This is a genomic window from Paenibacillus tabacirhizosphaerae (assembly GCF_040812395.1).
Classification (GTDB): Bacteria; Bacillota; Bacilli; order Paenibacillales; family NBRC-103111; genus Paenibacillus_E.
Window position 1 is genome coordinate 1 of record NZ_JBFNXH010000023.1, and the last position, 57,671, is coordinate 57,671.

General features: G+C 48.3%; 54 protein-coding genes, 2 rRNA genes, 1 pseudogene and 1 riboswitch (1 of these 58 running past the window's edge). Of the genes and pseudogenes, 54 read left to right on the plus strand and 3 right to left on the minus strand.

Annotation, left to right across the window (positions count from 1 at the left end):
* The 12 genes from ABRS97_RS25205 to rsmI all read left to right on the plus strand — a co-directional run.
* A 23S ribosomal RNA gene (locus ABRS97_RS25205) occupies positions 1–109 on the plus strand; the annotation flags it as partial.
* A 92-nt stretch (positions 110–201) separates the two neighbouring features.
* Positions 202–318, plus strand: a 5S ribosomal RNA gene (gene rrf / locus ABRS97_RS25210).
* A 795-nt stretch (positions 319–1,113) separates the two neighbouring features.
* The gene (locus ABRS97_RS25215) at positions 1,114–1,287 is read left to right on the plus strand and encodes a sigma factor G inhibitor Gin (RefSeq protein ID WP_367818664.1); all 174 of its coding nucleotides are present in this window, start codon (positions 1,114–1,116) and stop codon (positions 1,285–1,287) included.
* A gap of 92 nt (positions 1,288–1,379) precedes the next feature.
* Positions 1,380–2,885, plus strand: coding sequence for an aminotransferase class I/II-fold pyridoxal phosphate-dependent enzyme (locus tag ABRS97_RS25220; protein WP_367818568.1), 1,506 nt, complete (start codon positions 1,380–1,382; stop codon positions 2,883–2,885).
* Between the two features lie 41 nt (positions 2,886–2,926).
* Entirely contained in the window at positions 2,927–3,586 is a 660-nt protein-coding gene (gene tmk / locus ABRS97_RS25225; protein ID WP_367818570.1) for a dTMP kinase, read from the plus strand.
* A gap of 46 nt (positions 3,587–3,632) precedes the next feature.
* Positions 3,633–3,962, plus strand: coding sequence for a cyclic-di-AMP receptor (locus tag ABRS97_RS25230; protein WP_079417169.1), 330 nt, complete (start codon positions 3,633–3,635; stop codon positions 3,960–3,962).
* Positions 3,963–4,001: 39 nt separating this feature from the next.
* Positions 4,002–4,448 carry a YaaR family protein gene (locus tag ABRS97_RS25235; RefSeq protein ID WP_367818573.1) on the plus strand — a complete coding sequence of 149 codons (447 nt, stop codon included), beginning with the start codon at positions 4,002–4,004 and terminating at the stop codon, positions 4,446–4,448.
* A gap of 55 nt (positions 4,449–4,503) precedes the next feature.
* The gene (gene holB, locus ABRS97_RS25240; RefSeq protein ID WP_367818575.1) at positions 4,504–5,481 is read left to right on the plus strand and encodes a DNA polymerase III subunit delta'; all 978 of its coding nucleotides are present in this window, start codon (positions 4,504–4,506) and stop codon (positions 5,479–5,481) included.
* 1 nt (position 5,482) lies between these two features.
* Positions 5,483–6,286 (plus strand): PSP1 domain-containing protein, encoded by an 804-nt coding sequence (locus ABRS97_RS25245; RefSeq protein WP_367818577.1) that lies wholly within the window; start codon positions 5,483–5,485, stop codon positions 6,284–6,286.
* 62 nt (positions 6,287–6,348) lie between these two features.
* A complete protein-coding gene (gene yabA, locus ABRS97_RS25250) occupies positions 6,349–6,696 on the plus strand; it encodes a DNA replication initiation control protein YabA (protein WP_367818666.1) in 348 nt (115 codons plus the stop codon).
* An 81-nt stretch (positions 6,697–6,777) separates the two neighbouring features.
* On the plus strand, positions 6,778–7,533 hold the full coding sequence (locus tag ABRS97_RS25255; protein ID WP_367818579.1) for a tRNA1(Val) (adenine(37)-N6)-methyltransferase: 756 nt from the start codon (positions 6,778–6,780) through the stop codon (positions 7,531–7,533).
* A 40-nt stretch (positions 7,534–7,573) separates the two neighbouring features.
* Complete coding sequence (rsmI, locus tag ABRS97_RS25260; protein WP_367818668.1) at positions 7,574–8,461, plus strand: 16S rRNA (cytidine(1402)-2'-O)-methyltransferase; 888 nt, start codon at positions 7,574–7,576, stop codon at positions 8,459–8,461.
* A gap of 247 nt (positions 8,462–8,708) precedes the next feature.
* Here rsmI and ABRS97_RS25265 read toward each other — a convergent pair whose 3' ends face one another.
* Positions 8,709–8,963 carry an AbrB/MazE/SpoVT family DNA-binding domain-containing protein gene (locus ABRS97_RS25265; protein ID WP_163953630.1) on the minus strand — a complete coding sequence of 85 codons (255 nt, stop codon included), beginning with the start codon at positions 8,961–8,963 and terminating at the stop codon, positions 8,709–8,711.
* A gap of 372 nt (positions 8,964–9,335) precedes the next feature.
* Here ABRS97_RS25265 and ABRS97_RS25270 point away from each other — a divergent pair, with 372 nt between their 5' ends.
* Positions 9,336–10,613: an HD domain-containing protein gene (locus ABRS97_RS25270; protein WP_367818581.1), complete on the plus strand. Its 1,278-nt coding sequence runs from the start codon at positions 9,336–9,338 to the stop codon at positions 10,611–10,613.
* A gap of 22 nt (positions 10,614–10,635) precedes the next feature.
* Entirely contained in the window at positions 10,636–11,403 is a 768-nt protein-coding gene (locus tag ABRS97_RS25275; protein ID WP_367818583.1) for a TatD family hydrolase, read from the plus strand.
* Here the strand turns inward: ABRS97_RS25275 and ABRS97_RS25280 are convergent.
* Both ABRS97_RS25280 and ABRS97_RS25285 read right to left on the minus strand, forming a co-directional pair.
* Complete coding sequence (locus ABRS97_RS25280) at positions 11,389–12,621, minus strand: ABC transporter permease (protein ID WP_367818585.1); 1,233 nt, start codon at positions 12,619–12,621, stop codon at positions 11,389–11,391. The two genes, ABRS97_RS25275 and ABRS97_RS25280, sit on opposite strands and share 15 nt — an antisense overlap.
* A complete protein-coding gene (locus ABRS97_RS25285) occupies positions 12,618–13,361 on the minus strand; it encodes an ABC transporter ATP-binding protein (RefSeq protein ID WP_367818586.1) in 744 nt (247 codons plus the stop codon). Before ABRS97_RS25285 ends, ABRS97_RS25280 begins: the two co-directional genes overlap by 4 nt.
* Positions 13,362–13,643: 282 nt before the next feature.
* Positions 13,644–13,830: riboswitch (cyclic di-AMP (ydaO/yuaA leader) on the plus strand.
* Positions 13,831–14,121: 291 nt separating this feature from the next.
* Between ABRS97_RS25285 and ABRS97_RS25290 the strand changes: the two genes are divergently transcribed.
* The 40 genes and pseudogenes from ABRS97_RS25290 to ABRS97_RS25485 all read left to right on the plus strand — a co-directional run.
* A complete protein-coding gene (locus ABRS97_RS25290) occupies positions 14,122–15,261 on the plus strand; it encodes a resuscitation-promoting factor (protein ID WP_367818588.1) in 1,140 nt (379 codons plus the stop codon).
* A 183-nt stretch (positions 15,262–15,444) separates the two neighbouring features.
* Positions 15,445–15,999, plus strand: a complete 555-nt coding sequence (gene rnmV / locus ABRS97_RS25295; RefSeq protein WP_367818590.1) for a ribonuclease M5 — start codon at positions 15,445–15,447, stop codon at positions 15,997–15,999.
* Position 16,000: 1 nt separating this feature from the next.
* A complete protein-coding gene (gene rsmA / locus ABRS97_RS25300; RefSeq protein ID WP_367818591.1) occupies positions 16,001–16,900 on the plus strand; it encodes a 16S rRNA (adenine(1518)-N(6)/adenine(1519)-N(6))-dimethyltransferase RsmA in 900 nt (299 codons plus the stop codon).
* A 55-nt stretch (positions 16,901–16,955) separates the two neighbouring features.
* The gene (gene yabG / locus ABRS97_RS25305; RefSeq protein WP_367818593.1) at positions 16,956–17,837 is read left to right on the plus strand and encodes a sporulation peptidase YabG; all 882 of its coding nucleotides are present in this window, start codon (positions 16,956–16,958) and stop codon (positions 17,835–17,837) included.
* A gap of 253 nt (positions 17,838–18,090) precedes the next feature.
* Positions 18,091–18,363: a biofilm formation stimulator Veg gene (gene veg, locus ABRS97_RS25310; RefSeq protein WP_367818595.1), complete on the plus strand. Its 273-nt coding sequence runs from the start codon at positions 18,091–18,093 to the stop codon at positions 18,361–18,363.
* Between the two features lie 103 nt (positions 18,364–18,466).
* Positions 18,467–18,634, plus strand: a pseudogene (locus tag ABRS97_RS25315) (small, acid-soluble spore protein, alpha/beta type); the annotation flags it as partial.
* 432 nt (positions 18,635–19,066) lie between these two features.
* On the plus strand, positions 19,067–19,921 hold the full coding sequence (gene ispE / locus ABRS97_RS25320; protein WP_367818597.1) for a 4-(cytidine 5'-diphospho)-2-C-methyl-D-erythritol kinase: 855 nt from the start codon (positions 19,067–19,069) through the stop codon (positions 19,919–19,921).
* Positions 19,922–20,107: 186 nt separating this feature from the next.
* Complete coding sequence (purR, locus tag ABRS97_RS25325; RefSeq protein ID WP_367818599.1) at positions 20,108–20,944, plus strand: pur operon repressor; 837 nt, start codon at positions 20,108–20,110, stop codon at positions 20,942–20,944.
* A gap of 3 nt (positions 20,945–20,947) precedes the next feature.
* A complete protein-coding gene (locus tag ABRS97_RS25330; RefSeq protein ID WP_367818601.1) occupies positions 20,948–21,331 on the plus strand; it encodes a RidA family protein in 384 nt (127 codons plus the stop codon).
* A 118-nt stretch (positions 21,332–21,449) separates the two neighbouring features.
* Positions 21,450–21,734, plus strand: coding sequence for a septation regulator SpoVG (gene spoVG / locus ABRS97_RS25335; RefSeq protein ID WP_036655543.1), 285 nt, complete (start codon positions 21,450–21,452; stop codon positions 21,732–21,734).
* Positions 21,735–21,856: 122 nt separating this feature from the next.
* Complete coding sequence (glmU, locus tag ABRS97_RS25340; protein ID WP_367818604.1) at positions 21,857–23,251, plus strand: bifunctional UDP-N-acetylglucosamine diphosphorylase/glucosamine-1-phosphate N-acetyltransferase GlmU; 1,395 nt, start codon at positions 21,857–21,859, stop codon at positions 23,249–23,251.
* 139 nt (positions 23,252–23,390) lie between these two features.
* Positions 23,391–24,032, plus strand: coding sequence for a 50S ribosomal protein L25 (locus ABRS97_RS25345; protein ID WP_367818606.1), 642 nt, complete (start codon positions 23,391–23,393; stop codon positions 24,030–24,032).
* Between the two features lie 419 nt (positions 24,033–24,451).
* Entirely contained in the window at positions 24,452–25,012 is a 561-nt protein-coding gene (gene pth, locus ABRS97_RS25350; protein ID WP_367818608.1) for an aminoacyl-tRNA hydrolase, read from the plus strand.
* 106 nt (positions 25,013–25,118) lie between these two features.
* Positions 25,119–25,346, plus strand: coding sequence for an anti-sigma-F factor Fin (fin, locus tag ABRS97_RS25355; RefSeq protein ID WP_367818609.1), 228 nt, complete (start codon positions 25,119–25,121; stop codon positions 25,344–25,346).
* Positions 25,347–25,419: 73 nt separating this feature from the next.
* Entirely contained in the window at positions 25,420–28,947 is a 3,528-nt protein-coding gene (gene mfd / locus ABRS97_RS25360; protein ID WP_367818611.1) for a transcription-repair coupling factor, read from the plus strand.
* A complete protein-coding gene (locus ABRS97_RS25365; RefSeq protein WP_367818613.1) occupies positions 28,928–30,034 on the plus strand; it encodes a peptidylprolyl isomerase in 1,107 nt (368 codons plus the stop codon). Before mfd ends, ABRS97_RS25365 begins: the two co-directional genes overlap by 20 nt.
* A 244-nt stretch (positions 30,035–30,278) precedes the next feature.
* The gene (spoVT, locus tag ABRS97_RS25370; RefSeq protein ID WP_367818615.1) at positions 30,279–30,821 is read left to right on the plus strand and encodes a stage V sporulation protein T; all 543 of its coding nucleotides are present in this window, start codon (positions 30,279–30,281) and stop codon (positions 30,819–30,821) included.
* 167 nt (positions 30,822–30,988) lie between these two features.
* Positions 30,989–32,761, plus strand: a complete 1,773-nt coding sequence (locus tag ABRS97_RS25375) for a putative polysaccharide biosynthesis protein (protein WP_367818617.1) — start codon at positions 30,989–30,991, stop codon at positions 32,759–32,761.
* Positions 32,762–32,936: 175 nt separating this feature from the next.
* Entirely contained in the window at positions 32,937–34,451 is a 1,515-nt protein-coding gene (gene yabN / locus ABRS97_RS25380) for a bifunctional methyltransferase/pyrophosphohydrolase YabN (RefSeq protein ID WP_367818619.1), read from the plus strand.
* Positions 34,452–34,614: 163 nt separating this feature from the next.
* Positions 34,615–34,887, plus strand: coding sequence for an HU family DNA-binding protein (locus tag ABRS97_RS25385; protein WP_163953595.1), 273 nt, complete (start codon positions 34,615–34,617; stop codon positions 34,885–34,887).
* Positions 34,887–35,150 carry an RNA-binding S4 domain-containing protein gene (locus ABRS97_RS25390; RefSeq protein ID WP_367818620.1) on the plus strand — a complete coding sequence of 88 codons (264 nt, stop codon included), beginning with the start codon at positions 34,887–34,889 and terminating at the stop codon, positions 35,148–35,150. The genes ABRS97_RS25385 and ABRS97_RS25390 overlap by 1 nt, the downstream gene beginning before the upstream one ends.
* A gap of 802 nt (positions 35,151–35,952) precedes the next feature.
* On the plus strand, positions 35,953–36,237 hold the full coding sequence (gene yabP / locus ABRS97_RS25395; protein WP_367818622.1) for a sporulation protein YabP: 285 nt from the start codon (positions 35,953–35,955) through the stop codon (positions 36,235–36,237).
* The gene (gene yabQ / locus ABRS97_RS25400; protein ID WP_367818623.1) at positions 36,234–36,809 is read left to right on the plus strand and encodes a spore cortex biosynthesis protein YabQ; all 576 of its coding nucleotides are present in this window, start codon (positions 36,234–36,236) and stop codon (positions 36,807–36,809) included. The genes yabP and yabQ overlap by 4 nt, the downstream gene beginning before the upstream one ends.
* A 16-nt stretch (positions 36,810–36,825) precedes the next feature.
* A complete protein-coding gene (locus ABRS97_RS25405; protein ID WP_367818624.1) occupies positions 36,826–37,146 on the plus strand; it encodes an FtsB family cell division protein in 321 nt (106 codons plus the stop codon).
* 109 nt (positions 37,147–37,255) lie between these two features.
* Positions 37,256–37,837: a S1 domain-containing RNA-binding protein gene (locus tag ABRS97_RS25410; RefSeq protein ID WP_367818625.1), complete on the plus strand. Its 582-nt coding sequence runs from the start codon at positions 37,256–37,258 to the stop codon at positions 37,835–37,837.
* Between the two features lie 495 nt (positions 37,838–38,332).
* Positions 38,333–39,463 (plus strand): IS110 family RNA-guided transposase, encoded by a 1,131-nt coding sequence (locus ABRS97_RS25415; protein ID WP_367818627.1) that lies wholly within the window; start codon positions 38,333–38,335, stop codon positions 39,461–39,463.
* A gap of 1,055 nt (positions 39,464–40,518) precedes the next feature.
* A complete protein-coding gene (gene spoIIE / locus ABRS97_RS25420; protein ID WP_367818628.1) occupies positions 40,519–43,011 on the plus strand; it encodes a stage II sporulation protein E in 2,493 nt (830 codons plus the stop codon).
* Between the two features lie 248 nt (positions 43,012–43,259).
* Positions 43,260–43,979, plus strand: a complete 720-nt coding sequence (locus ABRS97_RS25425; RefSeq protein WP_367818669.1) for a vWA domain-containing protein — start codon at positions 43,260–43,262, stop codon at positions 43,977–43,979.
* Entirely contained in the window at positions 43,963–44,868 is a 906-nt protein-coding gene (locus ABRS97_RS25430) for a protein kinase domain-containing protein (RefSeq protein WP_367818630.1), read from the plus strand. The genes ABRS97_RS25425 and ABRS97_RS25430 overlap by 17 nt, the downstream gene beginning before the upstream one ends.
* Before the next feature lie 35 nt (positions 44,869–44,903).
* Entirely contained in the window at positions 44,904–46,319 is a 1,416-nt protein-coding gene (tilS, locus tag ABRS97_RS25435; protein ID WP_367818631.1) for a tRNA lysidine(34) synthetase TilS, read from the plus strand.
* Between the two features lie 69 nt (positions 46,320–46,388).
* Positions 46,389–46,928 carry a hypoxanthine phosphoribosyltransferase gene (gene hpt, locus ABRS97_RS25440; protein ID WP_367818633.1) on the plus strand — a complete coding sequence of 180 codons (540 nt, stop codon included), beginning with the start codon at positions 46,389–46,391 and terminating at the stop codon, positions 46,926–46,928.
* Between the two features lie 96 nt (positions 46,929–47,024).
* A complete protein-coding gene (gene ftsH, locus ABRS97_RS25445) occupies positions 47,025–48,989 on the plus strand; it encodes an ATP-dependent zinc metalloprotease FtsH (RefSeq protein WP_367818635.1) in 1,965 nt (654 codons plus the stop codon).
* A gap of 203 nt (positions 48,990–49,192) precedes the next feature.
* The gene (gene nadA / locus ABRS97_RS25450) at positions 49,193–50,131 is read left to right on the plus strand and encodes a quinolinate synthase NadA (protein ID WP_367818637.1); all 939 of its coding nucleotides are present in this window, start codon (positions 49,193–49,195) and stop codon (positions 50,129–50,131) included.
* 109 nt (positions 50,132–50,240) lie between these two features.
* Positions 50,241–51,878 (plus strand): L-aspartate oxidase, encoded by a 1,638-nt coding sequence (gene nadB, locus ABRS97_RS25455; RefSeq protein ID WP_367818638.1) that lies wholly within the window; start codon positions 50,241–50,243, stop codon positions 51,876–51,878.
* On the plus strand, positions 51,847–52,716 hold the full coding sequence (gene nadC / locus ABRS97_RS25460; RefSeq protein ID WP_367818639.1) for a carboxylating nicotinate-nucleotide diphosphorylase: 870 nt from the start codon (positions 51,847–51,849) through the stop codon (positions 52,714–52,716). The genes nadB and nadC overlap by 32 nt, the downstream gene beginning before the upstream one ends.
* The gene (locus tag ABRS97_RS25465; RefSeq protein WP_367818640.1) at positions 52,713–53,477 is read left to right on the plus strand and encodes a type III pantothenate kinase; all 765 of its coding nucleotides are present in this window, start codon (positions 52,713–52,715) and stop codon (positions 53,475–53,477) included. The genes nadC and ABRS97_RS25465 overlap by 4 nt, the downstream gene beginning before the upstream one ends.
* Positions 53,478–53,501: 24 nt before the next feature.
* Positions 53,502–54,368: an Hsp33 family molecular chaperone HslO gene (gene hslO / locus ABRS97_RS25470; protein ID WP_367818642.1), complete on the plus strand. Its 867-nt coding sequence runs from the start codon at positions 53,502–53,504 to the stop codon at positions 54,366–54,368.
* A 36-nt stretch (positions 54,369–54,404) separates the two neighbouring features.
* Complete coding sequence (locus tag ABRS97_RS25475) at positions 54,405–55,355, plus strand: peptidylprolyl isomerase (RefSeq protein ID WP_367818644.1); 951 nt, start codon at positions 54,405–54,407, stop codon at positions 55,353–55,355.
* Positions 55,356–55,469: 114 nt separating this feature from the next.
* Complete coding sequence (gene cysK / locus ABRS97_RS25480) at positions 55,470–56,411, plus strand: cysteine synthase A (RefSeq protein WP_367818646.1); 942 nt, start codon at positions 55,470–55,472, stop codon at positions 56,409–56,411.
* A 124-nt stretch (positions 56,412–56,535) separates the two neighbouring features.
* Positions 56,536–57,671: the 5' portion of an anthranilate synthase component I family protein gene (locus ABRS97_RS25485; protein ID WP_367818648.1), read on the plus strand. Its footprint extends 448 nt past the window's final position; the window shows 1,136 of its 1,584 coding nt (coding positions 1–1,136); it begins with the start codon at positions 56,536–56,538; its stop codon lies off the right edge, out of view.

The window sequence follows — 57,671 nt, forward strand, 5'->3', positions numbered from 1 at the left end:
ATTTCCCAGTATGTAAGACCCCTTGTAGACGACGAGGTTGATAGGTTCGAGGTGGAAGTGCAGCAATGCATGCAGCTGACGAATACTAATCGGTCGAGGGCTTAACCAAAACAATCCACTTTACGCAAGTTTCGTATCTAGTTTTCAGGGGGCAAGCCAGCCTGAATTGTAATTCTGATGTTTCTTGGCGGAAGCATCCCGTTTGGTGATGATGGCGGAGGGGACCCACGCGTTCCCATCTCGAACACGACCGTTAAGCCCTCCAGCGTCGATGGTACTTGAACCGCAGGGTTCTGGGAGAGTAGAACGTTGCCAAGCACTATGAAAAGCCTTTTTGAGAGCAATCTCAGGAAGGCTTTTTTGTTGCATAAAAAAATCTCCATACATGGCATAATGCCTGCGTTGGAGAGTGATGGAATTTATCGTGTTTTACTGGATATAACAGGATGTATCCTGGCTTGTTATTTTGATTAATCCATTTTTACGATGGGAACGAAATCGGAAGAGCAGCCATATTCGCGGCAGTAATATCCACAAGTGAAAGATGATTAAATGAATGAACCAGGCCTTAGGGATCCAGGGATAGAGAAGTGCGATGCAAGCAAAACCTATCCAGAACAAGTGAAATTGAACTTTACTTATAAGTCGTATGGAGGCGTGGCCATCCGGGAGAAAGCCGCTCCAGAAAACACCCCACTTGAAGGACCAACCTTTCATCGTGCCGCCAGTTGTAAATTGAAAATATATCCGCACTAGTAAAGCATGTGCGATGAGAAGAAGAGGATAGCTGATTAAAAGTGGGAGCCAGTTCATGGGGTTAAATTGATAGAAGAGAATTGCGATCAGCAGTATGATGTAAACGATAATTTTGTACATACTATGATGAGATCGCTTCATAAGAGTATAGCTATAGATTGTGGAGTTTTTGGAGAGAGCTGGATCTTGTTGCTTCATGATAACCTCCGCAAGGTATTCAACTTAAATATAAGTCTATATCGGCAGATGCATACCAAAATATGAGCGTTTAGCTAGTTTAGGAGGAAGGCGCATCGGTTATACTAGGAATAAAAGAGTCGAGGTGATCCTGTGGAGGAGAATCGAATTGGATTATGTATGATATGTGAGCAGCAGCGGAGCGGAGGAATTCATATCATAACTGCCTTTATTTGCGATGAGTGCAGCAGCGAAATGGTGAGAACGGATGTGAAGGATCAAAAGTATCCTTTTTTCGTCAGTCAGATGAAGAAAGCAATTTATATGGGCGGTATGAAATCATACATGAATTAAAGGAAAGCTTCTATAATGAAGCTTTTCTTTGTTTTTTTGGCGTCGATCCTCTACTATAGGGTTATAAAAGTGCGTTGAAGGAGTAGAATCCTATGGATTGGCATAAAAATAACAAATCAAGAGCACCATTGTTTGAGGCTATGGTTGCACATTATCATAAAAAGTCTTCCAGTTTTCATGTGCCTGGTCATAAATCCGGACAGGGTATCGATGATGAGAGCAGACGATTCTTGCACGCCGTCATGTCGATAGATTACACCGAGATTTCAGGGCTGGATGATCTGCATCATGCAGAGGGGGTCATCTTGGAAGCGGAGAAGCTCGCTGCAGATTGTTTTGGAGCGGAAGAAACGTACTTTCTGGTCGGAGGCAGCACGGTAGGTAATTTAGCAATGATTACGGCTGTATGTGAACAGAACGACTTGATACTGGTACAGAGAAATGTACATAAATCGGTTATCCATGGGTTAATGCTGGCAGGGGCTCGGGCTGTATTTATATCGCCGGCGTGGGATACAGAAACAGGTATTGCGGTAGGTCTGCGTATTGAGGATGTGAAGCAAGCGCTGAATCGGTATCCAGAGGCGAAGGCGCTTTTGCTGACGAATCCCAACTATTACGGAATGGGCGTTGATCTCGAACCTTTCGCTCAGCTCATGCATGAGCATGGGAAAATGCTGCTTGTAGACGAGGCGCATGGCGCTCATTTCGGCTTTCATGAGCAGGTGCCGGCTTCTGCGTTATCGAGCGGTGCTGATGCTGTTGTGCAATCAACGCATAAAATGCTTACCGCGATGACGATGGGAGCTATGCTGCATGTGCAGGGGCCCCGGATCGATAGAATGTCGATCAAGCAGCGGTTAGCAATGCTGCAGAGTTCCTCTCCCTCTTATCCGATATTAGCAACATTAGATCTCGCTAGAAAGAAGATGCACACAGAAGGAAGGGCTTGGATGGAGCAAGGGCTGGTGGTCGTTGAACAGTTCAGAGCGTGGCTTAACGAGCTTCAAATCATAGGCTATTATATGAAGGAATACCCCAAGGCACAGGGTAAAGGTTACACGACTGCTGACCCGTTCAAGGTGAGTATTTATGATAAAACAGGCACTTTATCCGGCTCAGAACTTCGGGATCGTCTTGAGGCTCAGGGTTGTTTCGTAGAGATGGCTGATGCCCGCTATGTGCTGCTCGTATTCACCCCGAGCTCCAGTAAGGAAGACGCACTTCGTGTGTACGAAGCTTTATGTAACATTTGTTTGGAGGGGCAGTTGCAAAAGAAGGAACTTCAAGCGCCTATCTCGAATATAAGTATATTACCCCTCGATACACAAGTTTCATCGCCAGTCATTTTTGATTTGCGCGATTTTAGGAAAACAGGGTCTAAAGAATCTATCGTCAGCATGGTATCGCTCCAAGAAGCGGTTGGTAAGCGATCAGCCGACATGGTCATTCCTTATCCGCCGGGAATACCGTATTTGTACCCGGGAGAAATAATTTCGGCGTCTATCGCCTTCGCATTGCAGCAGCTAGCGGTGAATGGAATAAGGTTTCAAGGTACCGCTTTTGGACAGACACAACAGTTAAACATATACACATAAAATATTACAGCATCTGGTATTGCAGGATTCAGGAGGATAGTGTGAACGGAATATTTATTACGTTTGAAGGGCCGGACGGCGCCGGGAAAACAACGCAATTGCGTAGATTGGCTGAGGCATTTAGGCAAAATGGACATGATGTTGTAGTTACGAGGGAGCCTGGCGGGACCACGATCAGCGACAAGATTCGCAGCATTATACTAGACCCTGTTCATCAAGAGATGGTCGACCAGGCAGAGGTTTTACTGTATGCAGCTTCCAGAGCGCAGCATGTTCATGAACTCATTTTGCCGGCGCTGAAGGCGAACCGGATTGTGTTGTGCGACCGATTCATTGACGCCAGTATTGCCTATCAAGCTTATGGCTTGGGCGCAGATGTGGAAACGGTGAGAGCCATCAATCGATTCGCCAGTTCAGGACTTCAAGCTACGCGAACGTATATTTTAGATGTGCCGGTAGAAGTAAGCTTGGCTCGCCTTCATCAAAGGGCTTCCAGCACGAACGCAGCTGCGGATCAATTGGACCGTATTGAGCAAAAGAATAGGGAATATCACAGTCGGGTTCGGGCTGGTTTCCATCAAATTGCAGCCGAACATCCGGATCGTGTGCGCGTCATTGACGCAAACCGCAGCGAGGATCAGATTGCTGGAGATATTTTAACGGATTGTAATCGGTTGCTGGAGGAACATCTTTCCGGCTGAAGCAGTATTCTTATTAATAGTTTATAATGAAGAGGAGGAATCACCCATGAAATTAGTCGTTGCCGTTGTTCAAGACAAGGATAGCAACCGTCTCTCCAACGCATTAATCAAAGAAGGTTTTCGGGCGACGAAGCTGGCAAGTACAGGCGGCTTTTTGCGAGCTGGGAATACGACTTTCATGATCGGCACGGAAGACGAGAGGGTACAAGAGGTCATGCAAGTCATACGTGCCAATTGTAAAATCAGGGAGCAGCTTGTCACACCGGTTTCGCCAATGGGAGGAACGACGGATTCCTACATTCCTTTTCCTGTTGAAGTTCAAGTCGGTGGCGCTGCAGTATTCGTGCTGCCGGTAGAGCGTTTTGAGCATTATTAATGATTAAGTCCAATCTGTTGCATATAAGGGTGATTTGTTTTGAAAATTAATCCGGGGTGGCAGCCCATCGGTAAAAACGTCAAAGTAAGCGATAACGTTCCAACGCCACAGATGGCGCCCCGGAATTTCTCGGACATTATGCAGCAGCAGGATGAGAAATTTACGCAGGAGCAGCTGACGAAAATGATGCAGCAGATTGCGCTGCAGGGTGATCGTCTGGCAAGGTCGATGACGGTGCGCGAGCTAAGGCAGTATAAACTGTTAGTAAAGCAGTTTCTGGAGGAGACTGCGCGTCGCGGTGTTCATTTAAGAGATACGAAAGGCTGGGATCGTCGCGGCCGTTCGAAACGATATAAGCTGTTGGAAGAAATCGATCAAGAGCTCTTGGCTTTGGCGGATGAATTGCTGGAGTCCGAGGAGGGGCGAATCGATATTTTGCAAAGAATCGGCGAAATTCGAGGTATGTTGATTAACATGTTATTTTAGACGAACAGCTCAGGACGCGTGATGTCGTGTAGTTAAGAAATGGAGCGAACAACCTATGTCCTTTCAAGCAATTCCTGGACAGGCTGCAGCCAAAAGACTTTTGCAGAATGGGCTGAGGCAGGACAAGCTGTCGCATGCTTATATTTTCAGCGGGCCTGTTGGGACAGGACGTTCGGAAATGGCGCTGGCGCTTGCAAAAGCGATATATTGCAAGCATTCGATTGATGATTCGTGCGGCGAATGTCTCGAGTGCCGCAAAGTTGAGCATCGTAATCATCCGGACCTGCATGTCATAGAGCCGGATGGCGCTTCGATTAAGATAGAGCAAATTCGTGAACTGCAAAAAGAATTCGCTTACCGGGCTACTGCCTCGGGCACGAAGATCTATGTGCTGCACCATGCTGAGAAGATGACTGTGCAAGCGGCCAATAGTTTGCTGAAATTTCTGGAAGAGCCGACTTCGCGTGTGGTGGCGATTCTTATTACTGAGAACGGTAATGCGCTGCTGCCGACGATTCAATCGCGTGCGCAGTGGCTTAGTTTCACGCCGATGGCTCGCGATGAAATGGTGCTTGCTTTGCTGCGCGAAGGGCATCCAGCTGCGCTTGTTCAGCCTGCGGCTCATCTGACAGCCGGCTTGCAAGCGGCTAGAGAGCTGATTGCAGCGAATTGGTTTGCAGAAATGAGAAGCGTAGTGTTACAATTAGCGAAGGAGACGCTTACGCGTTTCCCTTCTTCTATGATTACCGTGCAGCAAAAGATTGTAAAGACAGAGCTGGCGGATCACATGTCGAGTCTGTTCGATCTGATGATTCTCTGGTTTAAAGATATGGTGCAGCTGCGCCTGGAACGTAGGGACAAGCTTGTTTATAACGACCAGCTGGATTGGATGGGTTCTCTTGCATTCAGCCGGGACGTCTCCGATTGGGTGCGTATGATGGAACAAGCCGTAGATTTGCAAAAACGTCTACGTTTTAACGCCAATTCACAGCTGGTTATCGAGAAAATGCTCGTGGAGATGCAGGGGGTGTAGCATGTATTCGGTAGTTGGCGTCCGCTTTAAGAAAGCGGGTAAAATATATTATTTCGACCCGATTGATTTGCCTATAGAGAAAGAAAGCGCCGTTATCGTGGAAACTGCACGCGGCGTAGAGTACGGCAAGGTCGTCGTCGGTAAGAAAAGCGTCAGGGAGAATGATGTGGTTCTCCCGCTCAAAAAAGTGATCCGTTTGGCAGACCCTTCGGACGCTGATTTGGTGGAAGAGAACAAAAAAGCGGCTAAGGATGCTTTTCAAACATGTCAAGAAAAGATCAAAGACCACAATCTTAAGATGAAGCTCGTAGACGTAGAGTATACGTTTGACCGTAATAAAATTATTTTCTATTTTACGGCAGAAGGCCGCGTCGATTTCCGTGAACTCGTAAAGGATTTGGCAAGTATTTTCCGCACTCGTATTGAACTGCGCCAAATTGGTGTTCGTGACGAAGCCAAGATGCTTGGCGGTATTGGTCCTTGCGGGCGAATTCTTTGCTGCTCTTCCTTTTTGGGCGATTTCGAACCGGTATCGATTAAGATGGCGAAGGATCAGAATTTGTCGCTCAATCCGACGAAAATTTCGGGTCTGTGCGGCCGTTTAATGTGTTGTCTCAAATATGAACATGATAACTATGAAAGTGCCAAAGATTCGCTGCCAACCGTAGGCAGACATGTTATTACATCCTTTGGTAACGGTAAGGTATTAGCTTTAAATATAAATGAACGTACTGCGAAGGTTCAGTTGTTTGACCTTGGGAAAGCATTGGATTTACCTTTCGATGATGTAGTAGAGCAAGAGTAGAGGCTAAAACCCCGTAGAACAAGCGGTGTGGAGTAAGCATGGATGGCACTAGAGGTGAAAAGGTGGATAAACAGGATATTTTCGGACAGATCGATGGCATCGAAGAACGAATGGGCGCCACGTATGAAGAGCTCGGTGCGCTTAAGAAGAGAATTATTACACTCATCGAAGAGAACAAGCGACTAAGCATTGAAAACGGGCAGCTTCGAAAACTGATACGGCAAGAGGAGACGGCAGCCCCGCCACCGGAAGGAATGGAGATAGAGCCGCCTCCCGCGATTGGCGCAGGTGCCGGTTATGATAACTTAACCCGGTTATATAATGAAGGTTTTCATATCTGCAACGTGTACTACGGACACCTTCGAACTGAAGGAGATTGTTTGTTTTGCTTATCCTTTTTAAATAAATAAGTGCGTTGACCGTAGGGGTGTATGCCTTACGGTTTTTTTCCATCATAGGGAAGTTCGAGAAAGGAAATGAAATAGAACGTTATGAAGCAAGTACCTTTACTGCCAACGGAACGAATCGATGATTTATTGACTCATGATTTGAAAATTATACAAAGCGACCAGGTGTTTAGCTTTTCGTTAGATGCTATTTTGCTTGCGCGTTTTTGCAGTGTGACGCCAAAAGGACGTATGATTGATTTATGCACGGGCAATGGCGTTGTCCCTTTACTGTTAACCACACGTACACGTACGGAAATATGGGGGGTTGAGATCCAAGAAAGATTGGCGGACATGGCGGTTCGCAACATGTTGCTCAATGGTTTGGAAGAGCGGCTGCATATGGTCCAAGGCGATCTGCGAACGATTGTTCAGACCTTGGGACATGGCCAGTTTGATATCGTTACCGTGAATCCTCCCTATTTACCTGTGCCGAATGGAGAACAGAATGTCAATGAACACATTGCTGCAGCGCGGCATGAAATTCATTGCACACTGGAGGATGTTATTGCTGCAAGCGCTAAGCTGGTAAAGGCAGGAGGCAAGGTGGCCATGGTCCATCGCGCTACGCGTCTCATTGATATTGTTTGCCTGATGAGGCAATATCGGCTTGAACCAAAGCGGATTCGCTATGTGCATGCGCGCGCCGGGGAAGAAGCCATGATGGTTCTAATAGAAGGACTGAAAGATGGAAAACCGGAAGTGCGAACGCTGGCGCCTTTAATTGTTTATGACGAGAATCAGGAGTATTGCCAGGAATTGAAAGAGATTTACTACGGAGGCAGGACATCGCTGCAGTAGTGTTCATAGTGAGTAAACTAAAGTAAAGAGGGTAGTTACGCTGAGTTTGAATGTGCAAAAGAGTTATCGAGAGGGCGAAAATGGTGTTGGCACGCTCTATCTCGTCGCGACACCGATCGGCAATCTCGAAGATATGACATTCCGCGCAATTCGCACGTTGAAAGAGGTGAGTCTGATTGCCGCGGAGGACACGCGGCAAACGCGCAAGCTGCTGACGCACTTCGAGGTCGCTACGCGACTCGTCAGCTATCATGAACACAACAAGCAAGCAAGCGGACCGGAGCTCGTCCGCTTGCTGCTTGAAGGGCAGAGCATCGCGCTAGTCAGCGATGCGGGACTGCCGGCCATCTCCGATCCAGGTTATGACCTGGTGAGGATAGCCGTGGAGCAGGACGTGCCGGTGGTGCCCATCCCCGGCGCGAATGCGGCCCTGTCGGCGCTGATTGCATCAGGCTTGCCGACAGAGCGGTTTACCTTCGTCGGTTTTCTCCCCAGGGAGAAAAAGGATCAGACGAAGGTTCTCGAAGAGCTGCAGTTGTCGCAGGGCACGCTGCTGTTCTATGAATCGCCGCACCGCGTGGAGAAAACACTTACCCGCATGGCGGAAGTGTGGGGGGCGGAGCGCAGGGTGTGTCTCGCCCGCGAGCTGACGAAGCGGTACGAGGAGTTTGCCCGTGGCACGATTGCGGAGTGCCTCGCGCACTTAGAGCAGTACCCGCCGCAGGGCGAGTACTGCATCATCGCCGAAGGCGTATCGGCGGCGGCCGCACAGGAAGCGGCAGCCGGTTGGTGGGAGCTGCTCACGTTAGGCGAGCATGTCGAGCACTACGAGCAGCGCGGCAGTGAGCGGAAAGAAGCGATGAAATTGGTCGCGGCTGATCGCGGGTTGTCGAAGCGCGATGTATATAACGCGTTGTTAGAGCGCTAGAGGGGTGATCAAACCACGGCTGCTAAAAAACTATCATATCTAGAGAGGGCTGTTGATTTCTGTTTGCTTCTCTTCTTGGGACTGCAACGGCCCTTGATCTTTCTATGTCCAGGCTGTCTCTCAAAAGCGGGACAAAAAAAGATCTCTAATCCGTGGCCGAAGCCAACAAATTAGAGATTAGAGGAGATATGAAAAAGGTTAGAATTACCAAATGGATTAGTGCTACTTCTATTATATACTATTTTTCTTATTTTGTCACAGGTGTTGGCATTTCTGATAAACAAATATGACAAACAATTTTTCCCTTAAAATAAGTAACGTTCTCGGCATTGCCGCAGAAGATACATGCAGGCTCATATTTTTTCAGCATGATGCGTTCACCATCTACATAAATTTCCAAAGCGTCCTTCTCGCCAATACCCAGCGTGCGGCGGAGTTCGATTGGAATAACTACGCGTCCTAATTCGTCAACTTTTCTAACAATCCCTGTGGATTTCATCATATATAAAGTCTCCTTCCGATTTTATAAAAATTTTATCAATATCGTCATCTTTCGACAATCTCGTATTGCTTTATGATACCAACCATTCCCAAAATAGTCAACCAAATTTTTGTGAATTTATACCCATTTACGCAAAAAAAAATGAATCGTACAATTCGTCGTAAAAAGCTATAACCCCTTTTAAAATAAGGTTTTGTAAGTCTTATCTTACAGGCCGAAAGTAGGAAAATCCGTAACGTTCAAGTGTATTGCCAGCATAGGAAACGGTTGAAAAATGGAATTTGTATTCGACACAAATCGACAAATAATGTCGAATACATAAGTTATATTGTCGAATATATGTCGGATTTGATAAAGAAAGGTAGTGAAAGAATGAAAGAAGAAAAAGTTTTTAAAGATCCGGTTCATAAATACATTTATGTGCAGGATGCAACGATTTGGGATTTGATTAATACGCGAGAGTTCCAGCGTCTGCGCCGTATTCGCCAGCTTGGCACTTCCTTTTTAACTTTTCATGGCGCGGAACACAGCAGGTTTTCACATTCGCTCGGTGTTTATGAGGTTACTCGCAAAATCATTTCCCAATTCGAACGCAATCTCTATGAGGATTGGCCGAAGGATGAGCGGCTGCTTTGCCTTTGTGCTGCGCTGCTCCACGATTTGGGGCACGGCCCTTTTTCACATTCAATTGAAAAGGCTTTTGGTACTAGGCACGAGGACTGGTCATGCCGCATTGTACTTGGCGATACAGAAGTGAACGAAGTGTTGCGCCGGGTTTCCCCGGATTTTCCAAAAAAAGTAGCCGGTGTTATTTGTAAATCATATAGCGAAGAAATTGTGGTGAGTCTCGTCTCCAGTCAATTGGATGCCGATCGGATGGATTATCTGCTGCGAGATGCTTATTTCACTGGCGTTAACTACGGAACGTTCGATCTGGAGCGGATTCTTCGCGTCATTCGTCCCTACAAAGGACATATCGTTGTGAAGGAGAGCGGGATGCATGCGGTTGAAGATTATTTGATGTCCAGATATCAAATGTACTGGCAGGTCTACTTTCATCCGGTTACTCGAAGTGCAGAAATTTTGTTGCATAAAATTTTTCAGCGGGCTAAACATTTATATGAGGAAAACTATACATTTGGCTATATGGTTGCGCCTATTATGCATCTCATTCAAAATAAAATATCGCTGGATGATTATTTGCTGCTGGATGAATCCGTTATGCAATCCATGTTGACGTTCTGGAGTGCAGAGAAGGATGCGATTCTAGCAGATATGTGCAAGCGTTTCTTGAATCGGAATCTATATAAGTACAGCACCTTCGAGGACTCTAATCAGCGTATTCTTCAGCGTCTTCAGCAAGCGATGGAAGAGGTTGGCTTCGATCCGACTTATTATATGGAGATCGATTTCCCATCGGATCAATCCTATGACGTATACCGAGCTGGAGAAAATGACGACAATCTGCCGATTTTGCTGCTGGACCATAAGGAGAATCTAACGGAGATTACGCATAAATCCGAAATTGTCCAGTCGATTAGCGGATTTCAGATGGGGAAACACCACCTATACTATCCTGAGGAGCTGCTGGAGCGACTCCATGCAACAGAGCATGCTGATCTCTGGGCGCTATTAGGGGAACAAGAATAACGAAGAGAAAAAGGAGAACATCATGCTAACCGATTCACACACACATTTAAACGCAGAACAATTCGATGAAGACCGGGAAGAGGTCATCCAAAGGGCGCTGGACGCCGGGGTGACGCGTATCGTGAATGTAGGCTTTAATCGCGAGACCATTCCAAGCTCGATTGCGCTTGCTGAGCAATATGATTTTATATATTCAACCGTGGGATGGCACCCGGTAGATGCCAAGGATATGCAGCCGGGGGATCTGGAATGGATTGAGGAGCTTTGTAAACATAAGAAAGTTGTAGCCATCGGGGAAATCGGGCTTGATTACTATTGGGACACCTCTCCGAAGGATGTGCAAAACCGTGTGTTTCGCGAGCAAATTCGACTGGCGCGTAAGCTGGGTATGCCTATTGTTATCCATAACCGGGATGCGCATCAGGATATTCTTCAAGTGTTGAAAGAGGAGAAAGCGGCCGAGGTTGGCGGCATTATGCATTGCTTCTCGGGTAGTTGGGAGACCGCGAAAATGTGCCTGGACATGAACTTCCATATTTCATTCGGGGGGCCTGTCACCTTCAAAAATGCCAAGCAGCCTAAAGAAGTGCTGGCTCAGGTGCCACTAGATCGCTTGTTGATTGAGACTGATGCTCCTTATTTGACTCCACATCCATTCCGCGGCAAGCGCAATGAAACGTCATATGTTCGGCTCGTCGCCGAAACAGCCGCGGAAATTCGTGGGACGACCGTCGAGGAAATTGCGGAGATTACTACGAATAATGCGATTCGCTTATTAGGTCTCCTTTAGCGCGGCGGCGCGGAATTTACGGCGAAGCACGACCCCGCACAGCAACGAAATTAATGCGATGCTTGCCAGCGGTACAAGCGCATACAGCAGTGGCGCCCTAATTAACAAAGGTATCGTTAATACACATGTTTGTCCGAGTAACACACCCCAGATTATAAAGGCGATAGAGCCCGCCTTCATACTCCGATTAAGCGGGTACATCTCTAGCCAGAACGTATAGCGATGGGCGCGCTCCAAAGATGTAAGCTGGACAAGTGAGATTAAAATAACCACAAAGAAGATAACGCCTTTTGCTACATCGCTGCTGGAAACAAGGATGGCGACAACACCTATTGTTGTAATGCGCAAAACGATAGAAAATATCTCAGTACGCAATAAGGTTTTTGAATATACATACAGATAAGTGGCGTCCTGCTTAAAAGGAATCCATTGCGTAATCCCGCTGATCCAGCTTCGGCGGGTTATTCGTGTTCCTAACTGGGGCACGTCTGTGAACCAATTGAAGAATGCGTACAATCGTGCCTGTTGCTGCTTTTCCTTCGCAATGAGGTAATCCCAGCCGATGACATATTTAGCCGTGAATCGGGCTGCGGCCAACCAGATCAGAATGAGTACTAACGTGATGCCGCTGGCCCATAACAAATTGTGTGCATATTGCAGGTAAATAACGGCGATCGTTGATAGCCAGCGATATCCGGCAGAAACAGCCCTCATGCGATGATTAGTGAAGCGGCCTTCCTGCCAGCTCCCTAATAAGTTCGCGATTTTCACGATCAGCAGATATCCGAGCATCAAAAATACTGGCTGTGCCTGCCTGCCCACACAATGGTGATAAAGAGGCCATAGCACGACCCACGCAAGCAACGTCCAGAAAGCTTGCATAGCCAGGCTGTACATGAAAGCGCTGCGGAAGTACAAGCCCATCCGGTGCTCGATGCGGAGAAGGAACATACGGTCAGCATGTCGCAAAAGCGTGCGAACGGAACCGGACGCAAGCGGGGGAACCAGCAGTAAAAGAGCAATCCAGATATATGGATAATCTGTCGGAAGCTGCTGCAATATTTTCGCATAATAATAGGAAGAAATAATGACAAGAAACAGCATAAAGCCGAGAAAATTGCTGCGGGCTGCATACTGCCAATATCCCATGGTTTCCTTCATATAACGCTCAAATCGCTGCCGCCATAAGTTTTGGGTATTCACTTGCATGGATGTCATAGAGAATCACCCTGCACAAGTTGATAAAAAATGTCGTCTAATGACGCATTGTGGAGATCTGTCTGCTGGCGTAATTCGCCCAAATCCCCTTGAGCGACCATGCGGCCGCGGTGTAGAACGACATAGTTGTCGCAATATTTCTCGATGGTTGACAAAATGTGTGACGATATGAGAAAGCTTGCGCCCTTTCGCTTCATTTTAACCATCAATTCCAACAAGGATCGAATGGCCAGAGGGTCTAATCCGAGGAATGGCTCATCGATAATATATAAAGAAGGTTCGATTAAAAAAGCGTTCATAATCATGACCTTTTGCTTCATTCCCTTGGAGAGATGGCTCGCGAAGCTGTTCAGCTTGTCTTTCATTTGAAACTGCTCCAGAAGTGACTGGGAACGAGCCGTATATTCATCTTTCGACAGGCCGTAAGCCATAGCTGTAAGCTCTAGATGTTCTTTGATGGTAAGCTCCTCATACAACTCAGGGCTTTCCGGAACGTATGCATAAGCGGCCCTATAGGAGAGAGGATCTTCTGCTAATGTGAGACCGTTTACACGGACGACTCCTTTTTGCGGTTGAAGCAAACCGAGAATGTTTTTGATCGTTGTGCTTTTACCTGCTCCATTGAGTCCGATCAGTCCCATCATTTCTCCTTGACGAATAGAAAATGACAGATCATGAAGAACAGGTTTTCCTGGTAAATAACCCCCGTAGAGAGCGTTAACATGTAAGATAGGTTCCATCTCATCGCCTGCCTATTTAGCAAATTATTGGTATTTTTAAGTTAAATTCAACCAATCTTATTATAAACAAATTCACAATCTAAGCATAATTTAGGCCATTAAATAATGAAATTTAACGTAATCATGTGTTATAATGAGAAAAACGTACTAATGACCTACATTTATTATGAAAAATGCCTAATATTACTGAATTTCGTCCTTTTTATCAACACTCGATCCCTTTACAGCAGAAGATTTACAGCGTAATATACTTTTCATAATAACTTAATAACCAATTTGCCATTTTTCCATTCGCTGAGTTCCATTATGGAAACGGGGGAACCGCTGTAAGTCATCGGAAACGAACATTCCGGGGCTGACAGATTGAGTATCAGGGGTGAATCCTAGTGCTTGCTTCGCAAACACTGGGTAGGGCGACTCTCACGTCCGAATCCGTCAGCTAACCTCGTAAGCGTCCAAGAGGGGTAACGATTGTCGTGCTATTTGTATTTCACATGCAAACTAAGCCACGGGAAGAGTTCTCTTCCTGCTGGCTTTTTCATATTTCTGAGGATATTTACAGCCAGGAGCTCATAGGATGATTGATAGGCAAAGGGGGTGGGACTACCACAGGAGCATCGGGCTAACGCCGATCTGCTGTTGGGCAAACTCCGCTTTTATAAGCTGGAGGGGATCATTTAAGTTACTAAAAAACCTTAGTCGCGTCAAATTTAATCATGCGTAACTCTCGACGGCGGGGCTTTGAAGGAGGACCGAAGAAGTGGGCAGTATCTCAATTATGGAGACCCATGTAAAACGATCATCCAGCATGTCCTTCGCATTGCGATGGAAGCATGAAAACTTGCGTTTGATTTTAAGCTTAGCTCTGATTTCAATCGCAATGACTTTCATGTTTTTGGTGTTGTTGTACGGTACGGCTACCAAGAGCGTATCCGTGGTTGTGAATGGACAAGAAACCGTTGTGCATACGAAGCAATGGGTCCTGCAACGCCTACTGGATGAACAAGCCATTAAAATTGGTGAGCACGATGAAGTTTCTGTAGCGCTTTCGACCACAATCAAAGGCGGCGAGAAAATTGTTATCGATCATGCCTCACCGATTCAACTGACTGCTGATGGAAAGACCACCACTGTTTACACAACTGCAAGAACGGTAGAAAGTGCATTGCAAGGTTTACATATTGCACTTGGGGAGCATGATCGTTTATCTCCCGAACCGACGGCCGCTCTTTCAGCTGGCGATGAAATCAAAATCGTCCGTGTGAAGAAAGAGACGGAGGAAGTGACCGAGACGATTGCGTTCGATACGGAAAAGAAATCCGACGCATCGTTGCTCAAAGGTAAAGAGCAAACCGTCCAAGAAGGTAAAGAGGGCGTGCTGCTGAAGAAGAAGGAAAAGACTTTCGAAGACGGTGTGTTAGTCGCGGAAGCAGTTGTGGATGAACAGGTTCAAACGGAGAGTGTAAGTAAAATCGTTGCCGTCGGCACGAAAAACCCTGTTGTCGTCTTGTCGGCTTCTTCACCAAGCGTGGATGAAATCTCCAAGAACGGCGTGAAGTTCGGGTATAAACAAATCCTGAAAAATGTGAAGCTTACCGCTTATTCGGCGGGAGCGGAATCAACAGGTAAATCCGAAGGGGCTCCCGGTTTCGGTAAGACCTTTACAGGGACTACCGTAACGGAAGGCAGAACCATTGCCGTCGATCCGAAGGTCATTCCTTTGGGATGGTGGGTTTACATTGAAGGAGTGGGCTTCCGGCGCGCAGAGGATACGGGCAGTGCTGTGAAGGGCCAAACCATTGATGTTTATTACGAAGATCAAAGCTACGCCAATAAATTTGGTACGAAGCAAGGGTACACGGTCTATGTGGTTGGACCGAAGAAACCATCAGAGAACTAACGAGTAAATGGCTGTCAGTGCGGGTAGAATGAAGTCTATAAGGCACGGGCCTAAGCGAAAGAAGAGGAAACCCCTCTTCTTTTTCTGCGTTGAGATAAGCAGAGTTGTACAGTCGTAGAACATCCGCACGGGCTATAACGTTGTTTACACGTAATTGTTACAGGGAAAGGATTTCACCTCTCTATGATTAAAGAAGTTATTGTTGTTGAAGGCAAGGACGACACGGCAGCGATACGCCGTGCTGTCGAAGCGGATACGATTGAAACAGGCGGCTCTGCGATTGGTCCTGCAGTATTGAAGCGGATCGCGCTCGCGCAGGAGCGCAGAGGCGTTATTATATTTACGGATCCGGATCATGCAGGCGAGCGGATTCGCAAGATTGTGGCGGCGAAGGTACCCGGCTGCAAGCACGCGTTCATCACGCAGGAGCAGGCTGCGTATAAAGGGGATATTGGCGTTGAAAATGCTTCGCCTGAGACGGTTCGACAGGCTCTGGAGAGCCTGCGGACGGAATATGACGGAGCCGTCTCCATGCTGACATGGGAGGATCTCATGTCAGCCGGGCTGATCGTTCATCCCGAGGCAGCCTCTCGCAGGCTGGAGGTCGGTAAGGCGCTCGGGATCGGCTATTGCAACGGCAAGCAGTTCTACAAACGCTGCGCGATGTTTCAGATCACGCGCGAGGAGTTTGAAGCGGCCTTAGAATGTTTAGAACCTAATGATAAAAGAGGACGATAAGATGACTACATTTAACACTGTGTCTGCTGACGATGTCGCAACACCGAGTAAGACGAAGGAAATACTGAAGAGACACGATCTTGTGCTGAAGAAAAGCCTAGGTCAGAACTTTCTGATCGATCAAAATATATTGAACAAAATCGTATCCGCTGCCGATCTCGGGCCGGATAAGGCTGCGCTTGAAATCGGACCAGGCATCGGGGCGCTTACACAGCAGCTCGCCAAACTCGCCGGCCGCGTCCTGGCCGTGGAGATCGATCAGCGTCTGCTGCCCATTCTGGGTGAGACGCTGGAGCCCTACCCGCATGCGACTGTCGTGCATGGGGATGTATTAAAGCTGGACCTGCCGGAGTTGTTCCGGCAGCACTTCGAGGGCGTGGCAGGCGTCAGTGTCGTCGCCAACCTGCCTTACTACATCACGACACCGATCATCATGAAGCTTCTCGAGGAGAAGCTGCCGCTGGAGAATATCGTCGTGATGATTCAAAAAGAGGTGGCCGACCGCATGGCGGCCCGCCCGGGCACCAAAGATTACGGCAGCCTCAGCATTGCCGTCCAGTTTCACTGCGAGCCGGAGCTCGTCACCATTGTGCCTCGCACCGTCTTTGTGCCGCAGCCGAACGTCGATTCCGCCGTTATCCGGCTGCGTGTGCGTAAAGCGCCACCGGTCGACGTGGCGGACGAGGACTTCTTCTTCGAAGTCGTCCAGGCGTCCTTCGTTCAGCGGCGCAAAACGATTTACAATAACCTGGCTGCGCGTTTCTTTACGAAAGAGAACAAGCCTGAGCTGGAGGCGCTTCTGATTGCCAGCGGCATTGAGCCGCAGCGTCGTGGCGAAACGCTTAGCATGGAAGAATATGCGCGCTTGTCGGCAGCTCTTCTCGCGCACGGTTGCAAATAACCCGCACCAAATGCCTTGTCCCGCCATAGGATATGCCTAGGAGGGGATTGGTGCGATGAGGCAAGGAGACTTTGTAACCCGTAAATCCTATGACGATGACGTCATTTTCAAGATTGAACGTATCGATCAGCTAAAGGCGGTGCTTCGCGGCGTTGATTACCGGCTGCTGGCAGACGCGCCCTTGACTGATTTGACAGCTGCTTCCGGTTCGGATGAGCCGCTGGATCATTCGAGATCGGGCGCTTCCCAATTTCGAGAAATATTGCGTCGTTTGGCGCTATCGCAGGCACATATGCAGGAGAAGAATGAGCTCTCCCTGACCCATAAACAAAAGGCCGGACCCAGCTACTTCGAAGTGCCAGGTAAAGTGCTTCATTTAGATGGAGATCCGGCTTATTTGCGTAAAAGCATGCAGCTTTATGGAGAATTACGAGTGCCGGCGGAAGGATACTACATCTTGGAGTCTCAGATGCCAGATGCGCTGTATCGGCTCTTGCCTCAGGTAAAGCCGGATATTGTTGTGATTACGGGCCATGATGGCCTTCTAAAGCAGCGCAAAAGAGGGGAACTGCATAACCTGAACAACTATAAGAACTCGCAGCATTTTGTGAACGCAGTGCAGGTGGTGAGGCAGTACGAGCGAAACCGAGACTCGATGATTATTGTAGCGGGCGCGTGTCAATCGCATTTCGAGGCGTTGCTACGTGCAGGAGCTAATTATGCCAGTTCGCCTGGACGGGTGTTGATTCATGCGCTGGATCCACTCTGCATTGCCGCTAAGATGAGCTATACCTCGGTGAAAGATACAATTTCCATGCTCGACATTGTGGATCTGACTGTGACGGGCCTTGAGGGGATGGGTGGCGTTGAGACTCGGGGGAGCTATCGAATGGGGATACCCGGCATCCAGAGCTTGGAGGGGAATGCGTCGGTGTAGCTGATCATAATACAAGGAGAAAATAGCGGTCGTGTCGGCCGTTGTTTTCTCCTTTTTTTCGTTTGTTTGGAAGGATTATGTCGTGTGTGAATATTTTGCGAACTTTGGAGACAACCTATATACGGAGTGGATGAAAAAATAGGTGAATATGCCGTTGACAATACGATTGACCTGCTGATATAATATTTGACCCTAATTTGACATGGATGTCCAAATCGGTTATAATCAATAAGGAAAGAGGTGGTAGTTGACAATGGCAAAAAATGCGCTATTGGAAATCAAACGCAGTTTGGAGCCCCATGTTGGGCAGAAGATCATGTTAAGAGCAAATGGTGGCCGTCGAAAGACCATCGAGCGCTCTGGTGTTTTAGAAGAAACCTACCCTTCTGTATTTATTGTGAAATTGGATCAAGAGGCAGCTTTTAAACGAGTTTCCTATAGTTATGCGGACATTCTTACTGAATCCGTCGAAGTTACCGTTTGTAACGATGATGGGCAGGTTCGGATTACTTATATTCAACATTAGCTGAATGCGTTCTTATATGAGCAGACCCCGAGGGTCTGTTTTTGCTTTGTATGGGGTTGGTGTTGGTGCGACATACTAAGCCTACTGAAAAGGAGGTTTTGCTATGGGTCGGAGAAGAAGTGTCATGTCCGAAAGCTTTAAATATGAGTTAGCTAAAGATTTAGGTTTCTACGATGTCGTGCAGCGTGAAGGCTGGGAGGGGATACGCACGAAGGATGCGGGCAATATGGTAAAGCGGGCGATTCAAATTGCAGAAGAACATCTGGCGAAGCAGTATACGTCCTCAACGCCCTCGGCTCCTGCAGCTTCAATTAGCTACCCTCAAACTAACTATCCTCAGGCAGCCAGCTATCCGGAGTCAAGTTATAATCAAACTAGTCATTATGCGGTTCCTACGCCCACAGCATATGCGCCTCGCCCTCAAGGACACAGTCAGGGTGATTATGGCACGAATCAGCCTTTACAACAAAGCTATACGCCGAACTATGTCCCGAATTACGCTTCAAAGGCATATAACATGAATGCCTCCTTTCCCTATCAAAATCAACCGCCTGCTGCTTACGTGAGCCAGACTACGGGAGGGCCTCAGCAATTCGGGGCTGAAGGGCAGCGCCCTTATTAAAGCTAAAGCAAATGCTTTAGCTTTTCTTTTGCGCTTTTGTTATAATACGTTAACAGCAAACGAGCAAAAGAAGGTGATCGGATGAAAATTTTTGAAAAAGCACCGGCTAAAATCAACTTATCCCTTGACGTTTTACATAAAAGAGAAGATGGGTACCACGAAGTCGAGATGGTCATGACGATGGTGGATCTGGCGGATCGGATTGAAATGCAGGAACTGCCCCGGGACACCATCATCATTTCCAGCCAGGCCGGGTACATTCCCCTTGATGAGAAGAATTTGGCGTTCCAGGCAGCCAGATTGATCAAGGATCGGTACGATGTTAAGAAGGGTGTGTACATCCATCTGGACAAAAAAATTCCTGTTGCCGCAGGCTTGGCGGGAGGCAGCAGCGACGCGGCAGCGACCTTGCGCGGGCTTAACCGGCTCTGGCAATTGAACATCCCGATGCAAGAACTGCAAACCCTAGGGGCGGAGCTTGGCTCGGACGTGCCTTTCTGCGTGACTGGCGGTACAGCGGTAGCGAGAGGGCGTGGGGAAAAGCTAGAACCGATTGCATCTCCGCCGCAATGCTGGGTTGTGCTGGCTAAGCCTCCCATCAATGTATCGACATCGGAGATTTACGGTAAGCTGAATGCGCGCGAAATCAAGCGCCATCCATCGACATCTGATGTGCTGAGGGCGATTCGAGAGAAGCAGTTCGATCGGCTGTGCAAGGGGCTAGGGAATGTGCTTGAGGAAGTGACACTGGATCTGTACCCCGAAGTGAGGCATTTAAAAGAATGCATGCAGAAGCTCGGCGCAGACGGTGTGCTTATGTCGGGCAGCGGCCCTACCGTATTCGGGCTCGTATCCAAGGAAGCCAAGGTGCCTCGCATTTACAATGGGTTGCGGGGCTTTTGCAAGGATGTTTATGCGGTTCGGATGTTAACGTAAATAAAGGTTGAAGGAGCCCTTTGGAGGGGCTTTTTTTTTAGGATGCTAAAGCAAGGTGTTTCTAATCCGTGAGCGTTATATTTGTGTTAAGTCTATGTCAATATAATTTTCATGGGAAGCTTGAATAAATACGTATAAAAATGGTATATTTTCTTTATAATATTCGGATTTTTGGGGGGTAGGGCGATGAAAAAGTTGAAAAGGAGCGCTAGGCTGGTAGAAATGACGCAATATTTGTTATTTCGCCCCCATTCGTTAATACCTTTAACGACTTTTGCCGAGCGTTACAACTCAGCCAAATCCTCGATCAGTGAAGATTTGGCCATTATTAAGGAAGTATTTGAAGAAGAAGGTTTAGGAGAATTGCATACGTTGGCGGGAGCAGCCGGAGGCGTAAAGTTCACGCCAAAGATGCCGAAAGAAACGTCGCTTAAATTTATCCAGAATTTGTGTTTGCAACTGCAACAGCCTGAACGGATTCTACCCGGCGGCTATTTGTATATGTCTGATATTATGGGGCAGCCCCAATTTTTGAATGAAATCGGTAAAACGTTTGCCTCTGCGTTCGCAGGGCGTGACATTGACGTCATTATGACGGTGGAAACGAAAGGCATTCCGCTCGCTTATGCGACGGCTACTTATATGAATCTTCCGGTTGTGATTGTTCGACGCGACAGCAGGGTTACTGAAGGTTCTGCGGTTAGCATCAACTATGTCTCAGGCTCTAACAAGCGAATTCAGACCATGTCACTTGCCAGACGCGCATTGAAGGAAGAGTCCAAGGTTCTGATCATTGACGATTTCATGCATGTGGGCGGTACGATTCACGGCATGATGGATTTACTGGCCGAGTTCAAAGCTTCTGTGCAGGGCGTTGGGGTGTTTATGGAGTCCTGTGAGGCCGAGGAACATTTGGTCGATGATTATGTATCGCTCGCCCGTCTGTACGGTGTTGATTCCAAAACCAAGCAAATTACCGTGGAACCGGGCAACTATTTTGACGGTAAAAAAGGAGAAGTGTAAACGATGGAATTCATTTCAACAAATGCAGCTCCGGCTGCGATTGGTCCTTATTCACAAGCGGTTAAACTGGGGAATTTGCTCTTCACTTCCGGGCAAATCCCGCTGAACCTCGAGGGGCAAATTGTCCAAGGCGGCATCAAGGAACAAGCGCATCAAGTTTTCTCCAATTTGAAAGGCGTGCTTGAGGAAGCGGGTACGAGTTTTGGTCATGTGGTCAAAGCGACTGTGTTTTTGAAGGATATGAATCAGTTCGCGGAGCTGAATGAGATTTATGCTTCCTACTTTGGCGACCATAAACCGGCTCGCTCGACTGTAGAAGTAGCGCGATTACCCCGCGATGTTTTTGTCGAAATTGAGTTAATTGCTGAGATTCCTGTCGAAATTTAACAAAAACATTAAGATCATATAAATTTATAGAAAATTTCAAAAAAAGAAGAAGGAATTTGCCCTAAAATGTGGAATTATACACCCAAGTCTCAGTGATGGAAAAAGGTGGTGAACACAAGTGCAAATTACAGATGTAAGACTCCGCCGGGTTAACTCCGAGGGGAGAATGAAAGCGATCGCTTCCATTACCATCGATAACGAGTTCGTGGTACACGACATACGTGTCATCGACGGCAACAATGGTATGTTCGTGGCTATGCCTAGCAAGCGGACACCAGATGGTGAGTTCCGTGACATCGCTCATCCTATTTCTTCAACAACTCGCGAAAAGATTCAAGCTGCAGTATTGGCTGAATACGACCGCGCAGCTGCAGAAGAAGAAGTTATAGAGGAAGGCGCTTAAATTGCTTACCTAAGAGAGCCCGCGGGCTCTCTTTTCTTTTTGCGGGAATTGAGCTATATTGGGTGAAGAAATGATCATAAATCCCCTTATAAAAGTAGTGGAATAAAGGAGTTGAGTATCAATTGAAGCTCATGGCTATTGTGTTGGCAGCAGGTCAAGGTAAACGGATGAAATCGAAGCTTTACAAAGTGCTCCATCCAGTTGTCGGCAAACCGATGGTGGGTCACGTTGTGGACACGCTCAAACATATAGAAACAACCAGAACACTTGTTATCGTAGGATATGGTGCTGAAGCTGTTCAGGCCTATTTGGGCGATGGCGTTGAATATGCGCTTCAGACACAGCAGTTGGGAACGGGACATGCGGTACTGCAGGCGAAGGAAGCCTTAGGTGCAGAGGAAGGCATGACCATCGTGATCTGCGGCGATACGCCACTTATTTCGGACGAAACATTGAAGAGTATGATAGCACTTCATCAAGAGTCTGGCGCCTCAGCGACGATTCTTACGGCGAAGCTGGATAATCCGTTCGGTTATGGCCGTATTATTCGTGGGGAAGATGGGCGCGTATCCCGCATCGTGGAGCAGAAGGATTGTACGCCGGAAGAAGCAGCTGTGCAGGAGATGAATACGGGTACCTACATTTTCGATAACCGAAAGCTATTCGACGCTCTTTCATCGGTCACGAACAATAACGTTCAGAACGAGTACTATTTGACTGATGTTATCGGGATCCTGGCGGGTCAGGGAGAGGTTGTGCAGGGCTACTGCATGGCGGATGTTTCGGAGTCGATCGGCGTGAATGACCGCGTTGGACTTGCAGAAGCGGAGGTTTTATTCAAAGCGAGAATCAATCGTCAGCATATGCTGAACGGTGTGACAATCATCGACCCGGCAAATACGTACATTGAATCAGGCGTTACGATTGGAGCGGATACAGTGCTTCTGCCTGGAACCATTCTCAGAGGCCGCACTGCAATCGGTGAAAATTGTAAGATCGGGCCGCAAACGGAAATTATCAACTCCACGATTATGAACGAAGTGACGATCAAGCAATCGGTTGTTCAGGAAGCGTATGTGGACAGTGATGCGAGCGTAGGGCCTTACGCTTATTTAAGACCAGGCGCGAAGATCGGCAAGCATGTGAAAATTGGCGACTTCGTTGAAATCAAAAATGCTACGCTGGGCGAGGGTACGAAAGTTTCCCACTTGAGTTATGTGGGCGACGCGGTTGTGGGCAGTAACGTGAATATCGGCTGCGGGGCGATCACGGTGAACTATGACGGATTTAACAAGAGTCTTACGGAAATCGGCGATGATGCTTTTGTAGGCAGTAATGTGAACTTGATTGCTCCCGTACGCGTCGGTAAGGGATCCTACGTGGTTGCGGGCTCGACAATCACCCATTCGGTGGATGACGGGGATCTGGCAATCGCCAGAGAAAGACAGTCTAACAAGCCGGGTTATGCGGACAAAATCAAAGCACGTATGAAGGCGAAGAAGACAAACAAAGAATAACCGCTGTGGGTACGGTTCAGGTTGGTTAATTTGGATGGAATCTCTCAGGTTTGGGTACGCTATGAACTAGCGTGTAACAACTCGGTATCGATTTCGATGCTAGTTTGGCTAACCCAAAACTGAGGAGGTTCTTTTTTTCATGGCTGCAACGTTAAAAGCGGAAGTTCGCAAGGACACGACCAAATCGGATATTAAGCAAATGCGGTCCAAGGGCAAGATACCTGGCGTTATCTATGGCAAGAAGGTGCAATCGACCGTTATTACAATTGATGAGAAGGAGCTCCGCGCTCTGCTTCGTGTTAATCCGCATGCGCTCATCGAACTGGAGCTGCCGGACGGCGGCAAGCGGCCCGTGATGATCAACGAGCTGCAGAGGGGCAGAGTGAACCGGGAGCTGCTGCATGTAGATTTCCATCAGGTGAATTTGGATGAGCCTGTAAAAACAGTCGTGACGCTGGAATTCACGGGCGAGGCGAAGGGCGTCAAAGAGGGCGGTATATTGCAAGTGCAGCTCCACGAGTTAGAAATTCGCTGCTTGCCCAATCAAATTCCAGGATCGCTTCCCGTCGATATTTCGCATCTGGAGCTAGGAGAGAATATATTGGTCAGCGAAATTTCGGTTCCAGCTGGCATCGAGATCAAGTCTGATCCCAACGACCTCATCGTCACGGTGCTTGTGCCTCAGAAAGAGAAGGATGTGGAAGAACCGGCCAACAATGAGGAGAGGATAGGAGAAGCAGAGACCTCGAATGAGGCTGCAAATGCGGAACAACCTGCATAGGAAAATAACGAAGATGAGGATGCCCTTGTTTCATACGGAGGGTATCCTCTGTTTGTTTTGTGTGGCTAGTATCCCGCCCGTGACACGAAAGTGTGCATACTGCGATTATAAAATGTGTTATTCACTTTGATGAATTGCGAGGTGAAACCTTCAATAAAACCTATATCCTTGAATAGATTTTGATAGTATACTTGGACGGGAATGTTAGCATCTATATGATCTTGGAAGTGATAATCGAGTGAAAGCTGTTGTCCGTTTAAATACATAAGCGATGACTCACCTGCAATTATGGATTTGTGGGTTGCTCCTCTGACATATAGGTAGACAATATATGGAAATGCACTGTTTCGCAATAGGTTTAGTGGAAATGATAAAAAAATGTTGGCTTTGTGCTGGTTCGTTGGGAGGATGGACGTAAGATGAAATGTTTTATTGGTTTAGGCAATCCAGGGAAGCAATACGAGCTGAACCGTCACAATATCGGATTTATGGCCTTAGATTGTTTTGCAGCGAAGTGGGGAATCACGTCTTTTCAAAATAAAGGGAGAGCCCTCTTGGGCGAAGGCGTCGTTAACGGAACCAAAGTGTATTTGCTCAAACCGATGACCTATATGAATCTCTCGGGTGAAGCGATGCGGGCTTTTGTGGATTTTTACAAAGTGAAGCTTGAGGATGTAACAATTGTGTATGACGATATGGATACCCCTTTTGGGCAGATTCGTCTGCGTTACCAAGGCAGTGCCGGCGGGCATAATGGCATCAAATCCATCATTCAGCATGCGGGGACCCAGACTTTCAATCGGATTCGGATGGGCGTCAACCGACCTGCGCCGGGCTACAACATTGCGGATTATGTGCTATCCAATTTTTCTAAAGAAGAGATGAAGTCACTTGATCAGGTGCTAGAACTGACGTGTGACGCAATGGAATTCAGTTTAACCGAATCGTTCGAGAAGACGATGGCGAAGTTTAATAAATAAAATTGCAGGCCTCCTCTATCCGAAAATGACAGCTCGTATTTGGCTAATTTCTCCGGCGAATGGTCATACTAGCAAGTAATAGGATATTTTAAGGAGGCATACATATATGATCAAGTATATTTGCAGGCACTGTCATACATTTGTCGGAGAAATCAATCAACAAACGATAACGGAACAGCAGCTAGGCTTCCATTTCTTGACCCCCGATGAGCGTAGAGATATAATATCGTATAACGCGAATGGAGATGTTACAGTCAGAGTGGTTTGCGACTACTGCCGAGAAGCGCTTGAAGCGAATCCGGAGCTGTCGCTGCTCGCAAGTCCGCTGCAGTAACGTTTATTTTATGAAGAGTCAATAGCCTAGGCAAGTGTGCCGAGGCTTCTTTTTGTGAGGGGAGTGTACTTGTTTGCAAGCTTTAATTGGAGCTTTTTCTGCGGATACTGACTTTCAAACGATCGTCTCTGGCATTCGATCCGAGATGAAAGAGCAGCTCGTTGCCGGACTGACCGGCTCCTCCAGGCAAGTGATGATCGCGACCCTTGCGCGCGAGCTCGAGCGTCCGCTATTCATCATTACCCACAACATGTTCTCCGCCCAGAAGATTTCAGAGGATTTGCTAGAATGTTTATCGGAAGATCAAGTGCTGCTCTATCCATCTCAAGAGCTTCTGGCAACAGAAGAAGCGGCGGCAAGCCCGGAGATGCTGGCGCAGCGTATTGACGTGCTTACCAAGCTGGCGGGTGGGTATCGCGGGGTCGTGATTGCGCCTTTCGCCGGTGTGCGAAGATTGCTTCCGGTGAAGCAGGTATTCGAGGAGTCACGAATCACGGTTAATGTGGGTGACACCATTCAACTGGATGAGCTGCTCGCAAGCCTATCCAATTTGGGATACGAACGCGTGGAGCGGGTAGAAACGAAAGGCGAGATGAGCGTAAGAGGCGGGATTCTGGATCTATACCCGTTAACGTCGCCGAATGCGATCCGAATAGAGCTGTTTGATGTAGATGTCGACTCGATTCGTACTTTCGATGTGAGTGACCAACGGTCGATTGATAAATTAGAATCGATTACGATTCCGCCGTGCCGTGAGATTCAAGGGGATCGAAAGCGGTTACAATCTGCGGGGCAGCACGCGTATGAGCTGTTGCAAGCGCAGCTTGAGAAGATGACGGACCGTGCGGCTAAGGATAAGCTGCTGGAAGGCATCGGACAGGATATTGAGCTGCTTCGCGAAGGGCAAATGTTTCCCGGGATTTATAAATATATTTCGCTCTTATACACGGAAAGACAGACCCTTATAGACTTCATGCCAAAGGATGCTGTGCTGATTATCGACGAACCGGCGCGATTGCTGGAAACTGCGAAGCAGCTAGAGCGCGATGAGGCGGAATGGATGATGCATGCGCTGCAAGAGGGGAAGAGCTTGCCGGCTTTTGTGCTGTCCAAATCCTATGAATCGCTGCTTCATCGCAGACCGTTTCCGACCTTATATTTATCGTTATTCTTACGCCAAGTGCCGGGCATCCAGCCGCAGAATATCGTCAACTTTGTTTGCCGCGTCATGCAAAATTTCCACGGGCAGATGAACCTTCTCAAAGCGGAGATGGAACGCTGGAAGAAAAATGGCAGTAAGGTCATCCTGTTGGCGAATGGCGAGGATCGATCTGAACGAGTGCGGCGCGTGCTGAGCGATTATCAGATCGAAATTCCTGAGATTGTGGATGGCAACCTGCAGACGGGCTTCGAAATGCCTTCCATTCATTTGGTCGTCATTACCGAAGGTGAGATTTTCACCCAGAAGCAGCGCAAAGCCCGCAAGGTCGAGAAGAAGCTTGAGAACGCGGAACGGATTAAGAGCTACCAAGAGCTTAAGGTAGGCGATTATGTCGTTCATGTGAACCATGGCATCGGGAAATATGTCGGCATCGGTACGCTCGAAGTGGGCGGTATTCACAAGGATTACCTCCACATTATGTATGCCGGGGGCGATAAGCTGTCGGTGCCGATTGACCAGATTGATCTGATCCAGAAATATGTCGGCGCCGAAGAGAAGGAGCCTAAGGTATACAAGCTAGGCGGCGCAGACTGGGCAAGAGTCAAGAGCAAGGCGCGTGCATCTGTTAAGGATATCGCCGATGAGCTTATCAAGCTTTATGCGGAGCGCCAAGCAACGACAGGGTATGGATTTAGCAAAGATAGTTCTTACCAGAATGAATTTGAGGCCATGTTCCCTTACGATGAGACGCGGGATCAGCTTCGGGCGATTGAAGAGATCAAGGTTGATATGGAGAAATCCCGCCCGATGGACCGCTTGCTTTGCGGCGACGTAGGCTATGGCAAAACCGAAGTTGCGGTGCGTGCAGCTTTCAAGGCGGCTATCGACGGCAAGCAGGTTGCGGTTCTAGTGCCTACGACGATCTTGGCGCAGCAGCATTATGAAACGTTCCGTGAACGCTTCTCGGGGTATCCGTTTAACGTGCAGGTACTAAGTCGCTTTCGCTCCAAAAAGGAGCAAAGTGAAGTGATGAAGGGCGTGAAAAAAGGGACGATCGACATCGTCATCGGCACCCATCGGCTGCTGTCGCAGGACGTGCAGTTCAAAGATTTGGGATTGTTGATCGTGGATGAGGAGCAGCGTTTTGGCGTATCCCATAAAGAGAAGCTTAAACGGCTGAAGACGAATGTGGATGTGCTGACACTCACTGCGACACCGATTCCGCGCACACTGCACATGTCGATGCTTGGTGTACGGGACTTGTCGGTGATCGAGACGCCGCCAGAGAATCGGTTTCCCGTACAAACCTATGTGGTGGAGTACGGCCCTTCGCTCGTTCGCGAATCGATTGAGCGGGAACTGGCGCGCGAAGGCCAGGTCTACTACTTGTACAATCGCGTTCAAGGCATCACCCAGATGGCCGATCAAATCGCGATGATGATCCCGGATGCCCGCGTTACTGTGGCGCACGGACAGATGGGCGAGCAAGAATTGGAGAAGACCATTCTCGATTTTCTTGATGGTGAGTACGACGTCCTGGTGAGCACAAGTATTATCGAGACGGGCGTCGATATACCGAACGTGAATACGTTAATTGTTCATGATGCGGATAAAATGGGGCTTTCTCAGCTTTATCAGCTTCGTGGTCGCGTGGGGCGTTCAAATCGGGTTGCCTACGCTTACTTTACTTATCAGCGCGATAAAGTGCTGACGGAAGTAGCAGAGAAACGTCTGCAAGCGATTAAAGAGTTTACAGAACTTGGCTCAGGCTTTAAAATTGCGATGAGGGATTTATCTATTCGCGGCGCAGGCAATTTGTTAGGCGCAGAGCAGCATGGCTTCATAGCTTCAGTCGGCTTTGATCTGTATTCGCAAATGCTCGCAGAAGAGATTGCTAAGCTGAAACAAGAAATTGACGGCGAAGCTGCCCAGCCCGAACCAGAATGGAATACGACCATCGATATTCAATTGGATGCTTATCTGCCTTCCGATTATATCTACGACAGCATGCAAAAAATCGAAATTTACAAGAAAGTGGCTGCCATTCGTACATTGGACGAAGCCGCGGATCTGCATGATGAGCTCGTTGATCGCTTCGGTGATCTCCCACAGGCCGTTTTCAACTTACTGGCAGTGGCTCGTTTGAAAGCATACGGTTCGGAATACCGCATTGAAACGATTAGCCAAAAAGGGGACGATTACCAGATTAAGGTGAACGCCGATCAGAACAGCATGCTGGATGGACAGAAGCTGTTCGCTTTATCCAAAGGCTTTGATGGCCGTATCAAGCTGGTCGCCGAGCCGCAGATCAACATCATCATCCGTTGTAAAGGTCTTCAGCCGGAAGCATCCATCGAACTGGTGGAGAAGCTGCTGGTGCAATACAAGGACGTTCTGAAATCGAAGGGAGAATTACAAGATGTCGCCAAAACCTACTAACCAATTACCGCTTTACTCGAAAAAATGGATTTTAACGATGGTGGCACTGCTTCTCGCTTTTTCCGTATTGAGCGCGTGCGGCAAGAAGAAGGAAGGAGAAGCCGCCAGTGCTTCGCCTTCCGCTACCGCAGCAGCAACCGGGAAACCGACGGATATCATCGCGACTTACAAAGAGGGCGGTAAAATTACCCGCGCTGAGTTCGATTCATTCGTGAGCGTGAACAAAATGTTTTCCCCACAGATGGCTCAGTTTATGACGGATCCTGCTTTTCAACAAGATATGCTAAAGCAATTCGTAACTTTCCGTGTGCTTTCCGCCAAAGCGGATGACAAAGCGAAGGCAGAAGCAGACAAACAGGTTACCGAGCAAATGAAGGCGATCACGGACTATTTCGGCAAGCAAGAAGGCGGAATGGACAAGCAGCTCAAAGACAACAATATCGAACTGAAAGATATCGAGTCTTTGATGAAAATGAGCTTTTACACAATGGGCAGTATGGAAGCGAAAATTACAGATCAACAAGTGCAAGATGCTTATAATGAGCAAGCGGCTGCGCATGCTTTTGATATTGCGACTGTGAGCCATATTTTGATTAGCTTGAAAGATGCCGCAACTCAGAAAGACCTGCGCACTAAGGATGAAGCTTTGGCCAGAGCCAAAGAAGTGAAAGGCAAGCTGGATAAAGGCGGAGATTTCGCGGCTTTAGCGAAGGAATACTCCGATGACCCAGGCTCCAAAGATAACGGCGGTACGTACAAAGATGCGGATATTAATCAATGGGTGCCTGAATTTAAACAAGCGGCTAGCACACTGCCACTAAACACAATCAGTGATCCTGTTGAATCCTCTTTCGGTTACCACGTCATGAAAGTGGAGTCCAGAAGCACGAAACCACTTGATGATACGCTCAAAACACAACTGAAGTCTCAGTTGGCGGAGAAAGCTCTTTCTGAATTTGCTGAGAAAGAATATCCAAACTTGATTGAAACGAACAATTTGCCGAAGCCAGAAGCAAAGCCGTCTCCTGCTGCTAGTGCCCCAGCAAGCCCAGCAGCAAGCCCGGCTGCATCGCCGGCAGCGAAGTAAGAACTTACCAGGATGCCCGAATAGGGGCATCCTGTTTTTATTTGCTATTATTGGGACATGATATGGTCAGCAGCATGCGAAGCTACATAGAAAGAAGAGCCCGAGGCAGAAGCGTCTGCATAGAAGAATGGGAAGTGAAGAATACTATGGATAGAATTCGAGTTCCCTCCAAATCCAGAGTACAACAAGATTTCATGCTCCAGTCGTATCTAATTCTTCAGCGGAAAGTGAGGCATCTAGAGGTATGAAAGCAACTGGAATTGTCCGTCGGATAGATGATTTAGGGAGAGTCGTGATTCCAAAAGAAATACGACGCACACTTCGTATTCGCGAAGGAGACCCGTTGGAAATTTTCGTAGACCGCGATGGCGAGGTTATCCTCAAAAAGTATTCACCGATTGGTGAACTTGGTGATTTTGCGAAGGAATATGCAGAATCGCTGTTTGAAAGCACGAACCATGTAGCCATGATCTCGGATCGCGATACGATCATCGCGGTGGCAGGGGGGGCAAAGAAGGATTATTTCGAGAAGTCGGTAGGATCGATCATCGAAGCATGTATGGAAAATCGCAAAGCCGTCATCGAAAGCGGCAGCGGTCAGTATGAGATCATTAAAGATGCGAACGAAACGTTCACCTCTTTTGTCGCATCGCCGATCGTCGCAGGGGGTGATCCCATCGGATCTGTCATTCTTATTAGCAAGGATGAGAATGTGAAGATGGGGCAGATGGAAGTAAAAATGGTGGAAACGGCTGCCGGCTTCTTGGCCAAACAGATGGAACAATGAAAACCCTCTAGCGAGGCAGTTTCAGATGTGGAGCAAAATAAGAGAACAAATAGTACACAGGCTTCCTTACTGAGATGGTGACCATCTGTAAGCGAAGCTTTTTTTGTGGCGATTAGCGGATTCCGATATAATACTCCTATATGTATTCAGCAAGTGAGAGGAGCGGGATGATGCAGGACGCCCACGAGAGGGGAACCCAGCCCCGGAAGAACGCCAGTAAACAGACCCCTGCTCTGCTCAAGGGAGCCGCTGTATTGGGGGCAGCTGCGGTTCTTTCTAAATTACTGGGAACCCTGCAGAAAATTCCACTGCAAAACGTAGCAGGGGATACAGCCTTTGGCGTATATAATGCGGTGTACCCGCTTTATATTTTGATTTTATTTGCAGCGACTGCGGGGTTTCCTGTCGCAGTTTCCAAATTCGTTGCGGAACGAGCAGTTCTCGGCGACGATCGAGGCGCAAAACGGATCGTATATGTGTCGTCCGTGATTCTCATGGGATCGGGCACTGCGCTATTCCTGCTTCTTTATTTCGGCGCTGGCGTGCTGGCAGGCTGGATTGGAATCAGTCAGACGGAACAGGCGATCCGGAGCGTATCCTTTGCTTTGCTACTGTCACCGTGCTTGGCGGTGCTGCGCGGATATTTTCAAGGTTATCAGAATATGGTGCCAACAGCGGTATCCCAGGTGATTGAACAGTTGATTAGAGTCATCACGATGGTTGCCTTGCTGCTGTATCTTGTAGCTTTAGCGTATGATGAAGCGTGGATTGCTGCCGGTGCGACATTTGGCTCGGTTACAGGGGCAGGCGCCGGCCTGTTAGTGATGTATGTTTATTGGCGAAAGGATCAACAGAAGCGGGCTCGAGAGCAAGCAGGGTGGACGAGGAGCGGCGTTGCGAACATGGAGGGCAGCGGAGAAATCGACATCAAAGAAAATAGCGCGGAAACAAAAGGAGATAGTGATACTTATTCGCAGTGGCAGTGGGCAAAGAAAATTACTGTGTATGCGATACCTGTTTGTCTAGGTGCTATCGTTGTCCCTCTGCTGACACTGGTCGATACGTTCACAATGCCGCGGTTGCTTGAAGTTGCGCAGGGGAGCGAGGCCCAAGCGATGCGTCAGTTCGGGCTGTATAACCGTGGTTTGCCGTTAGTGCAGCTTGTCGTTATGATTGCATCTTCAATGTCAGCCGTGCTAGTCCCTGCTATCGCTGAAGCGAAGGTGAAAGGGCAAGAAGGGCTGATCCGCAGCCGCGCGGAGATGGCCGTACGCCTCTCGTGGCTGGTTGGTCTCGGAGCCTCCTTCGGACTTGCCTTTGCGGCAGTGCCGATTAACGTGATGCTGTACAAGAGCAGCGAGGCTAGCTGGACCATGGCCATGCTGGCCTTCACAGCCCTGTTCAGCACGCTGAACGCTGTCACCGCCAGCGTTCTCCAAGGCGCCGGCGCGATCCGCACGCCGGCCAAAGCCCTGCTCGTTGCCATCGTGCTGAAAGCACTCGGCAACGTGTGGCTCATGCCCCGCTGGGGCATCGACGGCGCAGCGCTCAGCGCTGTGGTCGCCTATGCCGCTGCTGCGGGGCTAAACCTGGTGCAGCTGGCACGCTGCACCGGGGCGCGCTTCGCGCTGCGGCCGTACGCCGTCAGCCCCGCGCTGGCCGTGGCGGGCATGGGCGTCTGCCTCGCAGCGCTGCAACTGCTGGCCAGGCCCGCGCTGGCGGCCTGGCATGTGCCTGAGCGATTGGGCTATAGCGCAATCGCACTCATCTGTGTAGTCGGCGGCGCAGCCGTCTACGCCTTTGTGCTGCTGCGCAGCGGCAGCATCAGCCGCGAGGAGCTGCGGCTGATGCCGGAGCTGGACCGGAAGCTCGCTCCGGTCCTGGCGAAAGTGCTGCCGCCAGCGAAGGCACACGCTGGCGCTGCGCCAGACGAGCGCTAAGCGCAGCGTCGCGGCGCGCGAGTAGTGCTCCTACGGTCTTGTTGAAGTAAACGCTCTACACGCCAACAGCTCTGGCACCACCGTTGGCACTGCCACTGCGGTTTTTCCTTTATATCGTCATCATACATACGGCTTCCACTCAAAAATTCCATCCAAAACGGAGGTGTCACCCCTTATGTCAACGTTAAATCCGCAAATTACGGTCGTCGGCCTAGGCACTGGCGATGAAGATCAATTGACGCTAGGCGTATGGAAGAAGCTCCAGCTAGCCTCCCAATCGCAAGCAGTGCTATATTTGCGCACGAACGACCATCCCATGGTACGTATGCTGGATGACAATCAGATCCCTTACCAAACCTTTGATGCTAATTATGTCGCTCACCAAAGCTTCGAGCAGGTGTACGAGTCTATCGCGGATGCCTTAATCCAAGCGGCTAAGCAGCAGCCGATAGAAGTCATTTACGCGGTTCCCGGGCATCCCATGGTCGCCGAGTTCACGGTTCAGCTGCTCAAACAGCGCTGTCCGGCAGCGAACATTTCGCTAAATCTGCTAGGTGGCGAGAGCTTCCTGGATCAAGCTTTTTTGCGCTTTGGCTTCGATCCGATTGACGGCTTTCAACTGCTTGATGCGACCAGCCTCAACCGCTACTCGCTCAATCCCCGGCTGCATACCGTCATCGGGCAAGTCTATGATACTTACACAGCATCTGACCTAAAAATTAGCCTCATGGAAGCTTATCCCGATGAATACAGAGTCGTAGTCGGCCATTCATTGGGCGTAGCAGGCGCAGAACGAATCCTGGAAGTGCCGCTTTACGAGCTTGATCATATTGAAGGGTATGGTAATTTATCTCTGGTCTGGGTGCCGAAGAGCGAACAGGATCAAGACCATTACCGTTCCTTTGGTCGATTGCACGAAATCGTCCAGATTCTGCGAAGTCCCGAAGGGTGCCCGTGGGATCGCGAACAGACGCATGCCAGCCTCCGCAAAAATCTTATCGAGGAAGCATACGAAGTACTTGAAACGATTGATGAAGACGATCCGGAACATATGTGCGAAGAGCTGGGCGATCTGCTTTTACAAGTCATGCTGCATGCTCAGATGGAAGAAGAGACCGGCGCATTTACGGTGTACGATGTCATCTCGACGCTCAACGAGAAGCTTATTCGACGCCATCCGCATGTTTTTGGCGACCATGCTGCTGAAAATGCCGATGAGGCGTTAGTGAACTGGAATGCCATGAAAGCAGAGGAGAAACGAAAGAAAGGGATCGACGTGACGAAGCAATCCGTGTTGGACGGTGTACCGCGCGATCTGCCGGGATTGATGAAGGCGTGGAAGCTGCAGAAGAAAGCGGCGACGGTTGGTTTTGATTGGTCCGAGGCGAGCGAGGTGCTGAATAAGGTCGAAGAGGAGCTAGGCGAGCTGCGTCAGGCGATGGAAAGTCAGGGAGCGGCGGAGAAGCTGGAGGAACTGGGCGATTTGCTGTTTTCTATCGTGAATCTGGCCCGTTTCCTTAAGGTTGATCCTGAAGAAGCGATCGCTCAGACGAACCGTAAATTCGTGCAAAGATTTTCCTATATCGAGGAACAGCTACGTTTAAGAGGACTTTCTTTTGAGCAAACTGATTTATCAGAGATGGAAATGTACTGGCAAGAGGCAAAAAAAGTTACAAAACTTATACCTTAATAGAAGGATTTTGGCGAAAAAAGAAGAATACTTAGTTGGGTGTAAGGTTGAATATGGAAATACGACACAGGGATCTTTGAACGTAGTTCAAAATCGCTCTGCTTTCCAGCATGGTACATAGAAGACTTGATCTTCAAATATTTTTAGGAGGTATATAAAACTCATGAACAAAACAGATTTGATCAACAACATCGCAGAAAAAAGCGGCTTGACTAAGAAAGATGTAGAAGCGGTATTGAATGGGTTCCTTGGTGAAGTTACTGATGCGCTTTCATCCGGAGATAAAGTACAACTAATCGGTTTCGGTACATTTGAAACTCGTAAACGTTCTGGTCGTACGGGCCGTAACCCGCAAACAGGCAGCCCAATCGTGATTGCCGAGTCCAAAGTTCCTGCGTTCAAAGCAGGCAACAAACTTAAAGACGCTGTAAAATAATGCGCCTTGACAAGTTTCTTAAAGTATCCCGCCTGATCAAACGCCGCACGGTGGCAAAGGATGTATCCGACCAAGGACGCGTCTGGGTTAACGGCAGAGATGCGAAGGCCAGCACGAATGTGAAAGTCGGAGATGAACTCGCGATTCAATTCGGTCAGAAAAAGGTGACGGTTCGCGTAGAGGCGCTTGCCGAGTCGACTCGCAAGGAAGACGCTGCGCAGATGTACACCCTGCTGAAGGAAGAAGCGTTCCAACCAGAATAAATAAGTGAATTTCTTAGATAGCTCGGGATTCCTGAAAAGGGATCTCGGGCTTTTTTAACGTCGCAGGTTTGTGTGTGACGAGATCGCAGAGCGGAGAGATTTCGCATGCATCGTGTGGTGCGGGCATTTGACAGGATGGACGCGGAAGATCCGGAAGTGCTACAGCTGTTTTGCCACAGCGGTTTTGGATCACTCCATACCGCTTCGATCTGCGATAGATCGTCCTTTTGCACGGGTGAGCGGAACGTAGATGCGTTGTGAGGGTATTTTCGGTTGTATGGATATTTCGTGGAACTACCGTGCGTTACAAGCAGGAAATGCTGGGCTGTAGGCGGTTTCAGGCATATTTTCACTCATTTAACGCACCACAGTTCCTCTTCAGGGGGAGAAAAGGGACGTTACCGTGGAATAAGGCTTCGCAGTTCCGTCGAAATCGCTGTGCACGGGAAATTGGCGGTCCGGCAGTAGCTCTTCGGTTTTCTTGTGAAGCTTACCGGAGGCGAAATGCCCCCGGAATCTTGCAGGGGTGTTCATGGGCAGGGGTACCGGATGGAAGACAGGTTAGGGAAAAGAGAAGTGGAAGGCAGCACAGAGTAGCACAGAAAGGGAAGGGCTGTGGGGTGGAAAAGCGATAGCGGTAGGAACCCTCAACACCCAATTCCCTCCCTTGCTCAAACGTATGGGTTTAGACAAGGACCTGAGGCATAGCCTCAGGTTTATTTATACCAACATGCAGCGATTATTGTTCTAAAAGTGGACATCCCTCCATATCGTAGTGATAGATGAAGGAGGGGTACAGGCCATGATTGATCCCATGAAAAATAACAAGCGCCAGGAAATTAAAATGTTGAATCGCAAGCTCTTGGAAATCTCCGGAGTTTTGAATGTAGAAAGCTTTGATAGCGAAGAGTTCCTCCTTGAAACGGAAATGGGCTATTTGATGATTAAAGGACAGAATTTGCATATTAAGAATCTAAGCTTGGAACAAGGGTTAGTCGCCATAGAAGGATTAGTGAATGAATTGGCATATGTGGACGGAAACTCCCAGGAGAAATCCAAGGGATTCCTTGGTAAGTTATTCAAGTGACTTTACATGTTCAATTTCAGACGATCTTCATGATGTTCTTGAGTGGAATCGCCTTGGGTTCAATGTTCGATGTATTCCGTGTACTTTCGGGTAAACTGAGATTGCCCCGTTGGACGATTTCGCTTATTGATGTTTTGTACTGGATTGTGGCGACAATCCTCGTGTTTCGCATGCTTATTTACAGCAATGAAGGACAAATCCGCGTGTTCATTTTTCTCGGGATGGGGATCGGTATTTGTTTTTATTTTGCGCTGCTCAGCATCTGGATCATCCGGTTGACGTTACTCCTGATTCGGATTGTGGTCGCGTTATACCGGTTTATTCGCAGGACTGTCGAACTTTTGATAATCAAACCGATTATTGGCTTATATCGTCTAACCGTGATAATTTTAGGTTTTTTGCTTGCTGTAGCTATATTCCTTTATAAAATTGTGCTACAATTGCTCTATCCTTTGTGGAGATTGCTTCACTGGATGACTCGGCCTGTGCATAAATATTTCGTGGTTCCAGAATGGCTGAAGAAGCTGTACGGGAAAATCGCCGCGATTTACCGCAGGTTATTCTCTAAGTAGGAGGGCATTCCTATTCATGCAAGCACAAGCAACCGTTCCACCTAAGCGCAGCGGCAAAGGCTCAAAACGAAGACTTCGTTTTCTGATGATCCTTGTTTTGTGTTTTATGAGCTGGGCAGCTGTAAATATTTATGGTCAGTTCGCCAAACTTCATGAAAAGAGCAGTGTCGTGACCGATTTGGAGCAAAAGCTTGCTGATGCAGGCAAGGTAAATGACCAGATGAAGAAAGAAATATCACGGCTACATAACGATGAATATTTGGATCAGATCATTCGCAGAGATTTTCATTATACCAAGAACGGAGAGACGCCTTTAAGTGTCTCGAAGTCGCAATAATAGGCAGGATGTAGAAGAGGGCAATTGCCTTGTTGACCGTGGTTTCTCCATCGGTTATAATCGGCGTAGCCAGTGTTTTCAACATTTTAAGGGAGGAACATTTTACTTTATGGCAATTGAAGTGGGCACCAAGTTAGAGGGTAGAGTGACGGGGATTACTCACTTTGGAGCATTCGTCGAGCTTGCTGAAGGAGTTACCGGTCTTGTTCACATCTCAGAGATTGCGGACAATTATGTGAAAGACGTTAATGACCATTTGAAGCTGGAAGACAAAGTAATGGTCAAAGTGATTAACGTGGACAAGGATGGCAAGATCGGACTGTCAATCAAGCAGACGATTGATAAGCCAGTTGAGGAAAGACCAGCTCGTCCTGAACGACAAGGTGGCGGTAGCTATCAAGGACGCCCAAGTGGAGATCGTCCAGGGTTCCAAAGCTCACGCCCAGGCGGCGGAGAACGTAGCGGCCCTCCAGGCGGCGGTGGCGGCGGACGTCCCGGCGGTGGCGGAGGCTTCAATCGCGGCGGCGGTGGTGGTGGACGCGGAGGCTTTAACAAGCAGCAAGGCGGCGCTAGACCATTTTCCTTCGAAGATAAAGTTTCTCGTTTCCTAAAAGACAGTGAAGAGCGGATTTCGTCCTTGAAGAAGAACACCGAGTCCAAACGCGGTGGTCGGGGCGGAAGAAGAGATTAATAGATGAGTACAGGAAGGACCACATTCGCTAAGGCGGATGTGGTTTTTTGTGTAGATAAGAAAGTATAAGTTTTATACTTTTTCTGCGCATCTACCTTGACAAACGCTCGTCCCTGAAAGGAAGATGGAGTCGTTTATCCTTAAGGTTATAGAATCGATATGTTGTTTTACGGGGAGCAAGCTAGGTTTGGAGAGATGGTATGTAAGCGGTTCATCGAACCACGGATTATTTGAAAGCGTTATCATGAGCGGGCTAGCGGAACTACGGTGCGTTATGGCTAGTTATATCGGCTTGAATGGGCATTTCGCGGAACTACAGTACGCTATGCATAAGAAATTTGGGACTACACGCTAGCAATTACCTGTTTAGTTAAAATGAACGAAACCGACTGCCACTTTGCGTAACGTAGGTTAATTTTGTGAAGAATGGATGTTAGCAAAAAAACAACCCAATCTTTCAAAATCAGAGCTAAACACAAAAGGAGTCGGTTTACTATGAGTATTGCCGTAAAGTATGTAGGTTTAGACGTATCCAAGGATAAAATTGTTATTGCCATTGCAGACGAGGGCAGAGATACGCCAAGATATTGGGGGAGTATTCCGCACACAAAAGAAGCGGTTCGAAAGCTTGTCGGACAATTAACAAAAGAAGGCGACGTTAAGTTAGATGTTTGTTACGAAGCAGGACCTACTGGATTTGACCTGCGTCGTTGGTTCCTGGAATTTTTCGTTGACTGTAGCGTCGTGGCCCCGACTGCCGCGTTAACAAGGAATACAAGAATTAAAACAGATAAAAAAGATGCAATCCGGCTGGCTCAGCTTTGGCGAGCGAGAGAATTAACCGCCATCTATGTACCTAAACCTGAAGACGAGGCACTCCGAGATCTGGTTCGGGCGAGAGAAGATGCGGTAGAGGATCAGAATCGCAGCCGGCAACGATTGATGAAATTTTTGTTACGGCATCAACTGCTGCTTCCACAGGGAAAGAGACCTTGGAGTTTTGCTCATGAAGAATGGCTGGATACACTGCGTTTCGAGCGAGCGTGCGAAGATATCGTTTTTCAGGAATATCGCAACAACATTCGGGAAGCCGTTCAGCGCATTCAGCGCTATGAACAAGAGATGGAGAAACAAGCAACATCAAGCTGCCAGTCACCCATGATCAAAGCCTTACAGGCTCTGCGAGGCGTTGCACTTATTACGGCGACGACCCTAGCAGCAGAACTAGGAGACATCGCGGGACGTTTTCCTCATCCTGGGCTGTTGATGTCTTATTCAGGGTTAGTCCCTAGCGAGCATTCAAGCGGAGCCAGCCGCTGGCAAGGCGGAATTACCAAAGCCGGCAACGCACATATCCGCAGAGTTCTGATCGAGGCCGCTTGGAGCTATCGGCACTCACCCGCCGTACGAAGAGCGCTTCGAGAGCGGTTAAATGGACTGAGTCCTGAAATTCAAGAAATTTCGTGGAACGCACAAAAAAGGCTTAATCGCAAGTATAAACACTTGTCGGCAAAAGGAAAGCATAAAGGCACAATTACGGCAGCAGTAGCCAGAGAACTTTTGGGATTCATTTGGGCTATTGCAAAAGAGATAGACAAACAAAAACAAGCAACCGCTTCGGTTTAAAATTACAAAATCCTGTCCTCACATAAAATCGTCAGAAAGGTTGGATGCCCGAGGTTCGATACTTACCATGAATTACATTCTTTGGCTCGAAGGCAAAGTAACTAAGCAAGGCAGAGAGAAAATCCGCGAGATGCGTTTGAGCAAGCTCCAGAAAATAGGAAGCTTCACGCTCGTCATTAGCAAGCAGGCTACTCTCTGGTCGTATCTATTAACTTGTGAGAATCCACGTATATCAGCGTGCCAGCCGGCGCCAAATCCCATTTTGCCTTCGTGCCAAGGAATGTAGCCATGTGAGCATCACTTCAAACAAAAAAGAATGCAGGGAGCACGCCCCCTGCACCCCATTACTCGCCGTAAGGCAGGGTCCGGCATGATCAGCCGGACCGAGGATCCAGTATGAAAAGAAAGACCGCCTGTAAAGAAGAGCGCTTGACAGGCTCACTTTAGTGATGCCGAAATAAGGAACTCCGTGCTAGGAGTTGCAGGTTTCGTTCTTATCAACGCATCACAGTTCCTCGTCACTATTAAAAAACAGGAAGTTTAAAGAAATAGCGCACCCTAGTTCTGTCATTACAACTGGGCGATAACCCGTAATGGAAAAGAGTAGTGGAAGGCAGCTCAAAGTTAAGAAGAAGGGATGGGTGTGGGGTGGAGAGGCGCTAGTTCCCGTATTTGAAATCGTTCAAGAAATGGTCGGAACCCCATTCCCAATCCACTCCCCATGCGCCAACATATGGTGTTTACCAAGGACGCCGCGAGGCGTTTTTCTTATTTCCCGGACAAACGCAAGTCGCTAATCCAAGAGGATACACCTTAATCGACATCAAGTTACGGGTATCTCCCTCATGTGCGGGGTGAAAGTTCGGGTCGATCAGACTTTAAGGTCTGAAATGAATTCCGTAAACCAAGACAGGGTAAGGGCTGAGGGGTGGTGACAAAGCCGCCGGCTCTTGTCGGAAATTTCTTCGAATCTACCAACTCATTCTGACAAACTTTCTGCTAGATTATCCCTATACTAGAGAAACAATATCGAGGAAATGGAAGGTGTGGGGAAGATGCAAAGAAAAAACGTAGTCACTGCGATCGGCGGACAATGGTCGGGATTTTGGCAAAAGGCGAAAACGAGCGCGCATAGCGCAGCAGTAGAAAATCGATTCGTACAAGCATTCGTTGCCAAGAAGTGGGCGATGCTGCTCGTCGTGATGGGCTTTTTGCTTGGTCGCGCTATGATTCTAGAGCAGCTGTCTCCATTTGCTTTAGCATTTTTCGCCGTTATTTATTTTACACGAAGAGATCTTCTGCACTGGGTAGGCATAGCCGTGTTTGCAGGGAGTTTATTATCGCAAGGAGCACATACAGGCTACATTGTGACGGAGATGATCGTTTTCCTGATGATGCAGAAGGCTTTCGAGAAATTCGAACGGTCAGATGTTTCGATAGCACCGCTTCAGGTGTTTACCGCCACGTTTCTGGTACAATTGTTCGCTCAGCTCGTCGTCTCCAATTTAAGCTGGTACTCCGTCATGATGATTGCTGTAGAGTCCCTGCTCTCGCTCGTTCTCACATTAATTTTTATTCAAGCGATACCTGTGTTCACTCTCACCCGGAAAAACTATCATCTTAAACACGAAGAAATCATTTGCCTTATCATTTTGCTAGCTTCCGTTATGACAGGAACCGTGAGTTGGCAAATAGGTCCGGTTTACGTGGAACATGTGCTGTCGCGCTATTTAATTCTATTGTTCGCACTGGTCGGAGGCGCCCCATTCGGTGCTTCGGTCGGGGTTATTACAGGACTCATTCTGAGCTTGGCGAACAGCAGTGCCATTTACCAAATGAGTTTACTGGCTTTTTCAGGCATGCTGGCTGGACTTTTGAAAGAGGGCAATCGCTTGGCGGTCGCTTTTGGGATGCTGCTGGGATCCTCCATTCTGTCCTTTTATATGGGATCGGGTGTGGATGTTATCAACTCTACGTGGGAATCCCTTGCGGCGGTTGCGCTTTTTCTGTTGACACCACGCAGTTTCGTTCAAACACTTGCCAAATACGTACCTGGCACACAGGAGAATTTGAAGACGCAGCAGGACTATGCCAAGCGGGTGCGCGATGTGACGGCAGGGCGCGTGGAACAATTTTCGGAAGTTTTTCGCCAGCTGGCGCGCAGTTTTAAACAACTGACTACAGAAAATGCGGAAAGTCGCAGAGAGGAAGATGTCGGACATTTTATGAATGCGGTAACACAGAAAACGTGTCAAACTTGCTGGAAGAAGAACCAGTGCTGGGATCAGAAATTTTACCAGACGTACACGTTTATGACCGATGTGATGACAAGCATAGAAATGAAGGAGGAAATGACGAAGAAGGAAATTCCGCAGGAATGGAAGAAAGTTTGCAACCGTACTGATCAGGTATTGGATGTGATGAAGAGTCAGTACGGTCTCTATAAGAATGATATGCACTGGAAAAAGCAGATCATGGACAGCCGTCAGCTTGTGGCGGACCAGCTAGCCGGTGTCTCTCAAGTCATGGAAGATCTCGCTAAAGAGATTAAGCGGGAAGGGCAGGAGCTCTATTTCCAAGAGGAGCAAATTCGCAGTGCGCTAGAGGAACTTGGCTTGTCGATTCATACCATCGATATCATTTCCTTGGACGAAGGGAATGTGGAGATCGAAATTATTCATCAATATACGAAAGGATTTGATGAATGCCGTAAAATCATCGCGCCGATCCTCAGCGAAATCCTCGGCGAGAATGTCGCCGTGAAGCGTGAGGAGATGCACGAGCGCGGCGAGGGGTACAGCACGGTCGTATTCGGCTCCGCCAAAGAATACGAGGTGGAGACTGGAGTCGCCGGCGCAGCCAAAGGCGGCGATCTCTTCTCGGGCGACAGCTTCTCCACGGTGGAGCTGGGCAATGGCAAGTATGCCGTAGCACTCAGCGACGGCATGGGCAACGGCGAGCGCGCGCGAGCGGAGAGCTCGACGGCGCTGACCATCCTGCAGCAGCTGCTGCAGTCGGGCATGGACGAGAAGCTCGCGATTAAGTCGCTCAACTCAGTGCTCATGCTCCGCTCGTCGGACGAGATGTACGCAACGGTCGATATGGCTTTGATCGATATGTATAACGCGAACACGACGTTTATGAAAATCGGTTCAACCCCGAGCTTCATTAAGCGGGGAAGCGAAGTCATTCCCATCTCGGCGAATAACTTGCCGGTCGGCATTTTGCAAGATATTGAAGTTGATCTCGTTTCGATTCCGCTGCAGTCCGGCGACATCCTCGTTATGATGACGGATGGCATCTACGACGCGCCAGGCCCGGCGGTTAACAAGGAGATGTGGATGAAGCGGATGATTCATGAGATCGATACCACCTCGCCGCAGGATTTCGCGGATTGCTTGCTGGAGCGCATTTTCCGCTATCATCAGGGCGAAATTCAAGACGACATGACGGTTGTCGTCGCCCGAGTGGAGAAGAGTCAGCCGGAATGGGCGACTTTTCGTTGGCCAGGCCTTACACGGATGGAGCGGCCGAAGACCGTCAGCTGATCAGGATAAAAGCTGTAACAGCAGAGGGCGCTGTTGCAGCTTTTTGGATTGTGCCTACTAGTATTGGAATTTGTTATTCTATCAGCTCTTCAGATTTAGAGTCGGCTAACTATCGAATTACCTTCACAGGAAGATCGACTTCCAGCTATATTCTCCCTCTATGATTAGACTCCCTCTCAAATGGAAAAACTAAGAAGGTAGCTGCTAGATAACTAACCTTTTCTTGTGCCAGGGAGGCAAATGACATGATGAAACAGATTCTGCTTATTACGGATGGATGTTCGAACGTGGGCGTTAGCCCGGTGATAGCGGCGGCTCAAGCCCATGCGGAAGGCATCACTGTGAATGTGATTGGTGTTGTCGATCAAGGGGAACTAGGGATGCTAGGTTCTGAAGAAATACGAGAGATTGCAGCCGCGGGAGGCGGCATGAGCCGTATCGTCAATTCGGGTCATCTGTCGCAAACCGTTCAAATGATGACACGTAAAACTGTTGCCAGTACGATTCAACAGGCTGTCGGCAAAGAATTGCAGCATATTCTGGGGACTACGCAGCTAGAGCAGCTTCCGCCCCATCAGCGCGCTGAAGTTGTTCAAGTGATTGATAATATGAGCGAAACTTCGTCCTTAAGGGTTGCTTTATTAATAGATGCTAGTGCGAGCATGAGGCCCAAACTTGCTGCTGTACGTGAGGCTATTCATGATTTGCTGCTTAGTTTGAGAGCGCGCGCCGGGAAGAGTGAACTGGCCGTTTTCCACTTTCCGGCTACCAAAAATAGAGACGAAGAAGTAGAAATGGATCTGGATTGGACGAATGAACTTGCAAAACTAGACAAGATGTTCTATAAAATAAACATGAAGGGTACGACACCGACGGGTCCAGCGCTGCTGCATACGTTACAGTTTGTTGCAGAAAAGCCTTTCATACAACCGGTTGAGGATGGGATGATGAGTGACTACGTGGTATGAGGACGCATTTCGTCCAGGATCAGAAATCCAAGGAAAATGGAACGGTCGCGTGTATGTGGTCGAACGTTTATTAGGTGCTGGTTCTAACGGAGTCGTTGCTCTTGTACGCAGAGGGACTTCTAGATACGCCCTTAAAGCAGGTCATGAAACCGTAGATCATCAATCGGAAATCAATTCCTTGCACGCTTTATCGCTCACGGATACATCCTTCAAGAGCTTTCTGATTGACGTGGATGATATGATTGTGCAAGGGAAGGAAATTCCCTTTTGCGTAATGCGATACATAGATGGGATGACGATTTCTGATTTTATACATAAGCGTGGTCAGGATTGGATGTATGTCATCGGTTCGAACCTTCTCAAGAAGCTGACAGAGCTTCACAGAAGCGGTTATGTGTTCGGCGATCTGAAAATCGAGAATATGATTGTATCGAACTACGGAGACGTCGATTTAATTGATTTTGGCGGTGTAACGCCGAAAGGCAGAGCTATTAAACAGTTGACTGAGGTTTATGACCGAGGTTTTTGGAAAATGGGAGAGCGGGTTGCGGAAGAAAGCTATGATTTGTTCTCATTTGCTATTCTTATATTAAAGGCGCTTGATCATAAAGATCGCTTCGCTGAGTTTTCGCAGTCACTTCCTCAAAATCGTGAGATTGAACAGCTTCATGCCATTATCCGAGAAAATCCGGTTGCTGCACGTCTCGCTCCCTTTTTGAATAAAGCGTTGAACGGCCAGATGAAAACCTCTCAAGAGGCGTTCCATTATTGGAAAAGCCTGGTTGCGGGCAGAAAGCCTTCCGCTTCCGCGATCAGACTGCCATGGTTAAAAATATGCTTCGCCGCTTCGTTGTTTATTTTTGGAGCAACCGTCTATATTTATTGGTAGAATCGGAACGGCGCGAGTAAAGAAAGGATTGGCAGATGGACACGTATCTTGTTGCCGCGGTGGAACAAAGAATTATAGAAGAAAAGTTTATCGAACCAGGAGATGGGGTAGTCGTTGCGGTATCAGGAGGGCCTGATTCTGTAGCGCTGCTCCATGTCCTTTTTGACATTTCAGCGCGTTATAGTTGGAGGCTTGTGGTAGCACATGTGAATCATCGATTTCGGGGAGCTGAATCCGATGGTGAGGCTGCTTTCGTGGCGGGGATTGCATCACGCTTAGGGCTTCCTTGCGAAGTAGGTGATATTGATGTGCCTGCTTATATAGAAGAAAGCTCGATGAACGGCCAAGCCGCTGCCCGTGAGAAGCGCTACGCTTTCCTGCACGAGGTTGCTGACAACTATGGCGCCCAGCGTATTGCTCTGGCTCATCATGCCGATGATCAAGCCGAGACGGTGATGATGCGCATTCTTCGTGGGACGGGACCCTCGGGACTTGTTGGTATGCCGGAACGAAGACGCGAAAAAAAAGTGGAACTGATTCGTCCTTTCCTACGTATATACAAATCAGACCTCGTGCAATACTGCGACGAGCACGAAATTGCGTATTGCCAAGACAGCAGCAATGAGCTGCGCAAGTATTTTCGCAATCAAGTGCGACTTGATGTGCTGCCCATGCTGAAGATGTACAATGAGCAGCTTTCGTTGTCGCTAAACCGATTGACGGAGATGATGTATGCAGAGGATGACTATTTGGAAAAGGAAACCGAGCAGGTTTTTCGCCGAATCGTTACTCGCAAGCACGATAGTTGCCGTCTGGAGAGGCAAGATTTCACCGAACTGCACGTTGCTTTACAAAGGCGTTTGATTAAATTAATATTAAACTGTCTTTGTTTGGGAAAGGATAAGCTGATCTTTGCCAGAGTCGAGTTGATTCGCGAGATGATCATGAAGCGTGGGCTTTCTAATCAAGTCCTTGAGGTGGATGAACGGCTTTATATAGTGAGAGAATATGAAGCTATTCAATTTCAGACCTTCGCCCCCTCTTCTCGTCCTTATCAATATGAGGTTGATTTGGATGCAGGCGAGCTGAGCCTGCCGGAGACGGGTGCTAAGCTTATGTACTCGTTGATTGATGCAGATGCCAGTCAAATGTCTGCTCATTCATCGACAGCAACAGATGTGTATTTGGATCTCGATCAGCTGCGCTTGCCGCTATTCGTTAGAAGCCGCAAGGCGGGAGATCGGATAGAACCACATGGTTTAAACGGATCCAAAAAAGTAAAAGATATGTTCATCGATGCCAAAATGCCCATAAGTCGGCGTGATGTCATCCCCATGTTAGTCGATGCGTCCGATCATGTGCTGTGGATTACAGGTTTTCGGAGATCCAAGCATGCATGGGTAGGACCTGAGACAAAACGTGTGCTTCATATGAAGCTGATGCTAAGGTAGCAGTGTAAATTTCGTTCGCCTAGAATGCAAATTTATAAGGTTTCATAATATAAACTAGGAGGTTCATCCTTGTACAGCGATATTCAAGAAGTTCTTTACAGCGAAGAGCAGATCCAAGACAAAATCAAGGAATTAGGGGAGCGCATCTCCAGCGATTATGAAGGGAAGAATCCACTGGTCATCTGTGTGCTTAAGGGAGCTTTTATCTTTATGGCTGATCTTGTGAAGCAGATCAAAGTACCATTGGAGCTCGACTTCATGGCCGTATCCAGCTATGGTCAATCCACGAAATCATCGGGTGTCGTTAAGATTATCAAAGATCTCGACGTACCGGTGGAAGGTCGTCACATTCTAATCGTGGAGGACATTATCGATAGCGGCTTGACGCTGAGTTATCTAATAGATGTATTAGAACGACGCAATGCGAAGTCGATTTCGGTTGTTGCGTTATTCAATAAACCGGCGCGCAGGACGGTGGAGTTGGAGCCTGATTATGCAGGTTACGTGCTTCCCGATGAATTCGTTGTCGGATATGGTCTGGATTATGCAGAGAAATATCGGAACCTTCCATTTATCGGCATATTGAAACCAGAGGTTTATTCTAGCTAAGTCACATCCCGACAGCTTGGCCGCGCTGCATTGTTGTAGTGCTTTAATGGGATATGGTAAAATAATAAAAGTGTGCCGTTCGAGAGGAGGCCCGGGATGAATCGGATTATCCGGAATACCGGTTTTTATTTGCTCATATTTTTGGTTACGGTTGGTATCGTTCATTTTATTAGTACCCAAAACGAACAAAAGGAGCTAATCACTTACGATAAGTTCCGCCAAGCGGTTATTAACAAAAATGTAGAATCCGTCACTTTGAAATTCGATGGATATACGTATTTGATTAAAGGTAAGTATATTAGCCCGCCAAGCGGTGCTGATAAAAAGAGCTTTGAAACCCATGCACCGTACGAAACTTTGGTGGTTCAACTCATTGAAGCAAACGGAGTGCCGCAAGAAGCGTACGAAACGATGGAGAGAGATAGCGTATGGATTAGCTTCCTCACCTCGATTATCCCGTTTGTCATCATCTTTATCCTGTTCTTCTTTTTGCTGAATCAAGCTCAAGGTGGCGGCGGTAAAGTCATGAATTTCGGCAAGAGCCGTGCCCGCTTATATAATGAAGAGAAAAAACGCGTCACATTCGAAGACGTCGCCGGTGCGGATGAAGAGAAGCAGGAACTGGTTGAGGTTGTTGAATTCCTCAAAGATCCGCGCAAATTCGCAGCAGTTGGTGCCCGTATTCCAAAAGGTGTTCTGCTTAATGGTCCTCCGGGAACAGGTAAAACACTCCTTGCTAGAGCCGTCGCTGGTGAAGCAGGCGTGCCGTTCTTCAGTATCTCCGGTTCTGACTTCGTGGAAATGTTTGTCGGTGTCGGCGCATCCCGTGTGCGTGACTTGTTTGAGAATGCTAAGAAGAATTCGCCTTGTATTATCTTTATCGATGAGATCGATGCCGTTGGTCGTCAACGCGGCGCCGGTTTAGGCGGCGGACACGATGAGCGCGAACAAACGCTGAATCAATTGCTCGTAGAAATGGATGGATTCGGCGCGAACGAAGGTATTATCATCGTCGCTGCAACGAACCGCCCTGATATTCTTGACCCTGCGCTCTTGCGTCCAGGACGTTTTGACCGTCAAATTACAGTTGACCGTCCGGATCTGAAAGGTCGTGAAGCGGTACTGAAAGTACATGCACGCAACAAGCCTTTGGCGAAAGACGTGAAGCTGGATGCCCTGTCCCGCTATACAACAGGATTTACGGGTGCAGACCTGGAAAATCTGTTGAATGAGGCTGCTTTGATCGCTGCTCGCCGCAATCGCAAAGACATCTCCATGGCGGAGATCGAGGAAGCGTTCGACCGCGTCATTGTGGGTACGCAGAAGAAGAGCCGTATCATCAGTGATCGTGAGAAACGGATCGTCGCTTATCATGAGGCCGGACACGCAATTATCGGCTACTATGCCGAGAATGCGGATATGGTGCACAAAGTCACGATCGTGCCGCGCGGACGCGCTGGCGGTTACGTGATGATGCTGCCAAAAGAGGGCGAAGATCGCCTTGTTCAAACGAAAAAAGAGTTGCTGGATAAAGTAACGGGTCTCTTAGGCGGACGTGTTTCAGAGGAGCTGTACATTGGCGAAATCGGAACCGGAGCTTATGATGACTTCCGTAAAGCAACGGGCATCATTCGCCGAATGATTATGGAGTTCGGTATGAGTGACAAGCTTGGACCGATGCAATTTGGTAACACGCAAGGTCAAGTGTTCTTAGGTCGCGATATCGGGCATGAGCAGAACTATAGTGATGCGATCGCTTACGAAATCGATCAAGAGATGCAGAATATGACTCGTTTCTGTTATGAAAAAGCTCGCGAGATTCTGACCGAGCATGCCGATAAGGTTCATCTGATCGCGAAAACGTTGCTCGAGAAAGAAACGCTCGACAAAGACGATATTATTGCCTTGCTTGAGAAAGGCAGCTTGAATGCTGGCACTGAGGACGACGAAGTCAAAGTGAACATTCAAAGTCAAAGCCAATTGAGCGAAAGCAACAAGTTGGAGTTCGACAAAGAGAAAGAAAAAGAGAAAGATCCGAATTCGGATCAATCCGAAGAGTAACATGTAGGTGGTAACTCGTAAATCCGGTGTACACGTCAGGTGTACCCGGATTTTCTTGGTTTTTCGGGATGATTTGCGCATTGACAGAGGATGCGGGAATGTGTAAATTAGTTGTAATCTCTAATTTGAGACCGATTAGATCATACTACTATTTAGATAGACTGCAGTATACTTTTACGTCCCACATAGGGGAGGAACTAAACATGGAAGCTCTAGCATTGGAAAGAAAAGCGGAGCAGAACCGCGAACTTAAAGAGCGGCTGCTGAAATTGAAGAAAGAACGTAATGCCATTATTCTCGCTCATTATTATCAACGAGATGAAGTACAAGAAGTTGCCGATTTCCGGGGGGATTCCTTCCTGCTTGCGCAGAAGGCGGCTGAAACTGACGCAGATGTGATTGTATTCTGCGGGGTGCATTTTATGGGAGAGAGCGCTAAGATCCTAGCCCCTAACAAGACAGTCATTATTCCAGATGAGCGTGCCGGTTGCCCGATGGCCGATATGGTCAATGTGGAAGGCCTTCGGGCTTTGAAACGTCAGCATCCGAATGCGAAAGTTGTCGCCTACATTAACACTTCCGCTGACGTGAAGTCGGAAACTGACATTTGCTGCACATCGGCTAATGCGATCAATGTCATCAATTCCGTTGATTCAGATGAGATTATCTGGGTACCGGATAAAAATTTGGGTGACTATGTATCAAAATTCACAAGCAAAAAAGTAATCATCTGGGAAGGCTACTGTAACACGCATGATATGCTGACTGTTAAAGATGTGGAAGAGATGCGTGCCCAGTATCCGAATGCGCAATTCGTGGTTCATCCAGAGTGCCGCCCTGAAGTTGTCAAATTGGGTGATTTCGTTGGAAGCACGACGGCCATTATTAAATACTGCAGAGAATCCGATTGCAAAGAATTTATTGTCGGAACGGAAGATGGAACCGGATATCAATTGCGTCTGGACAGTCCGGACAAGCAATTCCATTTTGCAACGAAATATTTGGTCTGCCCGAATATGAAGGTTAACAATTTGAAGAAAATTGTGAAATGCCTGGAAACGATGCAGCCTGAAATTTATGTCCCGGAAGATGTAGCGGATAAAGCGAGATTATCCTTAGAACGAATGCTGCAAGTGAAATAGCATGTGCAGCTCGCTTGATAGTGGAAGACTGCCCCGCCAGGTACACGAATAAGTTTAAGTGCTTATCGTTGCTTCGCGGGGTAATTATGTAGAGAACAGGTGAAGCGGCATGATACCTAGATACCTCATAGATGTAGATTTAGATTCCATTCCTCATATACATACAGATGTCATTGTCATTGGCGCAGGGATTGCAGGCTTGTTCACGGCACTTCGCGCGAGTGAAAACAAAAAAGTGTTGATGATTACGAAAAAGTCACTTTTGGACAGCAATACTCGCTATGCTCAAGGGGGGATTGCTGCTGTCATATCCGATGAAGATTCACCGGAATATCATATGCAGGATACGCTGATTGCTGGCGCGGGCCTGTGTTCGCCAGAGGCTGTCGATGTGCTCGTACATGAAGGGCCCGACGGGGTGCGGGATCTGATCGAAATGGGTACCAAGTTCGATTTGGAGAACGGGGAGTTCGCTTTGACCAAGGAAGGCGCTCATAGTCAGCGCCGTATTTTACATGCACACGGCGATGCTACAGGAGCCGAGATTGTACGGGCTCTTTCGGAGCGCACGAAGTTAGATCCGAACATCGAGATCTGGGACGATCACTTTGTGATCGACCTGATCACGCAGGACGGCGAGTGCTACGGCGCCCTCGTGCAGAAGCCGGATGGCCAGCGCGTGTTTGTCCGCGGCAACGCGACGATTCTTTGCTCCGGCGGGGCGGGACAGTTGTTCCGCTACACAACCAACCCTGACATCGCTACTGGCGATGGCATTGCTATTGCTTACCGCGCCGGTGCGCACATTCAGGATGTGGAATTCATCCAATTCCACCCGACGGCGCTCTGTTACCCTGGCGCTCCGCGCTTCCTGATCTCCGAAGCGGTGCGCGGCGAGGGTGCATACCTGCGCAACATTAAAGGTGAACGCTTCATGGAGAATTACCATCCCCAACTGGAGCTCGCGCCAAGGGATGTGGTTGCCCGTGCGATTGTGGATGAAATGGAAAACAACAAATCTACTTTTGTTTATCTGGACATCACGCATGAGACCGAAGAGCTCATTAAACACCGTTTTCCAACGATTTATGAATATTGTTTAAATTATGGATTGGATATGACGACCGATTGGATCCCAGTAGCCCCTGCTGCACATTATATGATGGGTGGCGTGAAGACAGATCTGCATGGCGAGACCGCAGTGAAGCGGCTTTTCGCCTGTGGGGAAGTCTCTTCAACAGGTGTTCACGGGGCCAATCGATTAGCGAGCAACTCGATCTCAGAAGCAATTGTCTTTGGTCGAAGAATCATTGAGCGCATACAAGAGTTACCATCGCTTACGGGGAATCCCGTAATAAAGACGGATACATCTAGAACCGAATTACCGAAGCAAGCTGTCGTAGAAAAGAAATTGAAACTGCAGAAGATCATGCTTCGATACGCAGGATTCAAGCGTTCCGCTCAGGGATTGCAACAAGGTTATATCGAATTATCACGGCAACTGCCTGTATTCGAAACGCAAATGAACAAACGGGAAGATTACGAGTTTGCTAATTTGTTAAGCTGTGCGTTATTGACGACAATGTCAGCGCTGCAGCGTGAGGAAAGCCGCGGTGCACACTACCGAGAAGATTTCCCTGAACGGGATGATCTCAATTGGAAGAAGCACATCGTATTTAAACGCGGGGAAGATCGGGTTGAGGAGTGGATTTCAGATGTTGGAATTGAACATGGAGCTGATTCGTAAGAACATTCGGCTTTGGCTAGAAGAAGATATCGGCACGGGCGATGTGACGACCTTGACTACTATCCCTTTGGACCATGCCTCCAAAGGGATTATCCACGTCAAAGAAGATGGAATTGTTTGCGGATTGGCGATTGCTAAGGAAGTATTCGCCGTGGTAGACCCATCGCTTCGTTTTGAACCGAAAGTAGCGGAAGGATCGTCTGTTAAGAAAGGGACGATACTAGCGGAAGTCGAGGGGAGTACGCGAAGCATTTTATTAGGGGAGAGATTAAGTCTTAATCTTATGCAGCGTATGTCGGGCATCGCGACCAAAACGCGAGAATTTGTCGAAGCTTTGGAAGGCCTTCCTACTCGACTTGTCGATACGAGGAAAACGACTCCTGGACACAGGTTGTTGGAGAAATATGCGGTGCGAGTTGGCGGAGGCCACAATCATCGCTTTGGCCTTTATGACGCGGTCATGATTAAGGACAACCATATCAAAGGCTCAGGCGGTATTACTCAAGCTGTAAAGGCTGCTCGCCAGCAGATCCCTCATACGATGAAGATTGAAGTGGAAGTAGAGAATTTTGACCAGCTTCATGAAGCTCTGTCGGCAGGTGCAGATATCATCATGCTGGACAACATGCGACCGGAGAAGATGAAAGAAGCCGTAACCATAATTAAAAGCAAAGCGCCGCATATTGTAGTAGAAGGTTCTGGTTCTGTCACGGTACAGACCATTAAGCCAATGGCAGAAACAGGGATTGATGTTATTTCTGTTGGAAGGCTTACATATTCGGTTTCTGCGCTGGATATTAGTCTTGATCTGAATGAGCAGAAGGAGACGGCGTTATGATTCTTGTTGTGGACGTGGGCAATACGAACATTGTGCTAGGTCTTTACCGAGAGCGTACGCTCCTTCATCATTGGCGGATTAGCACGAATCGTTCTGCTACGGTGGATGAATACGGAATGCTGCTTCACAGCTTGTTCCAGCACTCAGGAATCACCTTTAATCAGGTCGAAGGCGTCATCATTTCTACGGTTGTGCCTCCGCTTATGAATGTAATGGAAAACCTTTGCTTACACTATTTAAAAAGGACGCCATTCGTCGTCGGTCCCGGTATTAAGACCGGTTTAAATATTCGTGTCGACAATCCGAAAGAGGTTGGAGCAGACCGTATCGTCAATGCAGTTGCCGCTCTTGAACTGTACGGGGCTCCTTGCATTATTGTCGACTTTGGCACAGCGACTACGTATGACTACATTGATTCTTCCCAACAACTTGTGGGCTGCGCCATTGCGCCGGGAATCGGCATTTCGACGGAGGCTTTGTATCAGAAGGCGGCTAAATTGCCGAGAATCGAATTGGTCAAACCGAAGAGCGTGGTGGGTCGAAATACGGTAGCGGCGATGCAAGCTGGCATTATTTTTGGTTATGTAGGCCAGGTGGACGGCATCGTTGAGCGGGTGAAGGAAGAGTTTAAAGTCAATCCTACGGTTATCGCAACTGGCGGTTTGGCTGAGCTGATCTCCAGCGAGTCTCGCACGATTCAAATCGTGAATCCGCTGTTGACCTTGCAAGGTCTGCAAATGATTTATGAAAAAAATGCATAACGTGGTTTGAAGAAAGGGATCATCATGACGGATTATCTAATAAGAGGAACCGCTCTTCAGGGCAGAGTGCGTGCCTTTGCTGTTCAATCAACAGCCATTACGGAGGAACTGAGCCGTAGACACCAAACGACGCCTACTGCGACAGCAGCCTTAGGAAGAACGGTTGCGGCAGGGCTTCTGATGGGAGCCATGCTGAAGGGTGAAGAGCATCTCATTATTCAAGTCAAAGGCGACGGCCCGATTGGCCAAATCGTCGTTGATGCCAATGCCAAAGGCGAGGTTCGCGGTTATGTGGATAACCCCCTCGTTGATCCGCCGTTGAAAGAGAGCGGCAAGCTGGACGTTTCAGCTGCCGTAGGAACGGATGGATTCCTTTACATAACGAAGGATCTGGGTTTAAAAGAGCCCTATAAAGGCAGTGTTCCAATCATTTCTGGAGAATTGGCAGAGGATTTCACCTACTATTTCGCAAAGTCGGAACAAACGCCATCCGCTGTTGCTTTAGGTGTATTAGTGAATACCGATCATTCAATCTTGGCGGCAGGGGGATTTGTCATTCAACTGCTTCCCGGCTTAACGGATGAGGAGATCAGCGAGATTGAGGGTATGCTATCGCAAGTTCCTTCGTTTACGAGCATGCTGGACGGCGGACTCAATCTGGAAGAAGTTCTGCAAACGGTTCTGCCTTCTGTTCAGATTTTGGACCACATGGACGTAGAGTTCCGCTGCAAATGCAGCCGTGAACGGGTAGAAACGACCTTGATTTCCTTGGGCAAGGCAGAGTTGACAGAGATTCGAGACGAGGACGGGTTTGCCGAGGTAGTATGCCATTTCTGTAATGAAGCATATCGGTACGATCGAGAAGATTTACAAAGAATGATCGACCTGTAGAGCGAGCAGGAATATTGATGTAAAGAGGGAGCTAGGATGCGGAACGTAAAGCGACTGTGGGGAATCATCAGCTTGATGGCTGTATGTATGCTTGTGCTCACTTCCTTGTTGATCGTCCGTTCCACGAACCGACCAGAACCAACGCATCCACCTGAGCCGCAGCAGCAGGGTGAGAAAGACAACGAGCGGGTAGTAGCCAAAATAGGAAATCGCGAGATAACCATTCAAGAGCTTCAAACGGCGCTGGAACGTCATTATGGGTCAGAGCTGCTCAATCAAATACTGGATCGTGAAGCAATACGTCTGGAAGGCAATGAAACGGGAACAACGATTGGAAATGCGGAAATAGAACGTGAATTGAAGCGAATGCAGCAAGGGTATGAGAGTGAAGATCAGTTTTATGCTTCGATGAAGAATCAGTTGGGAATGTCGAAAGAAGAAATTAAAGAAGATGTGAACAACAAGCTGCTGCTTGAGAAACTCGCAACCCGGAATATTGTCATTACCGATACAACGGTAGATGATTACATCAAAACACATCCGGATGAATTCAAGCAGGAGACGGAGTACAATATTCAGCAAATTATCGTTTCTACGAAAGATCAAGCGAATAAAGTACTCGCGGAACTGGCCAAGGGGGGAAATTTTGCAGTCCTGGCTAGAGATCGTTCCTTGGATGATGCAACCAATAACTCCGGCGGTGATTTAGGTTGGATTGAAGGCGATGATCCTTTTGTCGCTGCTCCTGTGCTGGATGCGGCCAAACAGCTTAAAGTCGGAGAAGTGAGTAAGCCGGTAAGCGTAGAGCAAGGCTTCGCCATTGTGAAGCTGAAAAACCGGCGTGAGAAAACGAATCCTGATCGTGCTTTTATTCGTGAAAATGTGCGAAGAGAGCTTGCGTTGCAAGAAGCGCCGCCCCTAAAAGAATATGTAGCGAGTATTCGCGCCAAGTGGGGCGTAAATATTATAGATCCACAATTTCACTGAAGGACTGTGAATTTGTGGTTGACAACCTGTAAGCGCATTGATAAGATGAGAGTATTAATGCCGACTAGTTAACTCGGAAATCATCATTTACTCACAATCTGGAGGGGAAATAGCATGGCAAGATTAGTGCAAAGCATTACTGATTTGATTGGTGACACGCCGCTGGTTCGTTTGAACCGCGTAGTTCCTGAAGGCAGTGCAGAAGTATACGTGAAGCTCGAGTACCAAAACCCGGGTGCAAGCGTAAAGGATCGTATTGCTATCTCCATGGTAGAAGTTGCTGAAAAAGAAGGTAAATTGAAGCCTGGCGATACGATTGTTGAGCCAACTAGCGGTAATACAGGGATCGGATTGGCTATGGTAGCAGCTGCAAAAGGATATAAAGCGATTCTGGTTATGCCAGAAACAATGAGCTTGGAAAGACGCAACCTGCTTCGCGCATATGGCGCACAGCTGGTTTTGACGCCAGGAGCTGAAGGCATGAAGGGGGCAATTCGCCGCGCTGAGGAACTTCAGGCAGAGAATCCAACATACTTCATCCCGCAACAATTCAATAACCAAGCGAACGTTAAAGTTCATCGCGAAACAACAGGCCCGGAAATCGTTGAAGCGATTAAAGCTCACGATGGCAAATTAGATGCTTTCATTTCCGGTATCGGTACTGGCGGAACGATTACAGGTACGGGTAGCGTTTTGAAAGAAAATTTCCCAGGAATTAAAATTTACGCGGTTGAGCCTTCTGCTTCCCCGGTTCTTTCCGGCGGTAAGCCAGGTCCTCACAAAATCCAAGGTATTGGCGCGGGCTTCGTACCTAGTATTTTGGATACGAACATCTATGATGAAATTATTACGATCGAGAACGATGATGCATTCGAAACCTCCCGCCGTGTGGCCAAAGAAGAAGGTATCCTTGGCGGTATTTCCTCAGGGGCAGCGATTTTTGCAGCGTTGAAAGTAGCGAAAGAGCTAGGCGCAGGCAAACGCGTTGTGGCTGTTCTCCCAAGTAATGGCGAGCGCTACCTCAGCACGCCACTGTACCAATTCGAAGAGCAATAAAATATTTGCAACAAGTAGAAGCCTCCAACTGCAACTGCAGATGGGGGCTTTTTTTCTGGAAACCGTTGGAGTATACTAATGGACAACTAAACGGAAGAATATTTGAAGTAATGGAGGAACTGCTATGATCCTTACAACTCTAGAGCAATGGCGCAGTTGGTCTTCCAAATACACCATGTTGCCTTACGTTATCAAGCTAGGTCTTGCTGACGACCGTATCGCTTCTTGGCTGGGGGCATGGCAGAGTGCGGCTCCCGACTCATTCGTATTAGAAAGTGGAAAGGGCGGAAGATATACGTACTTTGGCCTGCAACCCATTTCGAAGATTAGCGGGAAGGCATGGGAAGCGGAAATTACAACGATGGCTGTCCGTTCATCTGAGAATACGAGTAAACCGAAAGTGACTCGCGTGCAGGGAGCCCCCCTCGACGCCGTCAAACAGTGGATGGCTCCTTTTCATAGTCCAAAGGTCGAGGGAATACCCAAATTCCTTGGCGGCTGCGTAGGCTATTGGAGCTATGATGTCATCCGAACGATTGAGAAAATACCGGAACGAGCAGCGGATGATCTTCCTATCCCGGATTACAGTTTTGCTATGTATGATCAAATATGGACGGTTGACCACGTCGAGAAGAGCCTCTATATTGCGGTGCATATGCCTATCCCGGAAGAGCGGATTTTAGATGATGCCTGCTTGCAGCAGCTGTATCAGCAAGCGCACGTGCGGGCAGAAGCCATGTTGAGCCGTTGGCATGCGATCCGTAACGTGGGAAGCCGTGTAGATACTGGTTCCTACGCTGGCGGCAACCCCGGCGATCACCGGGCTATGGCACGCGAGCAGCTTCACATTGATGTAGAGCGGATCGAAGGCATCCAGCCCGCCTTTGGCAAAGCGGACTATATGGCTGCGGTGGAGCGCATCCAATCGTACATCGCCCAAGGTGACGTGTTCCAGGTCAACTTGTCCGTACGGCAAAGCCGCAAGCTGCATACGTCGCCGGAGGAGATTTACGAGGCGCTGCGCGCCGTCAATCCCTCGCCGTACATGGGCTTGCTGCGATTCGACGGCTTCGCCCTCGTCTCCGGCTCGCCGGAGCTGCTGGTGCAGCTCGAAGATGGCGTCCTGCGGACGCGGCCGATTGCGGGCACGCGCCCGCGCGGCAAGGACGAGCAGGATGATCTGCGCCTGGCCGGCGAACTCATCGACAACGAAAAAGAGCGCGCTGAGCACGTCATGCTGGTCGACCTCGAGCGCAACGA

Coding starts and splice junctions, on each gene's coding strand:
- ABRS97_RS25215 (WP_367818664.1), top strand. CDS start 1,114: ATGATATGTGAGCAGCAGCGGAGCGGAGGAATTCATATCATAACTGCC.
- ABRS97_RS25220 (WP_367818568.1), top strand. CDS start 1,380: ATGGATTGGCATAAAAATAACAAATCAAGAGCACCATTGTTTGAGGCT.
- ABRS97_RS25230 (WP_079417169.1), top strand. CDS start 3,633: ATGAAATTAGTCGTTGCCGTTGTTCAAGACAAGGATAGCAACCGTCTC.
- holB (WP_367818575.1), top strand. CDS start 4,504: ATGTCCTTTCAAGCAATTCCTGGACAGGCTGCAGCCAAAAGACTTTTG.
- ABRS97_RS25245 (WP_367818577.1), top strand. CDS start 5,483: ATGTATTCGGTAGTTGGCGTCCGCTTTAAGAAAGCGGGTAAAATATAT.
- ABRS97_RS25255 (WP_367818579.1), top strand. CDS start 6,778: ATGAAGCAAGTACCTTTACTGCCAACGGAACGAATCGATGATTTATTG.
- ABRS97_RS25265 (WP_163953630.1), bottom strand. CDS start 8,963: ATGATGAAATCCACAGGGATTGTTAGAAAAGTTGACGAATTAGGACGC.
- ABRS97_RS25270 (WP_367818581.1), top strand. CDS start 9,336: ATGAAAGAAGAAAAAGTTTTTAAAGATCCGGTTCATAAATACATTTAT.
- ABRS97_RS25275 (WP_367818583.1), top strand. CDS start 10,636: ATGCTAACCGATTCACACACACATTTAAACGCAGAACAATTCGATGAA.
- ABRS97_RS25280 (WP_367818585.1), bottom strand. CDS start 12,621: ATGACATCCATGCAAGTGAATACCCAAAACTTATGGCGGCAGCGATTT.
- ABRS97_RS25285 (WP_367818586.1), bottom strand. CDS start 13,361: ATGGAACCTATCTTACATGTTAACGCTCTCTACGGGGGTTATTTACCA.
- rnmV (WP_367818590.1), top strand. CDS start 15,445: ATGATTAAAGAAGTTATTGTTGTTGAAGGCAAGGACGACACGGCAGCG.
- rsmA (WP_367818591.1), top strand. CDS start 16,001: ATGACTACATTTAACACTGTGTCTGCTGACGATGTCGCAACACCGAGT.
- yabG (WP_367818593.1), top strand. CDS start 16,956: ATGAGGCAAGGAGACTTTGTAACCCGTAAATCCTATGACGATGACGTC.
- veg (WP_367818595.1), top strand. CDS start 18,091: ATGGCAAAAAATGCGCTATTGGAAATCAAACGCAGTTTGGAGCCCCAT.
- ispE (WP_367818597.1), top strand. CDS start 19,067: ATGAAAATTTTTGAAAAAGCACCGGCTAAAATCAACTTATCCCTTGAC.
- purR (WP_367818599.1), top strand. CDS start 20,108: ATGAAAAAGTTGAAAAGGAGCGCTAGGCTGGTAGAAATGACGCAATAT.
- ABRS97_RS25330 (WP_367818601.1), top strand. CDS start 20,948: ATGGAATTCATTTCAACAAATGCAGCTCCGGCTGCGATTGGTCCTTAT.
- ABRS97_RS25345 (WP_367818606.1), top strand. CDS start 23,391: ATGGCTGCAACGTTAAAAGCGGAAGTTCGCAAGGACACGACCAAATCG.
- pth (WP_367818608.1), top strand. CDS start 24,452: ATGAAATGTTTTATTGGTTTAGGCAATCCAGGGAAGCAATACGAGCTG.
- fin (WP_367818609.1), top strand. CDS start 25,119: ATGATCAAGTATATTTGCAGGCACTGTCATACATTTGTCGGAGAAATC.
- ABRS97_RS25365 (WP_367818613.1), top strand. CDS start 28,928: ATGTCGCCAAAACCTACTAACCAATTACCGCTTTACTCGAAAAAATGG.
- spoVT (WP_367818615.1), top strand. CDS start 30,279: ATGAAAGCAACTGGAATTGTCCGTCGGATAGATGATTTAGGGAGAGTC.
- ABRS97_RS25375 (WP_367818617.1), top strand. CDS start 30,989: ATGATGCAGGACGCCCACGAGAGGGGAACCCAGCCCCGGAAGAACGCC.
- yabN (WP_367818619.1), top strand. CDS start 32,937: ATGTCAACGTTAAATCCGCAAATTACGGTCGTCGGCCTAGGCACTGGC.
- ABRS97_RS25385 (WP_163953595.1), top strand. CDS start 34,615: ATGAACAAAACAGATTTGATCAACAACATCGCAGAAAAAAGCGGCTTG.
- ABRS97_RS25390 (WP_367818620.1), top strand. CDS start 34,887: ATGCGCCTTGACAAGTTTCTTAAAGTATCCCGCCTGATCAAACGCCGC.
- yabP (WP_367818622.1), top strand. CDS start 35,953: ATGATTGATCCCATGAAAAATAACAAGCGCCAGGAAATTAAAATGTTG.
- ABRS97_RS25405 (WP_367818624.1), top strand. CDS start 36,826: ATGCAAGCACAAGCAACCGTTCCACCTAAGCGCAGCGGCAAAGGCTCA.
- ABRS97_RS25410 (WP_367818625.1), top strand. CDS start 37,256: ATGGCAATTGAAGTGGGCACCAAGTTAGAGGGTAGAGTGACGGGGATT.
- ABRS97_RS25415 (WP_367818627.1), top strand. CDS start 38,333: ATGAGTATTGCCGTAAAGTATGTAGGTTTAGACGTATCCAAGGATAAA.
- spoIIE (WP_367818628.1), top strand. CDS start 40,519: ATGCAAAGAAAAAACGTAGTCACTGCGATCGGCGGACAATGGTCGGGA.
- ABRS97_RS25425 (WP_367818669.1), top strand. CDS start 43,260: ATGAAACAGATTCTGCTTATTACGGATGGATGTTCGAACGTGGGCGTT.
- tilS (WP_367818631.1), top strand. CDS start 44,904: ATGGACACGTATCTTGTTGCCGCGGTGGAACAAAGAATTATAGAAGAA.
- ftsH (WP_367818635.1), top strand. CDS start 47,025: ATGAATCGGATTATCCGGAATACCGGTTTTTATTTGCTCATATTTTTG.
- nadA (WP_367818637.1), top strand. CDS start 49,193: ATGGAAGCTCTAGCATTGGAAAGAAAAGCGGAGCAGAACCGCGAACTT.
- nadB (WP_367818638.1), top strand. CDS start 50,241: ATGATACCTAGATACCTCATAGATGTAGATTTAGATTCCATTCCTCAT.
- nadC (WP_367818639.1), top strand. CDS start 51,847: ATGTTGGAATTGAACATGGAGCTGATTCGTAAGAACATTCGGCTTTGG.
- ABRS97_RS25465 (WP_367818640.1), top strand. CDS start 52,713: ATGATTCTTGTTGTGGACGTGGGCAATACGAACATTGTGCTAGGTCTT.
- hslO (WP_367818642.1), top strand. CDS start 53,502: ATGACGGATTATCTAATAAGAGGAACCGCTCTTCAGGGCAGAGTGCGT.
- ABRS97_RS25475 (WP_367818644.1), top strand. CDS start 54,405: ATGCGGAACGTAAAGCGACTGTGGGGAATCATCAGCTTGATGGCTGTA.
- cysK (WP_367818646.1), top strand. CDS start 55,470: ATGGCAAGATTAGTGCAAAGCATTACTGATTTGATTGGTGACACGCCG.